Origin of the sequence: Nocardiopsis quinghaiensis, from assembly GCF_008638365.1 — a bacterium.
Classification (GTDB): Bacteria; Actinomycetota; Actinomycetes; order Streptosporangiales; family Streptosporangiaceae; genus Nocardiopsis; species Nocardiopsis quinghaiensis.
This window is the reverse complement of the sequence record NZ_VWVU01000002.1, coordinates 230,394-288,064: the sequence shown is the minus strand read 5'-3', so window position 1 is coordinate 288,064 and position 57,671 is coordinate 230,394. Positions and strand designations below refer to the sequence as shown.

The 57,671-nt window shown below is 71.6% G+C and carries 45 protein-coding genes (2 of these 45 cut by a window edge); 28 read left to right on the top strand and 17 right to left on the bottom strand.

Features of this window, described 5'->3' with window-relative positions:
- The 3 genes from FYX01_RS08110 to cofD form a co-directional block, all read right to left on the bottom strand.
- Positions 1–75: the beginning of a glycosyl hydrolase family 18 protein gene (locus tag FYX01_RS08110; protein ID WP_150239163.1), read on the bottom strand. 1,197 nt of this gene lie to the left of the window's left edge; only the first 75 of its 1,272 coding nucleotides appear in the window; it begins with the start codon at positions 73–75; its stop codon lies off the left edge, out of view.
- A 340-nt stretch (positions 76–415) separates the two neighbouring features.
- Entirely contained in the window at positions 416–1,711 is a 1,296-nt protein-coding gene (locus FYX01_RS08105) for a coenzyme F420-0:L-glutamate ligase (RefSeq protein WP_150239161.1), read from the bottom strand.
- Positions 1,708–2,694 carry a 2-phospho-L-lactate transferase gene (gene cofD / locus FYX01_RS08100; protein WP_150239159.1) on the bottom strand — a complete coding sequence of 329 codons (987 nt, stop codon included), beginning with the start codon at positions 2,692–2,694 and terminating at the stop codon, positions 1,708–1,710. Before cofD ends, FYX01_RS08105 begins: the two co-directional genes overlap by 4 nt.
- A gap of 239 nt (positions 2,695–2,933) precedes the next feature.
- Here cofD and FYX01_RS08095 point away from each other — a divergent pair, with 239 nt between their 5' ends.
- From FYX01_RS08095 to FYX01_RS08080, 4 genes are all read left to right on the top strand, one after another.
- A complete protein-coding gene (locus tag FYX01_RS08095; RefSeq protein ID WP_150239157.1) occupies positions 2,934–4,385 on the top strand; it encodes a hypothetical protein in 1,452 nt (483 codons plus the stop codon).
- A 229-nt stretch (positions 4,386–4,614) separates the two neighbouring features.
- On the top strand, positions 4,615–4,902 hold the full coding sequence (locus tag FYX01_RS08090; protein ID WP_077693628.1) for a WhiB family transcriptional regulator: 288 nt from the start codon (positions 4,615–4,617) through the stop codon (positions 4,900–4,902).
- 308 nt (positions 4,903–5,210) lie between these two features.
- Positions 5,211–8,612: a glycosyltransferase family 2 protein gene (locus FYX01_RS08085; RefSeq protein WP_150239155.1), complete on the top strand. Its 3,402-nt coding sequence runs from the start codon at positions 5,211–5,213 to the stop codon at positions 8,610–8,612.
- 3 nt (positions 8,613–8,615) lie between these two features.
- On the top strand, positions 8,616–10,160 hold the full coding sequence (locus FYX01_RS08080; protein ID WP_150239153.1) for a DUF5719 family protein: 1,545 nt from the start codon (positions 8,616–8,618) through the stop codon (positions 10,158–10,160).
- 66 nt (positions 10,161–10,226) lie between these two features.
- Here FYX01_RS08080 and FYX01_RS08075 read toward each other — a convergent pair whose 3' ends face one another.
- Positions 10,227–10,622, bottom strand: a complete 396-nt coding sequence (locus tag FYX01_RS08075) for a metallopeptidase family protein (protein WP_097633740.1) — start codon at positions 10,620–10,622, stop codon at positions 10,227–10,229.
- A gap of 257 nt (positions 10,623–10,879) precedes the next feature.
- Between FYX01_RS08075 and FYX01_RS08070 the strand changes: the two genes are divergently transcribed.
- The 4 genes from FYX01_RS08070 (at position 10,880) to FYX01_RS08055 (ending at position 14,520) form a co-directional block, all read left to right on the top strand.
- Complete coding sequence (locus FYX01_RS08070; RefSeq protein WP_150239151.1) at positions 10,880–11,281, top strand: DUF3499 domain-containing protein; 402 nt, start codon at positions 10,880–10,882, stop codon at positions 11,279–11,281.
- 142 nt (positions 11,282–11,423) lie between these two features.
- Positions 11,424–12,794 carry a phosphomannomutase/phosphoglucomutase gene (locus FYX01_RS08065; RefSeq protein WP_150239149.1) on the top strand — a complete coding sequence of 457 codons (1,371 nt, stop codon included), beginning with the start codon at positions 11,424–11,426 and terminating at the stop codon, positions 12,792–12,794.
- Positions 12,795–12,865: 71 nt separating this feature from the next.
- A complete protein-coding gene (locus FYX01_RS08060; protein WP_150239146.1) occupies positions 12,866–13,042 on the top strand; it encodes a Trm112 family protein in 177 nt (58 codons plus the stop codon).
- A 158-nt stretch (positions 13,043–13,200) separates the two neighbouring features.
- Positions 13,201–14,520 carry a serine/threonine-protein kinase gene (locus FYX01_RS08055; protein WP_150239144.1) on the top strand — a complete coding sequence of 440 codons (1,320 nt, stop codon included), beginning with the start codon at positions 13,201–13,203 and terminating at the stop codon, positions 14,518–14,520.
- Positions 14,521–14,532: 12 nt separating this feature from the next.
- Here FYX01_RS08055 and FYX01_RS08050 read toward each other — a convergent pair whose 3' ends face one another.
- Together FYX01_RS08050 and FYX01_RS08045 are read right to left on the bottom strand one after the other, a co-directional pair.
- On the bottom strand, positions 14,533–15,681 hold the full coding sequence (locus FYX01_RS08050) for a hypothetical protein (protein ID WP_150239142.1): 1,149 nt from the start codon (positions 15,679–15,681) through the stop codon (positions 14,533–14,535).
- A gap of 158 nt (positions 15,682–15,839) precedes the next feature.
- Positions 15,840–16,256, bottom strand: coding sequence for a MerR family transcriptional regulator (locus FYX01_RS08045; protein ID WP_150239140.1), 417 nt, complete (start codon positions 16,254–16,256; stop codon positions 15,840–15,842).
- A 128-nt stretch (positions 16,257–16,384) separates the two neighbouring features.
- Here FYX01_RS08045 and ahcY (FYX01_RS08040) point away from each other — a divergent pair, with 128 nt between their 5' ends.
- Positions 16,385–17,821, top strand: coding sequence for an adenosylhomocysteinase (gene ahcY, locus FYX01_RS08040; protein WP_150239139.1), 1,437 nt, complete (start codon positions 16,385–16,387; stop codon positions 17,819–17,821).
- Positions 17,822–17,966: 145 nt separating this feature from the next.
- Entirely contained in the window at positions 17,967–19,229 is a 1,263-nt protein-coding gene (gene ahcY / locus FYX01_RS08035; protein WP_150239137.1) for an adenosylhomocysteinase, read from the top strand.
- A gap of 19 nt (positions 19,230–19,248) precedes the next feature.
- Here the strand turns inward: ahcY (FYX01_RS08035) and FYX01_RS08030 are convergent, their stop codons facing one another.
- Positions 19,249–20,133, bottom strand: coding sequence for an RDD family protein (locus FYX01_RS08030; protein ID WP_150239135.1), 885 nt, complete (start codon positions 20,131–20,133; stop codon positions 19,249–19,251).
- 136 nt (positions 20,134–20,269) lie between these two features.
- On the opposite strand from FYX01_RS08030, the gene FYX01_RS08025 reads away from it, so the two are divergent.
- Together FYX01_RS08025 and FYX01_RS08020 are read left to right on the top strand one after the other, a co-directional pair.
- Positions 20,270–21,274, top strand: coding sequence for a stage II sporulation protein M (locus tag FYX01_RS08025; protein WP_150239132.1), 1,005 nt, complete (start codon positions 20,270–20,272; stop codon positions 21,272–21,274).
- A gap of 40 nt (positions 21,275–21,314) precedes the next feature.
- Positions 21,315–21,497 (top strand): DUF397 domain-containing protein, encoded by a 183-nt coding sequence (locus FYX01_RS08020; protein WP_150239130.1) that lies wholly within the window; start codon positions 21,315–21,317, stop codon positions 21,495–21,497.
- Between the two features lie 21 nt (positions 21,498–21,518).
- Here FYX01_RS08020 and FYX01_RS08015 read toward each other — a convergent pair whose 3' ends face one another.
- From FYX01_RS08015 to FYX01_RS07990, 6 genes are all read right to left on the bottom strand, one after another.
- A complete protein-coding gene (locus FYX01_RS08015) occupies positions 21,519–23,531 on the bottom strand; it encodes a tetratricopeptide repeat protein (RefSeq protein WP_150239128.1) in 2,013 nt (670 codons plus the stop codon).
- A 317-nt stretch (positions 23,532–23,848) separates the two neighbouring features.
- Positions 23,849–25,150, bottom strand: a complete 1,302-nt coding sequence (locus FYX01_RS08010; protein ID WP_150239126.1) for a DUF58 domain-containing protein — start codon at positions 25,148–25,150, stop codon at positions 23,849–23,851.
- A complete protein-coding gene (locus tag FYX01_RS08005) occupies positions 25,150–26,133 on the bottom strand; it encodes an AAA family ATPase (protein ID WP_150239124.1) in 984 nt (327 codons plus the stop codon). Before FYX01_RS08005 ends, FYX01_RS08010 begins: the two co-directional genes overlap by 1 nt.
- A gap of 58 nt (positions 26,134–26,191) precedes the next feature.
- On the bottom strand, positions 26,192–27,397 hold the full coding sequence (locus FYX01_RS08000; RefSeq protein ID WP_150239122.1) for a DUF4350 domain-containing protein: 1,206 nt from the start codon (positions 27,395–27,397) through the stop codon (positions 26,192–26,194).
- The gene (locus tag FYX01_RS07995) at positions 27,394–28,023 is read right to left on the bottom strand and encodes a DUF4129 domain-containing protein (RefSeq protein ID WP_150239120.1); all 630 of its coding nucleotides are present in this window, start codon (positions 28,021–28,023) and stop codon (positions 27,394–27,396) included. Before FYX01_RS07995 ends, FYX01_RS08000 begins: the two co-directional genes overlap by 4 nt.
- A complete protein-coding gene (locus tag FYX01_RS07990; RefSeq protein WP_150239118.1) occupies positions 28,020–29,558 on the bottom strand; it encodes a DUF7847 domain-containing protein in 1,539 nt (512 codons plus the stop codon). The genes FYX01_RS07995 and FYX01_RS07990 overlap by 4 nt, the downstream gene beginning before the upstream one ends.
- Before the next feature lie 420 nt (positions 29,559–29,978).
- Here FYX01_RS07990 and mtrA point away from each other — a divergent pair, with 420 nt between their 5' ends.
- The 5 genes from mtrA (at position 29,979) to hpf (ending at position 36,838) form a co-directional block, all read left to right on the top strand.
- Positions 29,979–30,656, top strand: a complete 678-nt coding sequence (gene mtrA / locus FYX01_RS07985) for an MtrAB system response regulator MtrA (protein WP_150239116.1) — start codon at positions 29,979–29,981, stop codon at positions 30,654–30,656.
- Positions 30,657–30,672: 16 nt separating this feature from the next.
- Positions 30,673–32,493: an MtrAB system histidine kinase MtrB gene (gene mtrB, locus FYX01_RS07980; protein WP_150239114.1), complete on the top strand. Its 1,821-nt coding sequence runs from the start codon at positions 30,673–30,675 to the stop codon at positions 32,491–32,493.
- On the top strand, positions 32,490–34,352 hold the full coding sequence (locus FYX01_RS07975; protein WP_150239112.1) for an LpqB family beta-propeller domain-containing protein: 1,863 nt from the start codon (positions 32,490–32,492) through the stop codon (positions 34,350–34,352). Before mtrB ends, FYX01_RS07975 begins: the two co-directional genes overlap by 4 nt.
- A gap of 382 nt (positions 34,353–34,734) precedes the next feature.
- Entirely contained in the window at positions 34,735–35,475 is a 741-nt protein-coding gene (locus FYX01_RS07970) for a ComF family protein (protein WP_150239110.1), read from the top strand.
- A gap of 697 nt (positions 35,476–36,172) precedes the next feature.
- A complete protein-coding gene (hpf, locus tag FYX01_RS07965; RefSeq protein WP_150239106.1) occupies positions 36,173–36,838 on the top strand; it encodes a ribosome hibernation-promoting factor, HPF/YfiA family in 666 nt (221 codons plus the stop codon).
- A 257-nt stretch (positions 36,839–37,095) separates the two neighbouring features.
- Here the strand turns inward: hpf and FYX01_RS07960 are convergent, their stop codons facing one another.
- Positions 37,096–37,620 (bottom strand): hypothetical protein, encoded by a 525-nt coding sequence (locus FYX01_RS07960; RefSeq protein WP_150239104.1) that lies wholly within the window; start codon positions 37,618–37,620, stop codon positions 37,096–37,098.
- A gap of 461 nt (positions 37,621–38,081) precedes the next feature.
- Here FYX01_RS07960 and secA point away from each other — a divergent pair, with 461 nt between their 5' ends.
- On the top strand, positions 38,082–40,925 hold the full coding sequence (gene secA / locus FYX01_RS07955; protein WP_150239102.1) for a preprotein translocase subunit SecA: 2,844 nt from the start codon (positions 38,082–38,084) through the stop codon (positions 40,923–40,925).
- Positions 40,926–41,043: 118 nt separating this feature from the next.
- Here the strand turns inward: secA and FYX01_RS07950 are convergent, their stop codons facing one another.
- The 3 genes from FYX01_RS07950 to FYX01_RS07940 form a co-directional block, all read right to left on the bottom strand.
- Positions 41,044–41,610 carry a DM13 domain-containing protein gene (locus FYX01_RS07950; protein ID WP_150239100.1) on the bottom strand — a complete coding sequence of 189 codons (567 nt, stop codon included), beginning with the start codon at positions 41,608–41,610 and terminating at the stop codon, positions 41,044–41,046.
- 198 nt (positions 41,611–41,808) lie between these two features.
- Positions 41,809–43,287 carry a PTS transporter subunit EIIC gene (locus FYX01_RS07945; protein ID WP_150239098.1) on the bottom strand — a complete coding sequence of 493 codons (1,479 nt, stop codon included), beginning with the start codon at positions 43,285–43,287 and terminating at the stop codon, positions 41,809–41,811.
- A gap of 46 nt (positions 43,288–43,333) precedes the next feature.
- Positions 43,334–44,071, bottom strand: coding sequence for a GntR family transcriptional regulator (locus FYX01_RS07940; protein WP_150239095.1), 738 nt, complete (start codon positions 44,069–44,071; stop codon positions 43,334–43,336).
- Between the two features lie 332 nt (positions 44,072–44,403).
- Here FYX01_RS07940 and FYX01_RS07935 point away from each other — a divergent pair, with 332 nt between their 5' ends.
- The 10 genes from FYX01_RS07935 to ftsE all read left to right on the top strand — a co-directional run.
- Positions 44,404–45,447: an SIS domain-containing protein gene (locus tag FYX01_RS07935; RefSeq protein ID WP_150239093.1), complete on the top strand. Its 1,044-nt coding sequence runs from the start codon at positions 44,404–44,406 to the stop codon at positions 45,445–45,447.
- Positions 45,448–45,565: 118 nt separating this feature from the next.
- Positions 45,566–45,802 (top strand): PTS sugar transporter subunit IIB, encoded by a 237-nt coding sequence (locus FYX01_RS07930; protein WP_150239091.1) that lies wholly within the window; start codon positions 45,566–45,568, stop codon positions 45,800–45,802.
- Between the two features lie 94 nt (positions 45,803–45,896).
- Complete coding sequence (locus tag FYX01_RS07925) at positions 45,897–46,385, top strand: PTS sugar transporter subunit IIA (protein WP_150239089.1); 489 nt, start codon at positions 45,897–45,899, stop codon at positions 46,383–46,385.
- 161 nt (positions 46,386–46,546) lie between these two features.
- Positions 46,547–48,232 (top strand): glycoside hydrolase family 3 protein, encoded by a 1,686-nt coding sequence (locus tag FYX01_RS07920; RefSeq protein ID WP_150239088.1) that lies wholly within the window; start codon positions 46,547–46,549, stop codon positions 48,230–48,232.
- A 137-nt stretch (positions 48,233–48,369) separates the two neighbouring features.
- Entirely contained in the window at positions 48,370–49,044 is a 675-nt protein-coding gene (locus tag FYX01_RS07915; protein ID WP_150239086.1) for an HAD family hydrolase, read from the top strand.
- A gap of 89 nt (positions 49,045–49,133) precedes the next feature.
- A complete protein-coding gene (locus tag FYX01_RS07910) occupies positions 49,134–49,598 on the top strand; it encodes a DUF6912 family protein (RefSeq protein WP_150239084.1) in 465 nt (154 codons plus the stop codon).
- Between the two features lie 115 nt (positions 49,599–49,713).
- Positions 49,714–50,409 (top strand): HAD family hydrolase, encoded by a 696-nt coding sequence (locus FYX01_RS07905; protein ID WP_150239082.1) that lies wholly within the window; start codon positions 49,714–49,716, stop codon positions 50,407–50,409.
- Between the two features lie 350 nt (positions 50,410–50,759).
- On the top strand, positions 50,760–55,628 hold the full coding sequence (locus FYX01_RS07900) for an NAD-glutamate dehydrogenase (RefSeq protein WP_150239080.1): 4,869 nt from the start codon (positions 50,760–50,762) through the stop codon (positions 55,626–55,628).
- Positions 55,629–55,726: 98 nt separating this feature from the next.
- Positions 55,727–56,845 carry a peptide chain release factor 2 gene (gene prfB / locus FYX01_RS07895; protein WP_150239078.1) on the top strand — a complete coding sequence of 373 codons (1,119 nt, stop codon included), beginning with the start codon at positions 55,727–55,729 and terminating at the stop codon, positions 56,843–56,845.
- Positions 56,846–57,197: 352 nt separating this feature from the next.
- A protein-coding gene (ftsE, locus tag FYX01_RS07890) for a cell division ATP-binding protein FtsE (RefSeq protein ID WP_073704190.1) crosses the window boundary here: on the top strand, positions 57,198–57,671 show its 5' portion. It continues 216 nt past the right edge of the window; only the first 474 of its 690 coding nucleotides appear in the window; the start codon lies at positions 57,198–57,200; its stop codon lies beyond the right edge, outside the window.

The window sequence follows — 57,671 nt, the reverse complement described above, 5'->3', positions numbered from 1 at the left end:
GGTCAGGAGGGCGAACGCGCCGGTCAGCGCGGCTTTCGCACCTCGGGGAGTGGTCCTGCGACGGTGCTTGAGCATCAGGGGGTGCTCCTTTCGTCGAGCGGGGGAGACGAAGGGGGCTCTGGGAGCCATGTAATTGTTAAGAAACCTTAGAATTACCCTGCGGCCGCGTCAACGCAAATCGTAAATAAAGTTTGTAGTTTTTCTTTGGGACTCAGTACCGTTCACGAGCCCCAGAAGTCCCACCAGCACCCGACTTCGGGCCGCCACCGCGCCCCGTGACCTGTGCCGCGCGAAGACCCCGGTGCTTCCGCGCACGAGTCCTCCCGTGAAAGAACCCTCCTGCGGAGGACGCGGCGGCCTCCCCGGGACATCCGCTCCGGAAAGGCCGCCGCGCGGGGAGGGGCGGGAGGGGTTCCTAGCGCACGGTGACGAAGTCCTCCGGATCGCGCGGAGGCCGCTCTCCGGGCGCCTCGGCCGCGTGTCCCACGGCCACCGCGCCCATCGGCTGCCACTCCGCGGGCACGTCCAGCACCTCGCGCACCACGTCCGCGCAGAACATGGTCGAGGAGATCCAGGCCGACCCCAGGCCCTCCATGGCCAGACCCACCAGCAGGCTCTGCACCCCCGCGCCCATCGCCACCAGGAACATCGACCGCTCCGCGTCGGCCCGGCGCTCGTCCGGATACGGGTGCGCGCCGTCGGCCACCAGGAACGGCACCACCAGGTACGGCGCCCCGCGCAGCACGTCACCGCGCCTGGTGCGCCGGGTGATCTGCTCCTCGGTGAACCCGTCGCCGCGCAGGTCCGCCACCCACGCCCGGAGCATCGCGTCCAGCAACCGCCTCCTCGTCCGTGCCGACTCCACCAGCACGAACCGCCACGGGGTGGTGTGGTGCGGCGCGGGAGCCGTCACCGCCGAGGCCACCGCACGGCGCACGAGCGCCCCGTCCACCGGATCGTCGGTGAACGACCGCACCGTCCGCCGGGCCGGGACCACGTCCCGGGACCCGTACCGGAACAGGTCGGCGTCGGCCGAGCGGACCAGCGCCGCGGCACCCGGCCCGTCCTCCTCGGTGACCAGCGCGTCCAGACCGCTGACCACCGCGACCGGGACACCGCTCGTCTTGCCCTTGACCAGCTCGCCGGCACCGGCGATCTCGTCGGCCACCGCGTTGACGGTGGCCTCCATCAGGTTCCCGTGGGCGTCGGTCGTGCCCCGCAGGTCCTGCACGGCGGGCAGCCCGGCCGCACCGATGGCCACGTCCGTCTGCCCCACCCGCCACGGGCGCCCGAAGGTGTCGGAGACGACCACCCCCACGTTCACGCCCAGACGGGCGCGCAGCCCGGCGCGCAGTGCGCGGGCGGAGGCGTCGGCGTCCTCCGGCAGCAGCAGTACCGTGCCGGGCTCGACGTTGGAGGCGTCCACGCCGGCGGCGGCCATGACCAGTCCCCGACGGGTCTGGACGATCTTCGTCCTCCCCGCGCGGGCGACCACCCGCACGGTCTCGGCGTCGACCGCCTCCTCCCGGTCCATGCGGCGGGAGCGGCCCTCGGCCTTGCTGACGATCTTGGAGGTGACGACGAGCACGTCTCCGTCGGCCAGCGGAGTCCCGGAGGCCTCCGCGGCGTCGGCGACCAGGACGGTCAGGTCGTCGCCCCGACGCACCTCGGGGATGCCGCCGAGCCCGCGTACACGCAGTTCGGCGCTCACCCGCGGTCCCCCCTCTTCCCGGCCAGTTCCGCGGCCAGTTCCACGGCGGCCCGTGCGATCGCCTCGGTGGCGGCGGGGCCGCTCATGTACAGCGGGCGCGAGCGCACCTCGATCCCCTCCACGTCGGTGCCCGCGTCGGCATCGTCCACCAGCCAGCCGTCCAGCAGGTCCGGTCCCAGGTGCGCGGCGACCGCGCCCGCGCCGGTCTCCACACCGATCGCGCTCAGGCAGGCGTCGGCCATGCCGCGCACGGGTGCCCCGCCGATGATGGGGGAGACGCCCACGACGGTCTTGGCGGACATGGCCTCCCGGATGCCGGGGACGTTGAGGATGGACCCCACGCTGACCACCGGGTTGGACGGGGGCAGGACCACGGCGTCGGCCTCGGCGATCGCGGCCAGCACGCCGGGGGCCGGCTTCGCCTCCTCGGCGCCGACGCTGACGATCTGTTCGGCGGGCAGCGCGGCGCGGTGCCTGATCCACCACTCCTGGAAGTGGATGGCCCGGCGTCCCTGGTCGTCGTTGACGACCACGTGCGTCTCGACCTGGTCGTCGGTCATCGGCAGCAGCCGGACTCCCGGACGCCAGCGGTCGCACAGCGCCTCGGTGATCGTGGACAGCGGGTACCCGGCCGCGAGCATCTGCGCCCGTACGATGTGGGTGGCGGTGTCGCGGTCCCCCAGGCCGAACCAGGTGGGTTTCATCCCGTAGGCGGCGAGCTCCTCCTTGACGGTGAAGGTCTCGTCGGTCCTGCCCCAGCCCTGTTCCTCGTTGATCCCCCCGCCCAGGGTGTACATCACCGTGTCCAGATCCGGACAGATGCGCAGCCCGAACAGGGTGATGTCGTCACCGGTGTTGCCGATGACGGTGATGCTGCTGTCTGTGGTCTGTTCTTCGGCCGTCGCGTCGGTTCCGAGCACGGTCCTGAGACCTCGGAGGAACCGCGCACCGCCGATACCGCCAGCCGGTACGACTATCCGCATGCGTCCAAGTCTGGCAGGCTGGGGGCGTGTGTGGACCGCCTGCCCCGCCGGGGGACGGCCCGCACGCGACCGTTCCGGCGCCGGGAGTCCGTGAACCCCGTGGCGGCGGTCGCCATCCCACCCTTCGGCCCGGCCGGTGTCCCCACGCTCCCGTCCCGGACGTGGCCGATCCACCTGACAGCCCGACGCCGCTTCCACCGAAGTGACGGTGAAGTAGCAGCAGCAGAGGGGAACCTCTTTTGAAGAACGAAACACTGGAACGCCTGCGCCTGCCCGGGGCATGGGCCCTGCTCGCGGCCGCGGGCGTGCTCATGCTCTCCGGGCTCATCCAGGTCATCGTCCTGTCCAGCGCCGGCGAGTGGAACGCGCGCACGCCCTTCGCCAGCGCCATGTACGGAGCGGGAGCCGGCCACTTCTTCGGGGTGGGTCTGACCGCTCTCGTCGCCGTCGCCCTGGTCCTGGTCCTGACCAGCGACAGGGTCCGTCCCAGCGCGCCGCCGGTCGTGCTGACCGCGATGATCGTCACGGGTGTGGGTCTGCTCTTCTGCCTGATCACGGTGATCTGCGGGTTCATCGGCGCGATCAACATCGGCCACGGTTTCGCCCGGATGCTGGAGACGGCCGCCCAGGGCGCCGTGCTCGGCCTGGTGGGCTTCGCGGCGATGAAGGCCTACAACGATCCCACCCTGGTTCCCAGGGCGATGCCGCAGCAGGGCGCCTACCCGCAGCAGTTCCCGCCCGCGACCGGCGCGCAGCAGTCCTTCGCCCAGCCCGGCTACCCGGCGCAGGACGCCGCGCAGCAGCAGGCCGCGGCCGCCGCCGCGCAGCAGGGGTACGACGCCTCCGGCCAGCAGGCCGCCTACGGTCAGCAGTACGGCGCGGACGCCGCCCAGCAGTACGGGACCGGGGCCCAGCCGGCCTACGGCCAGTACGGCGCCGACGCCTCCGGCCAGCAGGCCGCCTACGGTCAGCAGTACGGCACCGACCCCGCCCAGCAGCAGGCCTACGGCTACGGGGCGGACGCGGCCGCCCAGCAGCCGGCCTATGGCCAGCAGTACGGCACCGACCCCGCCCAGCAGCAGGCCTACGGCCAGCAGTACGGCACGGGCGCCCAGCCGGCCTATGGCCAGCAGTACGGCACCGACCCCGCCCAGCAGCAGGCCTACGGCCAGCAGTACGGGACGGACGCCTACGGTCAGCAGGCCGCCTACGGTCAGCAGTACGGTGCGGGCGCCGCCCAGCAGTACGGGACCGGGGCCCAGCCGGCCTACGGCCAGTACGGCGCCGACGCCTCCGGTCAGCAGGCCGCCTACGGTCAGCAGTACGGCACCGACCCCGCCCAGCAGCAGGCCTACGGCCAGCAGGGCGAGTACGCCTACGACCCCTCCCAGTACGCCCCGCAGGGCACGGAGCAGCAGGCTCCCTCCGTCGAGCAGGCCGCCCAGGACGCGATCCAGTACGGCTGGTACCAGGGCGCCGACCAGGGCCAGCAGGCACAGGACGCACCCTCCGAGGGCGGACTTGATCCTTTCTTTAACTCCGGTGAGAACAACGGTTCCGAGACGCCCGGACAGGGCGGGGGATCGTACGGAGGCCAGTACGGCTCCGGGGCCGGATACGTTGCTGACCAGCAGGGACAGGACGGAACCGGTGGCCAGCAGGGCTGGTACGGCGGTGACGACAAGCGCTGACCCGGGCCCCGCCTCCCCTCGCCTTGGAAGGGCGTGAATTGTGTGGTAACCCGCATAACGGACACTGCGGGACTGTTGTCGCTGGTTTGTTACATGATATTCAGGGGACTACCACGCAAGGCGCTTGACTCACAGCAAGCGACCCACGTGTAATTTCACAGTGAGATTGCACCCGGCCCGGGGGACGAAAAGGGCCGGGGACATCTATGGGGGGCAACAGGAGGTGCGCATGAGCGAGGTCATCCCGCTGGCGCACGGCTCAGACGAAGAGCTGGGCTGGCAGGAACGCGCCCTGTGCGCGCAGACCGACCCGGAGGCGTTCTTCCCCGAGAAGGGCGGCTCCACACGGGAAGCCAAGAAGGTCTGCCAGTCGTGCGAGGTACGTGCGGAGTGCCTGGAATACGCACTGGAGCATGATGAGCGCTTCGGTATCTGGGGGGGACTCTCCGAACGTGAGCGCCGAAGGCTGAAGAAAGCCGCCGGGGGAGATTTCGATTTCCTGGCGGACATGCTCTAGGGCCGCGTGCAAGGCGCGCGTCCGGGCCACGGGCCCGGACGCGCGCCTTTCGTATGGGCGGTCCCGCGCGGTCTCTCCGTCGCGCGGCGATTGCACCGGCCGCAGTCACGCCCGGTAATGGGCGGATAGGGACCAACCGGGTCGGCACGTGACGAATAGACCTGCAATGGTGGCACGTGGCGTATCGTGATGTCCCGCGCGCGCGAGCCGCGCCCTACGCGTACACGCGCCCGCCGACCCCCTCCCGGTCGGACCCACGGACCCGAACGGGGTCCCGCCCCTTCTCCCGGAGAGAACCCACCACAGCCGTGCTTGACCAGGATTTCGCCCGACACGTCGTCACCGCGGTCATCGTGTCCCACGAGGGCGCCCGCTGGCTGCCCGAGGCGCTGGAGGCGGTCCGCGCCCAGTCCCGGCCCGTGCAGCGCGTCGTCGCCGCCGACACCGGCAGTACCGACGGCAGCGCCGACATCCTGGCCGGGTTCCTGCCCTCCGACGCCGTCATCGACCTGCCCGCGCGCACCGGATACGGCGACGCCGTCCGCGCCGCCCTGGACCTGCCCCGCTCCACCAGAGCCGTGCGAGGCTCCGACGAGGACGCCACCGAGTGGATCTGGCTCGTCCACGACGACCTCACCCCGGAGAGGGACACCCTCGCCCACCTGCTCGCCGCCGCCGACCAGGACCCGCGCGCCGCCGTCCTGGGGCCCAAGCTGCGCGACTGGTTCGACCGCCGCCTCCTGGTCGAGGCCGGCGTGACCATCGACGGCGCGGGCCGTCGCGATACGGGCCTCGAACAGCGTGAGTTCGACCACGGCCAGCACGACGGCACCCGCCAGGTCCTCGCGGTGTCCAGCGCGGGCATGCTCGTCCGCCGCGACGTGTGGGACCGGCTCGGCGGCTTCGACCGAGCCCTGCCCCTGTTCCGCGACGACATCGACTTCTGCTGGCGGGTGGGGGGAGCGGGACTGCGCGCCCTGCTCGTCACCGACGCGGTGGCCTACCACGCCGAGGCCTCCGCCCGGCGCCGCCGTCCCGTCACCGCCACCCGCAACCACCCGCGCCGGGTGGACCGCCGCCACGCCGTCTTCGTGCTGCTGGCCAACCTGCCCCTGGGCGGGATGGTGGCCGCCCTGGTCCGCAACTCCGTCGTCTCGCTGCTGCGCGTGGTGATGTACCTGCTCATCAAGCAGCCCGCCAACGCCCTGGACGAGGCCGCGGCGATCACGCTGGTGTACCTGCGCCCCTTCCGGCTGGCGCGGGCCCGCTTCCGGCGCCGCCGCGACCGTCGCCGCACCTACAGCGCCATCCGGCCCTTCCTCGCGCGCGGCGTGGCCCTGCGCCAGTTCCACGACGCGGTCACCGGTGTCCTGTCCGGTGAATCCGTCCTCGACACCCCCGGCCGCCACCAGGCCGTCACCGTCCCGCCCCCCGGGGAGGACGACGACGAGGCGCTCACCGACAGCACGGGCTTCGTGCGCCGCGTGGTGTTCAGGCCCGGGGTGCTGCTGGTCATCGGCCTGACCGCGGTCACGGTCGTCGCCGAGCGCTCCCTGCTGTTCGGGGACCTCCTCGCGGGCGGTGCACTGCCCCCGGTCGCGGGCACCGCACGCGACATGTGGGACCTGTACCTGTCCGGCAGCCCCGACAGCGGCCTCGGCTCCGGAGGAACGGTCCCGCCCTACGTCGGACTGCTCGCCCTGCTGTCCACGCTCACCCTGGGCAAGCCCTGGCTGGCCGTCACCCTCGTCCTGCTGGGCTGCGTGCCCCTGGCCGGGCTGACCTCCTACCTGCTCGCCCGCGAGGTGCTGGGCTTTCGTCCCGCGCGCCTGTGGATGGCCGCGACCTACGCGCTGCTGCCGGTGGCCACCGGAGCCATCGCCCAGGGCCGTCTGGGCACCGCGCTGGTCCACGTCCTGCTGCCGGTGCTGGGACTGCTCCTGGTACGGCTGGTGTCGATGCCGCCCAAGCCCTCCCGCCGGGCGGCCTGGGGACTGGGCCTGGTCCTGGCGGCGGCCACCGCGTTCGTGCCGATGGTGTGGCTGCTGTCCCTGGTCACCGGCCTGCTGGTGGCGGTGGCCTTCGGTCACCTGGGCCGCCGGATCTACGTCAGCGTCGCGCTGGGCCTGGCCGTCCCCGTCGTGGTGCTGCTGCCGTGGTCGCTCGAACTGCTCCTGCACCCCGGCCTGTGGCTTCTGGAAGCCGGGCTGCACCGCCCCGAGCTGTCGGAGCCGGGCGCCACCCCCCAGGAGCTGCTCATGCTCTCCCCGGGCGGACCCGGCACCCCTCCGTTCTGGGTCACCGCCGGATTCGCCGTCGCGGCCCTGTGCTCCCTGCTGCTGCTCCGCAACCGCATGCTGGTCGCCACGGGGTGGTCCCTGGCCCTGTTCGGGATCCTGATCGCCATCCTGACCAGCCGACTCGTCATCGAGCCCCACTTCGGCGGCCCGCCGGCGCCGGTCTGGCCGAGTGCGGCCCTGTCCTTCGCCGCCACGGCGGTGCTGCTGTCGGCGGCGACCGCCGCGCGCTCCTTCGGCGACATGTTCCGCCTCGGAGGGCTGCGGAGGGCCTTCGCGTTGACCGTGGCCGTACTCGCCCTGGCCACCCCGGTCTGCGCCTCCGCCCTGTGGATGCGTGAGGGCGTCCAGGGGCCGCTCACCAGCCACGCCGACCCCGCCATCCCCGGCGCGCTGGCCAGCGTCAGCGAGGACGGGACCGGACCGCGCACCCTCGTCCTCACCTCGGACGGGCGGGGCGGCGTGGACTACCTGGTGGCGCGCGGACGCGAACCACGCCTGGGGGAGGAACGCCTCGTACCCGAGGCGGGGGTCCGCGGGACCGTGGACCAGGTCGTGGCCGAGCTCACCGCGGGCCAGGGCGGTGACCAGACGCACACCCTGGCCGACTTCGGCATCCAGTACGTGCTTCACCCGAATCCGCGGATCAGCGGGGCCGACGGCGTCACCATGGTCGACACCCTGGACGGCACGCCCGGATTCGAACGGCAGTCGCTGTCCCGGCACTACGCGCTCTGGCGGCTGAGCGTGTCCACCGGCGCGCTGCGCGTGGTCACCGAGGACGGCGCCGGCTCCGAGGCCCTCACGGTGGAGGGCCCGGGGGAGGAGATGACCGCGCGGATCGCCGACGGCAACACCGGTCGGCGGCTCGCCCTGGCCGAGACCGCCGACAGCGGTTGGCGGGCCACCCTCGACGGCGCCGAACTGGCCCCGGTGGCCACCGAGAACGGCACCCAGGCGTGGACGCTGCCGGTGCGGGGCGGAGAGGTGCGCGTCTGGCACACCGACTACGTGCACGCGGCCTGGCTGCTCACACAGGGGGTCCTGTTCCTGGTGGTGGTGGTCCTCGCCGCACCCGGCGTGCGCACCGAGGAGGAGGCGCGGCTGATCGGCTCCACGCCCGCACCCCGGCCGCGGCGCCCGACGGGACTGCGTTCGGCCTCCCGCCGGGGAGCGCGGGCCGCTCGCGCGGGCGCCGACCGTGACGGGGACGCGACGCCGGAACGCGCCGACGGCACCGGGGCGTCCGAGCGGTCGGCCGGGACCACCGGTGCCGTCCGGGGCGGGGGCCGCCGCCGGGGCGCACGCAGTACCAGGCGTGCGGCGGGGCGACGTCGCGCGGGCGGCAGACCCGAGAGGGACGGCCGAGGCGGCGGGGACGCCGGGGCGTCCAGGACCGAGCGGGGGGAGTAGGGCGTGCGCCTGATCGTGGAGAACCGGTTCGCGCTGTTCGGACTGGTCGCGCTGGCCCTGGCCGCGCTGTTCGGTATCGCGTTCGCGACCGAACCGGTGACCGCCGAACTGGGCGTCACCGAGCCGGGCACCGTGCGCCCCGACCACGCGGTGCGGGTGTGCCCCGTGCCGCACGAACCGGGGGAGAGCTCCGTGGCCGCGTTCGCCCCGAGGGTGAGCCGCGACGACGAGGGCGGGCTGCGGGCGGAACCGGTCCCCGCCGCCCCGGGGGAGGACGAGGAGACCGACGGGCCCGAGGAGGACGGACCCCTCGGCGAGGAGCTGAACGAGCCCGGCCGCATGTGGAGCGCCGACACCGGCGGGGCCGTCGGCCCCACGGCCATCCGCGCCGAGGGAGCCCTGGCCTCCGGACTCGACGCCGCCCAGACCACCCTGTCCGACGGCTCGGTCACCGAGGTGCGCTGCGCCGAACCCTCCGTCGGAACCTGGTTCGCCCTGCCCGGCGGCGACGACACCGAGGGCATGCGGATCGAGTCGCTCACCGCGCACCTGGCCAACCCCGAGGACTCCCGGGCCACGGTCAGCGTGGACATCTACACCGAGGGCGGTCCCTCCTACTCGTCCGAGAGCCGGGGCGTCTCCCTGCTCGCCGGCGAGTCGACCGAGCTGGACCTGACCGAGCTGGTCCAGAGCACCAGTGCCCTCGGCGTCCATGTGCGCACCAGCACCGGAAGGGTCTCCGCCTCCCTGCTCGCCGAGCACGCCTCCGGCCCCGCCGACTGGGTGCCGCCCACGGCCGCGCCCGCCCGCGAGCACGTGGTTCCGGGCGTTCCCGGCGGTGACGGACGGCGCCGTCTGCTCGTGGCCGTGCCCGGCGACGAGCCCGTCGAGGTGCGCGTCCGCACCGTCGCCTCCGCCCCGGAAGACGGGGAGGAGGACGGGGGCCCGGGGACCGCCGAGGACCCGGTGGTGCTCAACGTGCCCCCGGCCGCCTCCGCCTGGCTCAGCCTGGAGAGCGTTCTGGGCGGCGAGCCGGGCACGGTCGTGCTGGAGTCGGACGCACCCGTGGTCGCCGGTGTCGCCGTGGAGGCGGTCGACGGCGAGGGCGAGGACGTCGAGGTGGTCGAGACCGCCTACACGTCCGCCGTACCGCCGCTCGGCTTCCCTCTGAACACCACCGCGGTCCTGCCCGACATCCCCCCGGGGGCCGAAACCGAGCTCGTTCTGGGCGCGGTCGGGGGCGACGCCATGCTGATGGCCACCCCGATCGGCGCGGACGGCACGCAGGGGGACGCCGTGCGCGTGGAGGTCGCGGCGGGGACCACCGCGGTGGCAGGTCCCGGGGACGGCGGCTGGCAGGCGCCCTCGGGCACCGGCCCGGAGGACGGCTACACGGTCCGCCTGGAGCTTCTGGAGGGCTCCGCCCCCGTCCACGCCGCCCGCGTACTGCGCGACGGCGTCGGGCTGGGTGTGCTGCCCGTGGGGCCCGCACCGGTGCGGATCCCGCTCCCGGTGGTGCGTGACAGCATGGTGGGAACCGTCCCGTAGGGGGGCCACCGGACGCACGGGGTCCCCGGGCCCCGCCCGGGGGCCGGGCGGAGCACGAGGGGGCGGTCAGCTCTCGGGGTCGACCGACTCGGGTTCCACACCGAGCAGGTTGGCGACCTCCTCGACGACCGTCTCGTGGACGAGGAGGGCCATCTCCTCGGGATCCTTCGTCCGGATCTCCACCGGGCGCCGGTACACCACGATGCGGGCCCGGCCCGAGGGATCGGTCTCCAGGCGGGAGAAGGGGATCGCCTCGGTCAGCGGTCCGTGGGGCGGGACCGGCGGGACGTCCTCCACGAGGAAGTCGACATTGGCCAGTTCACGCGCCCACAAGCGCTCCAGGCGTTCGACGGCGTCCAGGACAAGGTCGTCGAACGCCTGCGCTCGGCTACGGAAAACCGGCAGGTCGGACGGCACGAGAGGACCGCGGATGCCTCGGCCGCGGCGGTCCCGGCGCCGCACTCGGTCTGGTTGGCCACTGGAAAGGCGCACTCGTCGCACCCTTCGAGACTAAGCCATCACACGCCCCGCGCGTAGCCCTCCCGACCCCGAAAGCGGTTTCGGGGCCCACAGGGCGCCTTCCGGGGCCGGGCGGGCCAAGGCGGCACAGGTGTCGCGGAGGTGGCGAAGCGGTACATCGAGGCGTTGGAGGGGCGGAAACGACCAGTTCGCGGAACGATGCTGGCGTGTCCCTCGGTAAAGGCATACAGTCGAACGCTGTGAGCCCTGTCCGACGCTGCTCCCGTACTGCCTGCAGGCAGCCTGCCGTCTTCACGCTCACGTACGTCTACGCGGACTCGACGGCCGTCCTCGGTCCTCTCGCCGCCTACGTGGAACCGCACTGCTACGACCTCTGCGCCGTGCACGCCGACCGGTTGACGGCCCCGCGCGGCTGGGAGGTCGTCCGGCTCCCGGTCGAGACGTCGGGCGGTGGACCCGGCAGCGACGACCTGGAGGCCCTCGCGGACGCCGTACGTGAGGCGGCCCGTCCGCCTGCCCGCAAGAACCCCTCCGGCGACGAGGTCGGCGAGGGTACCGAGACGCTGCGCCGCGGACACCTGCGCGTGGTCAAGTCCGACCCCGGCCGCGGCGAACGGCAGCCGCCCCGCCGCCCCGACTGAGACGGGGGAGTGTTCCCGGCGTCGGTGGAACCGGCGGCGATGCCGGTGGGGGACCGCGAGGGCGGCTTGCTAGTTTTGTACCGTGCGCGGCCGGACCGCGCGGGACCGAACGTGGAGCAGGACCGATCTGGCCGGAGAAGACGTGGCTGACCTCGCAAGCATCTTCAAGGCATACGACGTGCGCGGTGTGATTCCCGACACCCTCAACGCGGACATCGCACGGGCGATCGGGGCGGCCTTCGCCCGGGTGGTCGGCGGCGGCGCCGTCGTGGTCGCCCACGACATGCGTCCCTCGTCGCCGGAACTGGCAACCGCCTTCAGCGAGGGCGTCACCAGCCAGGGCCTCGACGTGGTGTTCACCGGACTCGGCTCCACCGACCTGCTCTACTACGGGTCGGGCCACCTGGACCTGCCCGGCGCCATGTTCACCGCCAGCCACAACCCGGCCGAGTACAACGGCATCAAGATGTGCCGGGCCGGGGCGTCGCCCATCAGCGGCGACACCGGCCTGGACGAGATCCGTCACCTGGCCGAGGAGAGCCTGGGGCGAGGGGCGGGAGTGCCCGCCTACGACGGCCCCGCGGGGAGCGTCACCGAGCAGGACCTCCTGCCCGGCTACGCCGCCTACCTGCGTGGGCTGGTCGACCTGTCCGGTATCCGGCCGCTCAAGGTGGCCGTGGACGCGGGCAACGGCATGGGCGGCCACACCGTCCCCGCCGTCCTGGAGAAGGGCCTGCCGCTGGAGATCGTCCCCCTCTACTTCGAGCTGGACGGCACCTTCCCCAACCACCCGGCCAACCCGCTGGACCCCGACAACCTGGTCGACCTCCAGGCCCGGGTCCGCGAGACCGGCGCCGACATCGGCCTGGCCTTCGACGGAGACGCCGACCGCTGCTTCGTCGTGGACGAGAACGGTGACGCCGTGCCCCCCTCCGCCATCACGGCCATGGTCGCCGCCCAGGAGCTGAAGCGCGAGCCGGGTTCCACGGTCATCCACAACCTCATCACCTCCCGGGCCGTGCCCGAGATCGTGCGCGAGAGGGGCGGCGTGCCCGTGCGCACCCGCGTCGGCCACTCCTTCATCAAGGCCACCATGGCCGAGACCGGCGCGATCTTCGGCGGGGAGCACTCCGCCCACTACTACTTCCGCGAGTTCTGGCGGGCCGACACCGGTATGCTCGCGGCGATGCACGTCCTGCGGGTCCTGGGCAACGACGACCGCCCGCTCTCGCGGATCGCCGAGGAGTACTCGCGCTACGCCGGGTCCGGCGAGGTCAACTCCAGGGTCGACGACGCCCCCGGGCGGATGGCCGCGGTGCGCGCGGCCTTCGTCGACCGGAACGGCGTCACCGTCGACGAGCTCGACGGGCTGACCGTCTCCCTGCCCGACGGATCGTGGTTCAACGTGCGCGCCTCCAACACCGAACCGCTGCTGCGGCTCAACGTGGAGGCCCCCGACGAGGCGTCCACGGCCGCCCTGCGTGACGAGGTGCTGGCCATCGTCCGCGCCTGACCGGGCATCATGGTGGGGGAGGGAGCCGTACGGCGGACCCTTCCCCGCCCACCACCACGAGGAACGAGAACATGAGCACGAAGATCGACGGCTGGCTGCTGGAGATCCTGGCCTGCCCGCAGAGCCAGGCCCCGCTGCGCCATGACCCCGCGACCGACGAGCTGGTCTGCGACGAGAGCGGCCTGGCCTACCCCATCCGGGACGGCATCCCGGTCATGCTGATCGACGAGGCGCGGAAAATCGGTTGAGACGGGAGGGAACGCAGCGGGCGCTCCCACAGTCATAACGGATGCGGCAGGGTGGGAGGTCCCCTTCCGGCCATGGTGGGACGCGTCCCCGCGTTCCCCGCAACCCGTACCCTGTTCCTGCGCGTCCCCGCCCACGACGACCTCCCTGGAGAGCACCGATGCCCGGTTCCGAATCGCTACGGCCGAGCGATCCCTCCGCGTTCGGCGACTACAGCGTGACCGGACGCCTGGGCAAGGGCGGTCAGGGCATCGTCTACCTCGCCGAGGCCGCGGACGGGGAACAGTACGCGGTCAAGGTCCTCAACGACCAGTGGTCGCAGGACGGCGACCTGCGCAAGCGGTTCGAGAAGGAGGTCCGGGCCGCGCAGAAGGTCGCCTCCTTCTGCACCGCCGCGATCATCGACGCCCAGCTCGACGGCGACCCGCCCTACGTGGTCAGCGAGTTCGTCCCGGGCAAGGACCTGCAGGAGACCATCGCCAAGGGCAGCACGCAGAAGGGGTCCACCCTGCAGCGGCTCGCGGTCTCCACCGCCACCGCCCTGGTCGCCATCCACAGGGCGGGCATCGTCCACCGCGACTTCAAGCCCGGTAACGTACTGATCGGCCCGGACGGGCCACGCGTCATCGACTTCGGCATCGCCCGGGTCGACGACGGCACCGCCACCATGACCAACTCGATCGTCGGCACGCCCTCCTACATGGCGCCCGAGCAGATCGAGGGCCGCGGGATCACCGACAAGTGCGACATCTTCGCCTGGGGCTGCGTCATCGCCTTCGCCTCCACCGGCCGCGCCCCGTTCGGCTCCGACACCGTCCCCGCGGTCGTGCACCGCGTGGTCAGCGCGCCGCCGGACCTGAGCGACATGGACGAGGCGCTGCGGCCGATCGTGGAGTCCTGCCTGGACAAGAACCCCGACAACCGGCCCAACGCCCAGACACTGCTCATGCGCCTGCTGGGCCACGAGGGGCCGAACGACTCCGCGCCCTCCGCCGACGACGCCGTCAAGCAGGGCGAGCAGATCGCCCAGACCGGCCTGGTCACCGGCGGCCAGCTGCCCTACCGGCCCCAGCAGCCGACCACCGGACCGCAGGCGGGCGCCGGCGCCTATCCGCCGGGAACCTCCAACCCGCGTCCCGGCGTGCCGGGCCACCCCGTCAGCTCCGACCCCCGCCACGGGTTCGCGCACCCGGGCACCTCCAACCCGAGGCCGGGTGTGTCCGGCCACCCCGGCACGTCCAATCCGCGTCCGGGCGCACCCGCCTATCCGCCCCCGCCGCACGGCATGCCCCCCGCGGCGCACCCGATGGCCACGGGCATGAACCCGAACCAGACCTACGCCCACCCCGGAGCGCGGCAGCCCGTGCCGCGTCCGGCCCGGCAGGACCCGGTGCTCCAGCAGAGCTGGGTGATCCCCGCGGTGCTCATCACCATCGTGATCTTGCTGCTGGTGCTGCTCCTGATCACCATCAGCCGCTGACCGGACCCGTCCTCACACCCGGGTGAGCTCGTTCATGGCGCGCGAGACGGCCTCGTCCACGAGGTCGCGCACCTGCGGCCAGCGGTCGTCCACGCAGTCCGTGGGCATCACGGTCACACTGTCGGTGCCGGACATGCCCAGCGCGTCGCGTACCCCCTCCCGGGTGGTCATGCGCGCGTCGGCGGTGACCGCCAGGACCCCGGTCCGGGGCCGGCCCACCTCCTGCACCACCACGAACAGGCACAGCGACACCTCGCCCACCGCCAGTTCCAGCGCCGCCCACCAGTGTGCGGCGCCCGGCGTGAGCAGCGTCCGGGCCACGGTCTCCGCCGCGCCCCCGGGTTCGGCGTCGTCCGAACCGCCCGAGTACACCGAGGTGCGCGCCCCGTCGTCCAGCGCACGCAGGATCAGGGCGAGCGACTCCCGACGCGAGCGCACGTAGTCCAACACGCGGCGGCGGGTCACCGTGGCGAGCGGGGACACCGGCGAGCGCGGCTCGGGAACGGTTTCCGGGGTCCAGCTCAGCTCGTCCAGCAGTGTTCCGGTCACCAGCCGCGCGAAGTGGCGCACCACCCCGGCGAGGCGCTCGTCGGGCCCCCGGCCGGCCCGCGGCGGCGGGGAGGCCGGGTCGGGCAGCAGCGGCGGGAAGTCCGCCCGCCGCAGCACCAGCGAGGCCAGCGCCCACGGCAGCACCCACAGGTGCGAGTCCGCTCCCTCGGCCGGGTCCAGCTCGGTCAGCACGGCCACGCACTCGGTGTAGGTGTACGCGGCGCGCACCACCGGGTGGGCCGGCACCGAGGCGGCCTCGGCCACCCGCGACGCCCGTGCGAAGTCCAGGGGGCGTCCCGGGGGGCGTGAGGGGTCGTCCTCGGACAGGTCGCGGGCCCGCTCGGCCAGTTCCGCGACGAACGCGGCGGTGACCGGCTGTCCGGAGGTCCCGTCCACCGAGACGGACACCACCAGCTCCTCCAGGGCGGAACCGCCGCCCAGTTTCCGGACGCGGCGGCGCACCAGTTCCCGCCGCGCGGCCTCGCGCGCCTCCCGGGGCTGGCTCTGGCGGTGCTGGGCCCAGATGGCCCGCAACCGGTCGACATCCATGAGGTCTTCGCGTACCAGGCTCGGGAGCCGGTCCAGATCCGCACCGCAGCGTAGGGTATCCACGCTGTCTCCGTAGCCAGTGGGCAGTTGGCCAAAACCTGCCGGGCGGCCCAGGCCCGTGGCCGCTACCGGCCGCGTCCGCGTGTAAACCAGGTGTGCGCCGAGGCCGAGGCGGCCGGTGCCCGCAAGCCACCGGAAGCGAGCGGTGCCCGGGGCGGGGATCAGGGGCGACGGCCGTGCAGCAGCCGCATCGCCTTCTCCTGCTCGAAGTCCAGCGCGCGCGTGGGCGCCGCCGCGAGCCTGCCCAGCCGCTCCCCGTGCGCGCGCACCCGGGCCAGCACCTCGGGCTCGGCCAGGACGCGCAGCGCGAAGGCCAGCGCCGCGGGCGGGATGTCGAACTCGCGCTCCAACTCCAGGCCCACCGCGATCGTGCGCAGGTCCTCCTCGGTGAACCGGCGGTGCCGGTGGCCGCGTCCCGTGGGCTGCTCCTGGGTACGGGGCAGAAGGCCCAGGCCCTCCCGGTAGCGCAGCATCCGCGCGGTGGTGCCCACCCGGTCGGCGGCCGCGGAGATCGGCACGGGCCCGGTCGGCCGGGAGGACCGGTCGGGCGGGGGCGGAGCATCGTCGAGGGCGGCCATGGACGCGACCCTAACCGAACTCCACCACCGGTGAAAGCAAATCTGACATCACAATGTCAGTTTCTCTCCGATGTCGGGGCGGCGGCCCTAGAATCGGGAAGGCTACGACCATCACGAGTGAGGAACGCATGGCTTTCGACTTCAAGGTCGCCGATCTTTCCCTGGCCTCCTTCGGCCGCGACGAGATCCGTCTCGCCGAGCACGAGATGCCCGGCCTCATGGCCACCCGCGCCGAGTTCGGGGACAGCAAGCCGCTCCGGGGCGCCCGCATCATGGGCTCGCTGCACATGACCATCCAGACCGCGGTCCTCATCGAGACCCTGATCGCCCTGGGCGCCGAGGTGCGCTGGGTCAGCTGCAACATCTTCTCCACCCAGGACCACGCCGCCGCCGCGGTCGTCGTCGGCCCCGACGGCACCCCCGAGGACCCCAGGGGCGTGCCGGTCTTCGCCTGGAAGGGCGAGACCCTCGAAGAGTACTGGTGGTGCACCGAGCAGGCGCTGACCTGGCCGGGCGCCGAGGGCCCCAACATGATCCTGGACGACGGCGGCGACGCCACCATGCTCGTCCACAAGGGCGCCGAGTACGAGAGGGCGGGCGCGGTCCCCGACCCCGACAGCGTCGACAGCGAGGAGGTGGCGGTCGTCCTGCGCCTGCTGCGCGCCAGCCTGGAGCGCGACGCCACCAAGTGGACCGAGACCGCCAAGGGCATCCGGGGCGTCACCGAGGAGACCACCACCGGCGTGCTCCGCCTGTACGAGATGCGCCGTGAGGGCACCCTGGCCTTCCCGGCGATCAACGTCAACGACTCGGTCACCAAGAGCAAGTTCGACAACAAGTACGGCATCCGCCACTCGCTGCCCGACGGCATCATGCGCGCCACCGACGTGCTCATCGGCGGCAAGGTCTCCGTGGTCTGCGGCTACGGCGACGTGGGCAAGGGCGCGGCCGAGGCGCTGCGCGGCCAGGGCGCCCGCGTCATCATCACCGAGATCGACCCGATCAACGCCCTCCAGGCGGCCATGGACGGCTTCCAGGTCAGCACCCTGGAGGACGTGCTGGAGACCGGTGACATCTTCATCACCACCACCGGCAACTTCAACGTGATCATGGCCGACCAGATCACCCGCATGAAGCACCAGGCGATCATCGGCAACGTCGGCCACTTCGACAACGAGATCGACATGGCGGGCCTGGCGAGGGTCCCCGGCATCACCAAGAAGGAGATCAAGCCGCAGGTCCACGAGTGGACCCTCCCCGACGGGAAGTCCGTCCTGGTGCTCTCCGAGGGCCGCCTGCTCAACCTGGGCAACGCCACCGGCCACCCCAGCTTCGTGATGTCCAACAGCTTCACCAACCAGGTCATCGCGCAGATCGAGCTGTTCACCAAGCCCGACGAGTACCCGACCGACGTGTACACGCTGCCCAAGGTCCTGGACGAGAAGGTCGCCCGGCTGCACCTGGACGCGCTCGGCGTCAAGCTGACCACGCTCACCAAGGAACAGGCCGCCTACATCGGTGTGGACGTGGCGGGCCCGTACAAGCCCGACCACTACCGCTACTGAGTTCGGCGGCTTCCGGAGGAAGCACCGGCGTGGGACGGCTCCCGGGCCGTCCCACGCCCGCCTCCCCGGGGCGCGCAGGGCGCCGCCGGGCGGCGCCACCATCCCCCGCGGGCCCGAGGGCCCGCAAGACGAATCCGGTTGGTAGATGACACTCCCCTCACACGAGGTGGCCGACCTCGGCCTGGCCCGGGCCGGGGTCCGCCGCGTGGACTGGGCCGAACGCTCCATGCCGGTGCTGCGCAGCGTGCGCGAGCGCTTCGCCGCGGAGCGCCCCCTGGACGGGCTGCGCGTGGCCGCGTGCCAGCACGTGACCGCCGAGACCGCCAACCTGATGCGCGCCCTGCGCGCGGGCGGCGCCGAGGTGTGGCTGGCGGCGTCCAATCCGCTGTCCACCCAGGACGACACCGCCGCCGCGCTGGTCGCCGAGTACGGGGTTTCGGTTCACGCCTGGGCCGGGATGGACCCGGCCTCCTATGACCGGAACCTGGTCACGGTCCTGGAGTCGCGGCCGCACCTGCTGATCGACGACGGGTGCGATCTGGTCAACACGGCGCACCTGGTCCGCCCCGACCTGCTCGACGGGGTGCTGGGCGGCTGCGAACAGACCACCACAGGGGTGATCCGGCTGCGCCGGATGAGCGCTGAGGGCGAACTGCGGCTGCCGATGGTCGCGGTCAACGACACCGCCACCAAGCGCATGTTCGACAACCGGTACGGCACCGGTCAGTCCACCATCGACGGCATCCTGCGGGCCACCAACACCATGCTCGCCGGCCGCACCGTCGTGGTCGCGGGGTTCGGCTACTGCGGTCGCGGCCTGGCCGAGCGCGCCCGCGGTATGGGCGCCCGCGTGGTCGTCACCGAGGTCGACCCGGTCAAGGCCCTGGACGCGGTCATGCAGGGCTACACCGTCACCACGATGGAGGAGGCGGCCTCCGCCGGGGACGTGTTCGTCACCGTCACCGGCAACCGCGGCGTCATCCGCGCCGAGCACCTGGGGCGGATGAAGGACGGCGCGATCCTGGCCAACTCCGGCCACTTCGACCTGGAGATCGACCTGGACGCCCTGGAACGCGAGGCCGTGGAGGTCAACCGGGGCGTGCGCGAGCACGCCGACGAGTACGTGTTCGCGGACGGGCGCCGCATGCTGCTGCTCTCCGAGGGGCGCCTGGTCAACCTCGGCGCGGCGGAGGGGCACCCGGCCGCCGTCATGGACATGTCGTTCGCCGTCCAGGCCCTGACCACCGTGTGGCTGGCCGGCAACGCCGCCGACCTGGCGCCGGGCGTGGTGGAGGTGCCCGCCGAGACCGACACCGAGGTGGCGCGTCTCGAACTGGCGGCCCTGGACGTGCGCATCGACGCGCTCACCCCCGACCAGGAGGTCTACCTGCGCTCCTGGCGCCTCTGACGGAGGGCCTCAGGCGCGCTCAGGGGTGCTGGCCCCCCGGACCCCACCGGTGGCTCTGGGGGCCGTATCCGGATCCGGGCTGCTGGTGGCCGCCCTGGGGACGACCGGCCCGCTGCGCGGCGGCGACCTCGTGGCGGCGGCGCCGCTCGGCGAGCACCGCGGCCAGGAAGTAGGGCGGGGTGGTGCCGGGCGGCGGGGGCGGGCTGATCTGGGAGGCCACCGAGTCGGCCAGCCGGACGCCCATCTCGTACCGGGTGTGCTCGGCCAGCTCCCCGTACCGGAGCACGTACTGCCGGGCCGCCGCGACGGTCTCCGGGGACAGGCGGGACAGTTCGACGCCCATCGCCCAGCCCGCCAGCTGCGGCGGCATCGGGACGCCCTCCTCACGGCGTCCGCCGGCGCGCTCCTCCACGACCATCGTCCCGGCCACGAAGTCGCCCACGCGGCGTCCGTCCCGGTTGATCATCGAGGAGATCAGGGCGATCATGCCGGTCGTCATCCAGATCTCCACGAACGACGCCAGCGCGCGGCCCAGCGCCTGCCGGAACCGCTCGGGGGAACCGTCGGTGCCCACCACGCGCAGGCCCAGCGCCATCTTGCCCAGGGAGCGGCCGCGCGAGACGGTCTCGAAGACCGTCGGGTAGCCGACCAGGACCAGGACGGTGCCCGCCAGGGAGACGGCGGCGGTGATCGCGGGATCCAGGTTGCGGCCGATCCACGAGACGAGGACACCCAGCGCGATCAGGGCGATGACCTGGAGGAGGACGTCGATGGCCAGGGCCGCGGCCCTGGTGGCGAAGCCGGCCGGACGCAGGTCGAGGACCACCGCGTCACCGGTGACCAGCGGGGTGACGCCGTACACGTCGTCGCGGGCGTCGCCGTTGCCGGGATAGGACACCAGCATTCGCTCCCTCAGGGCTGTCTGAAACCGTCCACCCGACATTACCCGCCGCGCGGAACGTGTGTTCGCGAAGGTCGGCCGTGACCCGGGGCGCCGACCGGCCGGACCGGGGACCGCCCGAACCGGTAGGGTCCGATGCGTGGATATCGACGTGTTCGCCGCGGCGCACGCCCCGGAGTGGAAACGGCTGGACGACCTGGTGCGCAGGCGCCGCTCACTGGACGGTGAGGAGATCGACGAGCTCGTCGACCTCTACCAGCGCGTGTCCACCCACCTGTCGGTGGTGCGCTCCTCCGGGCAGGACCCCGCGCTGGTGGGCAGGCTGTCCGCGCTGGTCGCACGGGCCAGGTCGGCGGTGACCGGAGCGCACGCGTCCGCGTGGCGCGACGTCGGAGGGTTCTTCACCCGGGTGTTCCCGGCGGTGCTGTACCGGCTGCGGTGGTGGTGGATCGGCACCACGGCGGGCACGCTGGTGGTCGCGGGGGCCACCGCCGCCTGGGTCGCGGCCAACCCCGACGTGCTGCACGCCCTGGGTACGCCGGAGTTCATCGCGCGGTACGTCGACTACGAGTTCGCGAACTACTACATGGAGAACCCCCGGGGCTCGTTCGCCGCCCAGGTGTGGACCAACAACGCGTGGGTGGCGGCGCAGGCGATCATCTTCGGGGTGGCCTTCGGCCTGCCGACCCTGGCGGTGCTGCTGATGAACGCCGTCAACGTGGGTGTCGGCGCCGGGATCATGATCGCCCACGGCCAGGGCGACGTGTTCTTCGGGCTGATCCTGCCGCACGGCATGCTGGAGCTGACCGCCGTCTTCGTCGCGGGCGGGGTGGGCCTCAAACTCGGCTGGACGATCATCGCGCCGGGAGACCGCACCCGCGTGCGCGCCCTGGGCGAGGAGGCGCGTGCCGCCATCGCCGTGGCCCTCGGACTGGTCGTGGTGCTGTTCGTCTCCGGCCTCATCGAGGGCCTGGTGACCGGCAACGCGGCGGCGGGCCACATCCCGGTCCCGGTCGCCCTGGGCATCGGCGGCCTGGCGGAGCTGCTGTTCCTGGTCTACGTGTTCACGGTGGGGAAGAAGGCCTACCAGGAGGGCGAGACGGGCGACATCGAGAACGCCCCGCAGGCCGTGCCGGTGGCCTGAGGGCCTGTCCCGGGGGAGTCCGCCGTGCCATCGTCGGAGTATGGACACCGACGCCCCCCGCTGGTTCAAGAGTTCCCACAGCAGCTTCGAGGGCGGCTGCCTGGAGACCGCCTTCACCGACCGTCCCGTGCTACTGGTGCGGGACACCCAGAACCGGGAGGACGCGGTACTCGGTGTTGGCGCGGGCGAGTGGGCGGGGCTGCTGCGCCTGCTCAAGGCCTGACGGGGACGACCCCTGGCGGTGTCATTCCTCGTCGAGCTGACGGAGGGACCCCTCCTCCTGCTCCAGCGCCAGCAGGGTGTGGGGATGGTCCTCTCCCAGCAGTGACGTACGTATCCCGGCCACGCGGCCGAACATCGTGGCCGCCGCAGCGTGGTTCCCGCGAGCGGAGGCGACCCGGGCCAGGTAGTAGTCGGACATGACCGTGTCCGGATGCCGCTCGCCCAGAGTGCGTGCCCGGGCCCGGCGCACCCGCCGAAAACCGTCCTCGGCGGTGTCCAGGTCGCCTTTGAGCATGCGGACGTAGGCCAGGTTCTCCAACGCCTGCAACGCGGTCGGGTGCCCGTTCTCCTCCCCGTGGGCCTCCCAGAGGGCGTGGAACTCCGCTGCGGCTGTGTCCAGGTCGCCGCGGATCCCGGTCATCAGGGCGAGTTGGTGCCGGGTGCTCAGGGTGTCGGAGTGCGCGTGACCGAGCACGGCCGCCCGGTCGCGGTACACCGAACGGTAGACCTCCTCGGCTTCCCCGGTCCGCTCCTGCGCACGAAGGGCGTCGCCCAGCTCGTGTCTGGCCCGGAGCGTGGCCGGGTGCTTCTCTCCCAGGAGCTTCACCGCTTTCGCCAACGCCGGCCGGATGATGCCGAGCGCGAGCTCGGGAAAGCCGAGCACGGTCAGGGACCGGACACCGGACACCATGCTGTCGACCAGGATGGGGTCGTCCTCGGAGCGCAGCCGGGCGTCCAGCTCGGCGATCGCGGAACGGGCACGCACCTCGAAGCCCGGATCCCGGTCGCGCTGCCGGTCGAGCAGTTTCCGGGCCTCCTCCACCAGGGGGAGGTCCCCCTCCTCTAATCCGGCACGGACGGTCTCCGACACCAGCGGATGCAGGCGCAGCGCGGTCTCCCCCCGGGACGAGGTAACGGAGACCAGTCCGTGGACCGTCAGCGCGTTGACGGCTCTCGCCAGACCGGCTCCGTCCAGGGGCCCGAGGACGCCGCCGTCCAGCTCCGACAGCGGCAGCCGACGCAGCGGAACCCCGCTGGCGCCCGGCCCCAGCACCGACAGCAGCCCCAGTAGCGGAGCGGCCGTGGGCTCCTTCTCCGCCACCAGCCGCAGGGAGAGGTCCCACACCCCCGCCAACAGCCCGCGCTCGGCTTCGGTGCCGCTGACGAAGGGCGCGGCCAGCTCGTCCAGCGTGCCGATGTCCCCGCCGAGCCTGTCCAGCAGCGCGTGCGCGTCGGGGAACAGTATCCGGTGCGTGGCCAGGATGCGCCCGGCCAGGTGCAGGGCGAGCGGCACCCCGCCCAGGCGTCCGGCCAGCTCCTCCGCGCCCGCGAGCTCCGAGGGCCCGCCCAGCCCCGCGTGGTCGGCCAGGGCCGCGGTCGCGGCCGACACCTCCAGCTCCCCGAGCCGGTGCACCCGTGCGGGCGCCCACTGGGCGGGGTCGTCCACCCGGCTGGTCACCAGTACGAACCCGCCCGGGCTCGCCCGCATCCACCCCAACTGGTCACCGGGGCGGTTCGCCGGATCCAGCTCCTCGGGCCGGTCGGCGTTGTCGATCACCAGCAGCCACGGCCGGGGAGCGACGTCCAGGTGCCGCCACACCCACCGCGCCGCCTGGTGCCGGGTCCCCCTGACCTGCTCGGCCTCCTGTCGGGAGCCGCCCACCTCCACGGCGGCCTCCACCATGCTCGCCGCGACGTTTCCCGGCCGCACCCAGAACACCGTCCACCCGTCGTGCCGTGCCCGTTCGGCCAGCGCCGCCGCCACCGTGGTCTTGCCGAACCCGCCCGGCCCGGTCAACACGTGCGGAACCGGGGCTCCGGCCCCCATGGCCTCGGCGAAAGCCTCCAGGAGCTCCTCACGGCCGCGCACGGCGGTCGCCGGCCGGGGCGGGTCCAGGGACACATCCGCGGGCGGCGGAGGCGCCGCCGGGGGTGCCTGGAGGGTCACACCTCCGTGGATGTCGCGTGCCTGGAGCAGCTGGCCGTGGACGGCGCCGGAGGAGGCGTTGCCATGGGAACCGGGGGGAGAAGCCATGCCCCCATACTGCCCGCACGGGACGTCCCCGGGTGAGATGCTCTCGCACGGGTCCCGCAAGAGGCGGTACGGCGTGTCACACCCCGGCCGTATGACGGTGATCAGTCTTCGCCCGGGCGAGCGGACGGAACAGGGACCACAGGGGTTGGCGCACGGCCGTGACCGCTCCGCGCGTGGTGGCCTGTACCGCCTTCGAACGGACCGTCGGGTCCGGGGACACGAACGGCGCGGCCCGCGTCACCGCGTCGGACCGCGGGGCCCGTTCAGCCCGTCGACCGTGGTGGTCGCACCGCCGTCGACCGGCGGCTCCGGCCTCCCTACAGCCTTCCCCGCGCCTTGAGGTTGATGTAGGCGTCGGCCAGCGCGGGCGCGATGTGCTCCGGGTCGGCGTCGACCACCTCCACGCCCATCCGGCGCAGTTCGGCGGTCACCCGTCGCCGCTCGCCCAGCGTCCGCTCGGCCGCCGCCGCCCGGTACAGCGCGTCCGCACCGCCCCGCTCGGCGGCCATCCGGTCCACCTCGGGGTCCCTGACCGCCGCCACCAGGAGCAGGTGCCGGGAGGTCAGCGCGGGCAGCCTCGGCAGCAGCCCCTCCTCCAGGGCCACCGCGTTCAGGTCGGTCAGCAGCACCACCAGCCGCCGGGTCCGCCCCTGCGTACCCAGGACGGTCCCCACCAGCCCCGCCGGGTCGGACTCCACCAGTTCCGCCTCCAGCGGTGCCATGGCCTCCACGATCCGGCCCACCTGGCTGCCCTTGCCCGACGAGCGCACCTGCGCGCGCGTGCGCCGGTCGTAGGCCATGAAGTCCACCCGGTCGCCCGCCTTGCCCGCCAGCGCCGCCAGCAGCAGCGCCGCGTCCATGGCGTGGTCCAGACGCGGGGTGTCGCCCACCCGGCCGGCCGACGTGCGCCCGGTGTCCAGCACGATGAGGATGCGCCGGTCCCGCTCGGGCCGCCACGTGCGCACCACCACGCCGCTGCCCCGGGCCGTGGCCCGCCAGTCGATCGACCGCACGTCGTCTCCGGGCACGTAGTCGCGCAGCGAGTCGAACTCGCTGCCCTGACCGCGCACCATCGCCGTGTGCTGACCCTCCAGCTCGCGCAGTCGCGACAGCTTGCCCGGCAGGTGGCGCCTGCTGTGGAACGGCGGCAGTGTGCGTACCGTCCACGGCGCCGACAGCGTCCGCTGCCTGCCCGCCAGTCCCAGCGGTCCCACACTGCGCAGGGTCACTCCGGCGGCCCGGGCGTCGCCGCGCCGTGTCGGGGTCAGGGTGGTCCTCACCCGCCGCCGTTCCCCGGCCGCCACCCGCAGCGGCTGCCCGCGCGGCGCGGCGTGCGAGCTCGGCGGCCAGGCGTCGCGCACCGATCCGCGCAGGCCTCGCCGCGTGGGGTTGGCGACGACCACGGACACCGTCGCCGAGTCGCCCAGGCGCAGCGACGTGTCGCCGTCCCGGGACAGGCGCATCGCCCCGGGGCTGGCCGCCAGCAGAACGTCCACCGCCAGCAGCGCCACCAGCACCACCATGGCGACCGCGGTCGCCACGGCACCGATCAGACCGGACAGCGCCACCGCGACCGTCGCCGCCAGCGCCAGCAGTACCGCCCGGCCGGTGACCACCATCAGCGCGGTACCGGGACGGAGGCGAGCACACCGTCCAGGATGCCGTCGGTGGTGGCCCCCTCCAGCTCGGCCTCCGGGCGTAGCGCGATCCGGTGCCGCAGGGTCCCCTTGGCCAGGGCCTTCACGTCGTCGGGGGTGACGTAGTCGCGCCCCGACAGCCACGCCCACGCCCGGCTGGTGCGCAGCAGCGCCGTCGCACCGCGTGGGGACGCGCCCAGCTGCAGCGACGGCGACTGCCGGGTGGCCCGGCACAGGTCCACGATGTAACCCAGGACCTCGGGCGCCACCCGCACCCCCTCCACGGCCAGCCGACCGGCCCGCAGTTCGGCGGCACCCGCCACGGCGGTCACCCCGGCCGCCTCCAGGTCGCCCGGGTCGAAGCCGGCCGCGTGGCGGCCCAGCATCTCCACCTCGGCCGCCCGCGGGGGCAGGGGGATGGTCACCTTCAGCAGGAACCGGTCCAGCTGCGCCTCGGGCAGCGGGTAGGTGCCCTCGTACTCCACCGGGTTCTGGGTGGCGGCGACCATGAACGGCTCCGGCAGCGCGGCGGGCCTCCCCTCCACGGTCACCTGCCGCTCCTCCATGGCCTCCAGCAGCGACGCCTGGGTCTTGGGCGGGGTCCGGTTGATCTCGTCCGCCAGGAGCAGGTTGGTGAAGACCGGTCCCCTGAGGAACTCGAACTTCGCGGTGTGCTGGTCGTAGACGAGCGAACCCGTCACGTCGCCCGGCATCAGGTCCGGGGTGAACTGCACCCGCTTGTGGTCCAGGGACAGGGCCGCCGACACGGTGCGCACCAGCAGCGTCTTGGCGACACCGGGCACGCCCTCCATCAGCACGTGGCCGCGGCACAGCAGCGCCACGACCATCGCGGTCACCGTCTCGTCCTGACCCACGACCGCCTTGGCCACCTCGCGGCGCAGGGCGACCAACGCCGCACGCGCCTCGTCGGCTGATGGCAGTGCCTCGGGTGTGAAGGCGCTCACGTGCCGTCTACCTCTCTCGATACCTCAGTGGTCGTTCTCTGGTCCGTGCGTGTGGGCGTCATCGCAGCCTCCGAGCCCGTTCGTCGAGTTCGTCGGCGAGCCGGACCAGCGAGTCGTCGTCTCCCGCGTACGGGTCGGGCCGTCCGGGGTGGAGCAGTTCCCGCAGGTGCTGGGGATCGTCGCCGGTCCGCTCCGCGACGGCCGTCACGACCGCCTCGGGCCCGGCGTCCGCGCTCAGCCCGAGCTTGGGCACCGTCCGCTCCAGGAACCCGGCGCGCAGCGCCGCCGCGGCCCGGTCCCGGGCCTTGCGCGACTGGTACAGCCCCGCGCGGCCCTCGGTGGTCTCCGAGGCGCGCACCACCACGGGCAGCGACTCGGGCACCAGCGCGCCCATCCGGCGTCCCCGCCACAGAGCCAGCAGTGCCAGCGTCGCCACCAGCGGGACCAGGGACCAGAGCAGTCCCAGCGGCAGCAGCTCCCACAGGCTCGCACCGCCCTCCTGCTGGGGCGGGTCCGGGCGCAGCCACACCACGTCCTCTGCGTCCAGGAGGTTCAACGCCAGCGCGGCGTTGCCCCCGGCGCCGAGCGCGGTGTTGGTCAGCGGCCTCCCGGTGCCCAGCACCGTGGTGGTCGTCCCGTCCCCGCGCACCCGGACCAGTGCGTGGCCGTCCTCCCCCGGGTAACAGCTCACCGAGCCTGAGGGAGCCGTGTACAGCTCACCGCCGACCTGGGCGTCGCCCGCCGCCTCGGCGGCCGACAGGTCGCACCCGGGGGAGTAGGCGGTCTCCAGGAACCGGCCGGGCTCCTCCCGCCCGGTCATCTCCACCCCGGGCGCGAACGCCTCCAGGGATCGCGTGGACGGCCGCACCAGGACGGTGTCCACGTCGAGGGCGGCCAGGGAGTCCAGCTCCTCGGGAAGCAGCCGGTGGTCCAGGAAGACCGCCAGCACGGTGTCGTCCCCGGCCGCCGCCACGGCCTCCTCGGCGGCGGCCGAGGAGCGCGTCACGTGCACGTCGCGGTCCTGCTCCAGTACGTTCACCAGCGCCCGGGTGCCTTCGGGGGAGACGGACTCCGGTTCCAGGTGTCCTGTGGGGAACTGCTCGGTGCCCAGGGACAGCAGCACCGACACCGTGACGAGCGCGGTGACCACGGCGGCCGGGACGCGCACCGAGCGCCACACACGCAGGGCACGCGAGCCCTCGGGCGGCGGCGTGCGACCGGGCGCGGGTGCCCTGGGCGGCGCGGCGGGGGCGTCGGCCGTCATCTCCCCACCCCCTCGGCGGGACGTGCGGCCCGGAGCCGCGCGTCCAGCTCGCGCAGCACGCGCGCGGAGCCGGCGGTCGCCGGGCGGTCGCCGTAGACCACGTCGTTGAAGATCCGGGCGCCCTCGCGCAGGCCCCCGGCCTCGCCGGGCAGTACGGCCGAGGCCTCGGCGGCCAGTTCGGTGGCGGTGCGTCCCGCGCGCGGGGTGATGACCGCCCTGTCCTCCAGGTCCACGCTGACGGCCCTCAGCCTCTCGGTGACGGCGGCGGCGAACTCGCCCGCGGCCTCGTGCCGGTCGGCGGCGGCGCGGTGGTCGGTGGCCGTCATCGGCGCGTTCTCGTGCACGGGCACCCCGGCCGCGCGGTCGCGGGACGGGCGCAGCCAGACGATCAGCCAGACGACCAGGACCGCGACCAGCACCAGCAGCGGGCCCAGGACCGTCCAGCCGCCCAGGAACTCCGGCGCACCCTCCGTGAAGCTCGCGAGCAGCTCGCGGAGCCACAGGAGGAAACGGTCGATCAGCGACGGCTCCTGCTCCCCGTAGAGGGGATCGCTCAGCTCCTCGACGGCGCGGCGCCGCCCCTCCTCCCGGGTCACCTCATCGACGGCCGCGAGGTGCGTCCTCACGTCCGCGGCTCCGGCAGGTAGATCTCCGGACCCGCCTCGTAGCCCGCCTGGGCCGCGTCGTGCAGTCTCAGGTCGAGGCCCTCACGGCGCATCCTCAGGTCCACGTAGAGCAGGGTGTTGACCCCCGCGGAGAACGGCTGGGTGATGGCGTACACCAGCACCGTGCCCACGTAGGTCAGGGCGCCGGAGGCGACCACGGACCAGGTCGCGGTCGGATCGACGAAGCCGAACACGCCGGTGGCGATGCCGAACGGCATGTTGAGGATCATGCCGACCACGAGGACGAGGAGCCCGGTCAGCAGCCAGTAGCCGAGGGTGCGCCACCACTGGTCCTGGGACAGCCGCCAGGAGCGGGCCATGGCCCGGCCGGGGCCGAGGCGTTCGAGGACGACCAGAGGCATGGCGTAGTAGAGCCGGATCCAGATCCAGGTGCTCGGCGCGACGACGGCGGCCAGGGCCAGGACGAAGACGACGGCGCCCACGGCGAATCCGGCGCCCGGACCCGACTCCGTGCCCACGAAGAAGCCGAGTACGACCGCTCCGACCAGTCCGGCCGTGGCGACGATCCACATGAGGAACTGGATGCCCAGCTTGATCAGGGCGAGGCCGATGACCGCGCCCAGCCGTCCGCGCGCGGCCTCCCACGCCTGCCGCGGCGTGAGCCGGTGGCCGAGGACGGCCATGCCGATCGTCGCGGCGAGCAGTCCCAGCACGATGAATCCGCCGAGGTAGACGAAGAGCTCGCCCAGGTAGACCAGGCCGATGGTCAGCGGAGAGCTGGGGAAGAGCGGTGCGCTCGGGTCCATGGCCGTGGGGTCGGCCATGACCTCGTCCAGCCAGGTCGTGTAGTCGTTCAGGAACCAGGTCGAGGCCAGCGTGCTCAGGACGGCGGCGAAGGCCATGACGATCAGCGACAGGCCGACGGTGGTCCTGGGGTTGGTCCGGATGAGGCCGAACGCGCCGTTGAAGATGTCACCGAGGGACAGGGGCCGCAGCGGGACGACGCCGGGCTTGGGCGCGCGCGGCGCGCCGGGGGGCATCGGGGCGCCGTAACCGTACTGCTGTCCGTACTGTGGCTGCTGTCCGTAACCGGGGGGAGGACCGTATCCCGGCGGACCCCCGCCGTACGGCGGCTGCTGCCCGGAGGCGTACTGTCCGTACTGCTGTCCGTACTGTGGCTGCTGTCCGTAACCCGGGGGCGGACCGTGTCCCGGCGGCTGTCCGTGGGGTGCCTGCCCGCCGTGGCCCTGTTCCCCGTACCCGTACCGGCCGTAGCCGGGAGCCTGCCCGTATCCCTGCTGACCGGGGTGCCGTTGTTCCGGCCCCGGCTGCCGGCCGTGGGGCGTCTGCTCCCGCTCGGGAGGCGCGAACCCCGGTCGGCCCCCCGGGGGTGCGGCGGGCGCGGACGGGTTCTCCTGGCCGGGCGCCGCCCAGCCGCCGGGCTCCGGCCGGGGAGCGGACTCGGGAGTTCCACCGCCGCCCGGCCCGTCCGGGGCGTCCCCCGACGTGTCCCGGTGGTCGTCCTCCTGGGTCATCTGCCACGCCCTCCATGGGGTTCGTCCGAGCCGAGCGAGCGGATCGGCGCGATTCCTGCCGTCTGGGAAACCAACCTACCCGCCGGTTCCACCGCTGCCCGGCGGTACTGGTGCGTATGCAGGTTCAACCCACCCACTTCATTCCTTTTGTATGCTTTCTGTTATCAACAGGCCAAGTCGCGAAGGTTCACGGGCCAGCTCAGCAGGGCCGACGCGCCTGTGACCGAGACCGGTCCGTACGGACCGAAAAACATCGACCACTCTCCCAACACCGCCCGAAGGTGGCAAGGTGGGGAGAAGAAGCAGTTCTTTGCGTCGAGGGCGCACCGAACGTTTGTGCCGCTGAGTGTTTCCAGAGAGAGGAGTAGGCGCCGCCCACCCGCCCACGGGCGGGTCTGACTCCCGGCGCCGGACACACCGATGAAGGGACGTGTACTGGTTGTCGACGACGACCTCGCCCTCGCCGAGATGCTCGGTATCGTTCTGCGCGGTGAGGGGTTCGAGCCCTCGTTCGTGCATGACGGCGACAAGGCCATGGAGGCCTTCCGCGAGACCAAGCCCGACCTGGTCCTCCTCGACCTGATGCTGCCCGGGGCCGACGGGATCGACGTGTGCCGTCAGATCCGCACCGAGTCCGGTGTGCCCATCGTGATGCTCACGGCCAAGAGCGACACCATCGACGTCGTCCTGGGCCTGGAGTCCGGTGCTGACGACTACATCGTCAAGCCCTTCAAGCCCAAGGAGCTCGTGGCCCGCGTCCGCGTGCGGCTGCGCCGCACCGAGGAGCCCGCACCCGAGGTCCTGCAGATCGGGGACATCACCATCGACGTCGCCGGGCACGCCGTGCGCCGCGACGGCGAGCAGATCAGCCTCACCCCGCTGGAGTTCGACCTCCTGGTCGCCCTGGCCCGCAAACCGCGCCAGGTCTTCACCCGCGAGGTGCTGCTGGAACAGGTCTGGGGTTACCGGCACGCCGCCGACACCCGCCTGGTCAACGTCCACGTGCAGCGTCTGCGGGCCAAGATCGAGAAGGACCCGGAGCACCCCGAGGTCGTCGTGACCGTTCGCGGTGTCGGCTACAAGGCCGGTACCGCCTGATCCCACCGAGCCCCACATGACCGCAGGTACACCCGAGGAGGAGCGGGCGACCGCCTCCGAGGGGCGACGGTCCGGCCCGTCAGCCGGACCGCCCGAGACCGGCGGGCGCTGGCGCGACAGCGGCACGGGACTCACCCGCGCCTACCTGTTCGCCCAGCGTGCCGCCCGTGCCCTGGTGCGCGGCGTCCACACCAACTGGCGCCGTTCGCTGCACCTCAGGGTCATCTCCACCACCCTGGTGCTGTCCCTGGTGGTGATGGTGGGCCTGGGGTACGTCCTCATCTCACAGGTACGCACCGGCCTGCTCGACGCCAAGATCGCCACGGCCGTCACCGACCACCGCGCCGGACTCAGCTACGCGCTCGTCGAACTCCAGGAGAACGAGACGGCGGACAGCAAGCGGCTCCTGTACGACCTCGCCAACGAGCTCACCAGCCGCAGCGGCGACACCGGCCTGTACAGCGTGGTCATCCGGCCCTCGGTGGGTGACGAGATCGGGTGGGCCACCGGCGAGGGCAGCGTCCCGCAGCGCCTCATCGACCAGGTCCGCCGGTCCGAGGTCGACGAGCAGCAGTACCACACGTACACGCGCATCACCACCGAGGAGGGCGGCTCCGAGGAGCCCGCGCTGGTGGTCGGTTCGCAGCTCACGCACGCCTACGAGCTGTACTACCTCTTCCCGCTCCAGCACGAGCAGGAGATCCTCGACCTGGTCCAGAACACGGTCGTCCTGGTGGGGGCCCTGCTGGTCATCCTCCTCGGGCTGATCGCGTTCGTCATCACACGGCAGGTGGTCACCCCGGTGCGCTCGGCGGCCCAGTCCGCCGAGCGGCTCTCCTCGGGCGACCTGACCGAGCGCATGGCCGTGCACGGGGAGGACGACCTCGCCAGGCTGGCACTGTCGTTCAACGACATGGCGGGCAACCTCCAGGAGAAGATCCAGGAGCTGGAGGAGCTGTCCAAACTCCAGCGCCAGTTCGTCTCCGACGTCTCACACGAGCTGCGCACCCCGCTGACCACGATCAAGATGGCCGGGGACGTGCTCTTCGACGAGCGCGAGGAGCTCGACCCCACCATGCGCCGTTCGGTGGAGCTGCTGCAGGGCCAGGTGGAGCGCTTCGAGGAACTGCTCGCGGACCTGCTGGAGATCAGCCGCCACGACGCCGGGGCCGTCACCCTGGGCATCGAGTCCCTGGACATCCGGGACGCGGTCATGAAGGCCGTCGGCGACGCCGAGCAGATCGCTGAGAGGCGCGGGATCAAGGTCGTCCTGCGCCTGCCCGCCGAGTCCTGCACGGCCGAGTACGACGCCCGCCGGATCAACCGCATCCTGCGCAACCTGGTGGTCAACGCCATCGAACACAGCGAGGGCCGCGACGTGGTGGTCACCGCCGCGGGCGACCGCGACGCGGTGGCCGTGGCCGTGCGCGACTACGGGGTGGGGCTCAAGGAGGGGGAGGAGCACCTGTGCTTCGACCGCTTCTGGCGCGCCGACCCGGCCCGCGTGCGCACCACCGGCGGCACCGGCCTGGGACTGTCCATCGCCAAGGAGGACGCCATGCTGCACGGCGGCTGGCTCCAGGCGTGGGGCATGCCCGGACAGGGCTCCCAGTTCAGGCTGTCGCTACCGCGCCGCTCCGGCGCCGAGCTGCGCGGATCCCCACTGCCCCTGGTGCCGCCGGAGATCACGCTGGGCCGCAGCTTCACCCCGTTCGCGGGGGAGGGCGGCAACGGAGCGCCCCGGTCCGAGAGGGGGCCCTCCAGGGGCGACCAGGACGACACGGACAACGGTGACAGAGGAGCCGACCAGCGCGAGGACGAGGAGAACCTGTCATGAGCGCACTGAACCGCTTCGGCCGCGCCGCGCGCGCCTGCCTGGCCGCGGCCGTGGCGGGTGTGTCCATGGCGGCGTGCGCGTCCGTCCCGATCACCGGTCCCGTCGTGACCGGCGACGGCAACGGCTCCCAGAACGACCCCTACGGGGGCTACGTGCGTCTGCTGCCCGCGGGGCCCCAGGAGGGCGTGGACCCGGCGGGGCTGGTCAGCGGCCTCCTTCAGGACATGGGCAGCTTCGAGCAGGACTACGAGGCCGCCCGCAGCTACATGCTGCCCGAGACCGGCGAGGAGTGGTCTCCGGACGGCACGGTCAAGGTCTTCCCCGACCTCGACACGGTCGACCTGGACACCCAGGTCAGCGGCGACGGGCTCACCGCCACCGTGCGGGTGCGCAGCTCGCTGGTGGCCACCATCGACGAGGGCGGCAAGTACCTCCCCGGCGATCCCGAGCGGCTGCTCGACGAGCAGTTCGTCCTGGCCCGTGAGGACGGCGACCCCGACGGGGAGTGGCGTATCCAGAGCCTTCCCGACGAGCTCGTCCTCAGCAAGCTCGACGTGGAGCGCACCCACCGGCCCTTCAACCTGTACTTCTTCAACCCCGAAGAGAACGTCCTGGTCCCGGACCCGGTCTACCTGCCGGTGAGCAACGACGAACTGGCCGGACGCCTGCTGCACAGGCTCGTCGAGGGCCCCAGCGACTGGCTGGACCCGGCGGTGCACTCCTCCTTCTCCGAGGACGCCGACGCCGAGCTGCAGGTGGAGGACAACCGGGTGACCGTCAGCGTGGCCAGCACGGGCGAGGCCGACGAGTTCGGCATGGGCGCGCAGATCGCCTGGACCCTGCGCCAGCTGCCGGAGATCCAGGAGTTCACCCTCACCGTGAACGACTCCGAGGTCGGCTTCCCGGGATCCGAGGGCGGAAGCGCCGACCGGCCGAGCCCGGGCAGCGCCTACTGGGCCGACGTGAGCCCGGGGGTGACCACGTCCGACACCCGCGTCTACTACTCGCACGAGGGCCAGCTGTGGTCGGCCTCGGACTGGGACTCCGGCACCTTCGGCGAGGCGGGGCCGGTCCTCGGCCCCCTGGGAACGGGGGAGATCCCGCTGGAGCAGTTCGCGGTGTCGCTGGACGAGCAGACCATCGCCGGGGTCACCACGGGCGGCAGCGCGGTCGTCACGAGCCAGGCGACCTCGGGCGCCGCGGCCCGGGAGGTCCTGTCCGACGGGATCTTCACCGAGTTGTCCTGGGACGTCGACGGAAACCTGTGGGTGGTCGAGGAGATCCCCGACGAGGACGAGGAGGACGAGGAGGAGCCCATCGCCGATCCCCCCAACCTCAACGGCGCCCAGCCCGCGCCGGACTCCACCGCCCTGTGGCTGCTGCGCGGCGGCGAGGAGGTGGTGCGGGTGGACGTGTCCGACCTGGGCGGCGGCTCGATAGCGGACTTCCAGGTCGCGCGGGACGGCGCCCGTGCCGCCGTGGTGACGGAGGTGGACGGACAGCGCTCGCTCCAGGTGGGCCGCGTGGTGGAGGGCTCCGACGGGCAGGTCCTCCTGGAGGCTTTCATGCCGCTGGCCGACGAGCTGGAGCAGGTCACCGAGGTCTCCTGGCGTTCGGCCGACCAACTGGTCGTGCTGGGCAGCCGCGAGGGCGGCACGAGCCAGGCGCTCCTGGTCTCACTGGACGGCGGCACGTCGTCCGCCAGCGCCGGATCCCCCGTCGCGAGCATGGTGACGATCTCGGGCGCACCCGGGCATCCGCTGGTCGCCGGTTCGGACGACGGCAACATCTGGATCTCCAACGATCCGCTCAACTGGCAGAACGTGGTGGAGGGCGGCTCGCCCACCTTCCCCGGCTAGTGGTACTTCGCCAGGTTGCCGCGTTCGCGCCGGGGTGCGAACCAGGGGGTGCCCTCCGCGCTGGTCTTGCTCCTGGCTTCTCCGTGGAGCGCCGGCAGTGCCACTGGGAGCAAGATCACCGTGGTCGGGCGCATCCCGGCGAACCCCCGCGGTCACCGCGCTACTGGGTTTCTCGTTGGTTCCACGGGCACGAGGGGCTTGGCCGTGCGGGCGTCACGAACACGCCCCCCACTACCGGGTCCCCTGCCTCCGAGGAAGCCGTTCCACCGCTGACCCGCCCCCGGACCGGCCGTCTACGGACGCCGGGTCGTCCACGGGCCTCGTCGTCCACAGGCCTCGGAAAGGGCTGGTGAAGGCCGGGACGGGAACCGATCCTGGACTGATGAACGACGCGATCCGCCGTACCGGCGTGCTGCGGCGGACGCTCGCCGCGCTGCTCGACCTGCTCCTCCCGCATCCCTGCGCCGGGTGCGCGGGCCCCTCGGGGCCGCTGTGCGGGGGCTGCCTCGCCGTGCTGGAGCGCCGTCCCCACCGGTGTGCGCCCCGACCGGGCTGCCCTCCCGTCTGGGCGGCCGGTCCCTACGCCGGACACCACCGCCGCGTGCTGCTCGCCTACAAGGAGGGCGGCGCGGACGCCCTGGCCACGCCGCTGGGCGCACGGTTGGCCGCCGCCCACACCGCGTCGGGGCTGGCCGCTCCGGACACCCTGCTCATCCCCGTTCCCGGCCGTGGACCGCCGCACGACCCCCGTGCCCCGGTCACCCGGCTGACGCTCACCTGCCTGGCGGGCGCGGGCGGTGCGGACGCCGGAAGGATGGTGCCGCTGCTGCGCTACCGGGGACGGCCCCGCCGCCAGGCCGGCCTGGGCCGGGCCGAGCGCCTGGCCAACCGGGTGGGCGCCTTCGTCGCCGACCGCCCGGAGGCGTCCGGTACGGCGCTCGGAGGCGCGGCGGTCGTGGTGGACGACGTCCTCACCACGGGCGCGACGGTGGCCGAGGCGACCCGTGCCCTGCGGGTACGCGGGATCAGGGTGACGGGAGCGATCGTTCTCGCCGAGCGCCTTCCAGGACGTGCGCCCGGTGGGGCGGAGGGCGGGACAAGAAGGTTTTACGAACCCACCTGAGCAGGCGAAAAGTCCATGTGTACAGGGATTTGCGATGGTTACCGGCGAGTTGAGCGAGTGATCACTACCTGACATCCTCGTCAGGACAGGTTACGGTCACGGTATGGCACCCGTCCGGGTCCGTGGTTGCGTCGGAGCGTCTGAGCCCCCGGGAACACCGGGGCGCTACTCCGGCAAGCCGATGCCAGGCGCAGGCGAAACGGCCCACGTAAGGCGACTTTTCGTCGACCGATCACGGTGCGCCTTAGAGGTAAGCCCTGCCCCGCGGAGGGTCCAGATGTCCCTCATGACAGGGAGAAGAGCAGTAGTCGCGTATAAGAGCGGCGACACTCTCAGCAGGCGGATGTGGGGACGAAGACCAGGTCGGCCGGACGGGTGGCATCCCATCGCCCGGGAGTCCGCCAACGGCGGGCTCCCGGGGACACTCCTCCCCGTCCCCGGGGAGCGTCCTGTTCCCATTGCGGCAGAAATCCTTTCTCCCAGCTCGGCGGCTGTTACCAATCGTGTCCATGGGGCACGTGATGACGGCGCCCATGGTGGGTATACGCACTTCCAACCAAGCCGTGCCCCCCACAGGACAGGGGCACCAGCGGAAGGGGGCTAGCGCGGGACACCCCTTTCGCCCCCCTGGCGGCGGAAGGGATGCAGAGCAGCCTGGCCGTCGCCACGGCGGCGGCCACGCGATGAAGGGGGTCCTATGGACATCATCGTCAAGGGTCGACGCACCGATGTGAGTGAGAAGTTCCGCCAGCACGTCGACAACAAGCTCGACAGGCTCTCCAAGTGGGAGAAGAAGGGCATGATCGTCGACGTGGAGGTGTCCGAAGAGCGCAACCCCAGGCTCGCCGACGTCCGCGAGCGGGTCGAGCTGACCATCCGGACCAACGGGCCGGTCATCCGGAGTGAGGCCGCCGCCTCGGACCGGTACGGTGCCCTCGACCTGGCGATCGACAAGATCGAGGCCCGTCTTCGCAAGGCGGCGGACCGGCGCAAGGTCCACCGCGGCAACCACAGTCCCGTCTCCGTCGCGGCAGCCACCGCCGACCTCCCCGGGGACATGCCCTCGACCACCGCCACCGCCACGCAGGCGCCCCCCGCCCAGCGCGGCGATGAGGAGACCGACGCCGAGGCGGGCGGAAGGTTCTCCGACGAGTTCGTCGAACTGGAGACCCAGGGGGACGTTCCCCTCATCGTGCGGGAGAAGTTCCACCGGGCCAAGCCCATGAGCATCGACCAGGCGCTGATGGAGATGGAACTCGTCGGCCACGACTTCTACCTCTTCCACGACGAGGTCAAGGACACCCCGAGCGTCGTCTACCGGCGCAAGGGCTTCAACTACGGCGTGCTCAGGCTGGTCGACTAGGTGATGTCCTCGGGGCCCCGCCTCACCCCGTGGGCCCCGTAACGGGACCGGGGCCGTGCCCGGACGGAGGGCCCGTGTTCACACGGTCGCCCGCCGTCCGACGCCTTCGGCCCGGTCCCCTCCGGCTCCGCACCGGCACCCGCACGGAAGGAAGCGGGAAACCCCTCCGTCCGACGACACCCCCCGTCTACGACACCGCCGCGGGGGGGGGGCCCCCCGCCCCCCCCGCGGCGGTGTGTGCTCCGACCCGGATTCGGCTATTCGGGGCGCTGCCCGGGACTTTCACGCTTGATCCGGTGCAGCGGAGTGTCGTGCGGCTCCTCCGACTCCTGACGGGGCGTGTCGAGGACGACGTCGCTCATCATGTCGAAGAACAGGGCCACGACGCCCGCCGCGAGCATCAGGACTCCGGCGATCACCAGAAGGACCACGGACATCCCCATGACGACGCCGAGGGCGCCCACGGTGAATCCAGCGCAGGCCAGCACCACCGCCATCCAGGAACTGAGGCGCCCCCGGTGGGCGTTGCTCGGGGCCATGCTGCCGCCCTGGCGCTGGAAACCCCGGATGCGGCCGAACCGGCTGTTGCCGTCGGGGTGCTCGTCCTCCCAGGCCAGAGCCGGGTCGTCCTCCAGCGCGTCGCGCCGCATGACGGGTGTCTCGCCGACCACTTCCTTGGCGACGTCGTCGGGAGAACGGGGGGAGGGTGTGAGCAGGTCCTTGGTGTCGGGGGCCTTCCCGCCCTCGGTTCCGCTGCCCTTCCTGCTTCGATTCGTTCGCATGGTGATCCCCCTGGGAACACGTTCGCGTTCGACGGGCCGTGGCCGTCCGGCCACGGCCGACCTCCTGTGAGATGACTACCCACGAAAGCCGGGAGGCACCAGGGACGGTGCGAAAACGGTGGGAGAGTTCCGGGTTCCCGCGTGGGGGACGCCGCCCCCTCCGGTGCCGGATGCCATGAACAGGCGAACCCCTCCCGGCGCCCCGCGGCCATGGGGCGCCCGGATCACCGCGTGTGACGTGCGGGAACATAACAACCGGTTTGCTTCGTTCCCCAAGGGGAAACGTGCGGGCGGACCCCTCACCCGAGAGGGTGGGGTGTATGGTTCGCGTCCTCTAGGATGTAGGCCCGAGGGCCCAGGAACCCCCCGCCGTCCTCCGCGGCCACGGGAAAGCGGTCAGCGGGCCCAGAGGGTCTCCACACGCGTGGAGCCAACCGCGATCTGCGAGGAGCGCATAGGAAGTGCCAGGGATACTCAACAAGCTCCTGCGCGCGGGTGAGGGAAAGATCCTGCGCCGGCTCAACAAGCTGAAGGACCAGGTCAACTCACTCGAGGACGACTACGTCGACCTCACCGACGAGGAGCTGCGGGACCTCACCCAGGAGTACAAGGAACGCTACGAGGACGGCGAGTCTCTGGACGACCTGCTCCCAGAGGCTTTCGCGACCGTCCGCGAGGCGGCCAAGCGGACCCTGGGCCAGCGCCACTTCGACGTCCAGATCATGGGTGGCGCCGCGCTCCATCTCGGCAACATCGCCGAGATGAAGACCGGTGAGGGCAAGACCCTGACCGGTACCCTCGCGGTCTACCTCAACGCCCTCGCGGGCAAGGGCGCCCACGTCATCACGACCAACGACTACCTGGCCCGGCGTGACGCCCAGAACATGGGCCGCATCTACCAGTTCCTCGGTCTCGACGTCGGCGTCATCAGCCCGCAGATCACCTCGGCCGAGCGCCGCAAGGCCTACGAGGCCGACATCACCTACGGTACGAACAACGAGTTCGGCTTCGACTACCTGCGCGACAACATGGCGCTCTCGCTCAAGGACACCGTCCAGCGCGAGCACTTCTTCGCCCTGGTCGACGAGGTCGACTCCATCCTCATCGACGAGGCCCGTACCCCGCTGATCATCAGCGGCCCCTCGGAGCAGAACTCCCGCTGGTACGCCGAGTTCGCCAAGATCGCCCCGCGCCTGAAGCGCGAGACCGACTACGAGGTGGACGAGAAGAAGCGCACCGTCGGCATCACCGAGTCCGGTGTGGCCAAGGTCGAGGACTGGCTGGGCATCGACAACCTCTACGAGGCCGTCAACACCCCGCTCATCAGCTTCCTCAACAACTCGCTCAAGGCCAAGGAGCTCTACAAGCGCGACAAGGAGTACATCGTCAAGGACGGTGAGGTCCTCATCGTCGACGAGTTCACCGGTCGCGTCCTGGCCGGGCGCCGCTACAACGAGGGCATGCACCAGGCCATCGAGGCCAAGGAACGCGTCAAGATCAAGGACGAGAACCAGACGCTCGCCAAGGTCACCCTCCAGAACTACTTCCGCCTCTACGAGAAGCTCGCCGGTATGACCGGTACCGCCCAGACCGAGGCCGCGGAGTTCTCCCAGACCTACGAGGTCGGCGTGGTGCCCATCCCCACCAACAAGCCGATGATCCGCGAGGACGTCAAGGACGTCGTCTACAAGCACGAGGACGCCAAGTTCCAGGCGCTCGCCGAGGACATCGCCGAGCGGCACGAGGCCGGCCAGCCCGTCCTGGTCGGTACCACCAGCGTCGAGAAGTCCGAGCTGCTGTCCCGGATGCTCAAGCGCGAGGGTGTTCCGCACGAGGTCCTCAACGCCAAGAACCACGCCCGTGAGGCCGCGATCATCGCTCGCGCGGGCAAGCTCGGCGCGGTCACCGTCGCCACCAACATGGCCGGTCGCGGTACCGACATCATGCTGGGCGGCAACCCCGACTTCCTCGCCGACGAGGATCTCCAGAGCCGCGGCCTGAGCCCGCTGGAGACCCCCGAGGAGTACGAGGCCGCCTGGCCCGAGGCGCTGGAGAAGGCCAAGGCCGACTACGAGGAGGAGCACGAGAAGGTCGTCGAGGCGGGCGGCCTGTACGTGCTCGGCACCGAGCGGCACGAGTCGCGGCGCATCGACAACCAGCTGCGCGGCCGCTCCGGCCGTCAGGGCGACCCGGGTATCTCCCGCTTCTACCTGTCCCTTCAGGACGACCTGCTGCGTCTGTTCAACAGCACTCGTCTTGAGGCGTTCATGAACCAGCTGAACATCCCGGACGACCAACCCATCGAGTCCGGCATGGTCAGCAAGGCGATCGCCTCGGCGCAGGGACAGGTCGAGACGCAGAACTTCGAGATCCGCAAGAACGTCCTCAAGTACGACGAGGTCCTCAACCGGCAGCGCAAGGTCATCTACGCCGAGCGCCGCAAGGTCCTGGAGGGCCAGGACCTGCGCGACCAGGTCGTCAGCATGCTGGAGGAGGTCCTGCGCGGCTACGTCCTGGAGGAGACCGCCGCCGGCGACCCCAGCGACTGGGACCTCGACAGGCTCTGGAGGGCGTTCAAGCAGGTCTACCCGATCAGCCTCACGGTCGACGAGTTCATCGAGGAGAACGGCGACCTGCACACGCTGACCACCCAGGTGGTCGCCGACCGCGTGGTGGAGGACGCGAACGCCGCCTACGAGGCCCGTGAGAAGGAACTGGGCGACGAGGCCATGCGTGAGGTCGAGCGCCGGGTCATCCTGCAGGTCATGGACCGCAAGTGGCGTGAGCACCTCTACGAGATGGACTACCTCCAGGAGGGCATCGGGCTGCGCGCCATGGCACAGCGCAACCCGCTGATCGAGTTCCAGCGCGAGGGCTTCGACATGTTCCAGCAGATGCTGGAGGCCATCAAGGAGGAGTCGGTCGGCTACCTCTTCAACGTCGAGGTCCAGGTCCGCAAGAAGGACGAGTCCGCGCTCACCGCCACCGCCGCGGCGCAGACCGCGGCCACCGTCGGCGGTTCCGCCAGCGCGACGGCCGTCGCCACCGCGGTGGAGGAGGACGAGGAGGCCAAGGACGCCGCCCCGCCCGCGGAGGAGGCCGAGCCCGACGAGGACGTGGTCGTCCCCGGTTTCGGCGAGGGCCGGCCCGACAGGCTCCAGTACTCCGCGCCGAGCGAGGACGGCACCGTCGAGCGGCACAGCGAGACGGCCGACGAGTACGCCGGTACGGCGCGCAACGCGCCCTGCCCGTGCGGCTCCGGCAGGAAGTACAAGAAGTGCCACGGTGACCCGGCCGTCAAGTAGGCGCCGGTAGCCCCGGCGGAAGCCGGACACGCGCGTGGGCGCGGCCCCCTCGGGCCGCGCCCACGCGCGTGTCCGGGGCGGGCGCCCGGGCACCCGCACGGACTTCGCGCGGAGGGCGTCAGAGCCGGACGGGCGCCGATCCGAAGGCCACCGAGAAGCGGTCGCACCAGATCACCACACTGGTCATCCCGCCGAGGTCGGCCTCCGCCGGGACCTCGTAGTTGGCGTCCCCCTCGTTGCCCTTGAGCGGGCCGAGCGCCACGTAACGCCCGTCGCGGTACTTGGACCAGTCACCGCCCGCCTCCTGGTCGGTGATCCACACGTGCAGGTCGGGGCCGTCACTGGTGGCCAGGTCCGTCAGGCGTACGTGCCGCGAGCCGTCGGCCAACTCCAGCACGGTGGCCGTGCCCGAGGTCTCGTGCTCCTGGGTGAGGAACCCGCCCTCGCCCAGCACCACGGGCCCGGACTCCTCCGCCGGTGCGGACGACTCCGCCGATCCCGCGGGCGCCGACGGTTCCGACGGTGCCGCGACAGGGGGCGCCTCCCGCACCGTCTGGGAGGTGAACAGCCGCCAGGGCTGGAAGGCCCACAAGCCGACCGCCGCCAGGAGCAGGGCCAGTCCCGCCGCGGCCCAGGGCAGTGGGGAACGCCGACCGTTCCCCGATGTGCCGTTGCCGTTCCTCATCGTGCCGCCTCTCTCACGTGTGGGTTCGCCTCACCGTGTTCGGAGCCGAGGGGCCCGGGGCGACCCCCGGGGCGGCGCGTTCTTCCGTGCGGGCGGGGGAGGGGCGGGAGGCCCCCCTTGCCGGCTCTTCGTTCCGGCACCCCAGGGGGGACCCCCGCACCGCCGGGCCGGATCACGGCCTGTGGCCAACCCCGGTGGTCAGCCCGAGGACCCCGACCGGTCGTCCGGCGACTTCCCGGAGTCCGGGGGGTCCTCGCCGGTGTTGGTCTCGGTGTGCGCCCGCACGGTCTCACCCGGGTCGTCCGGATCCTGTTCGCGGCCCGGAGTGGGCAGGTCGAAGCGGGTGATGAGCACGTAGAAGATCCCGAAGTAGAGCACGAAGTAGATCAACCCGAGCAACAGGATCAACCCCAGCCCGGTCGTGTTCTCCTTCGTCGCGTTCAGCAACAGGTCGATCAGTCCCGCCGAGAACCCGAAGCCCAGATGGGCGTCCAGCGCGTTCAGGATCGCCATCGAGACACCGGTCAGCACCACGTGCACCACGAACAGCGCCGGGGCCACGAAGATGAACGCGAACTCCACCGGCTCGGTGATGCCCGTCGCGAACGCGGTCAGCGCCGCCGGGATCATGATCGAGCCGATCTGTGTCCGCCGCTCCTTGTGGGCCGTCAGCCACATCGCCAGAGCCGCACCGGGCAGGCCGAACATCAGCACCGGGAAGAACCCGGACAGCAGACCGCCCGCGTCCGGGTCGCCGGCGAAGTACCGGGTGATCTCGCCGTGCGTCACGACGCCGTCGGGGGCGGTGTAGGTGCCCGACACGAACCAGATGAACGAGTTCACCACGTGGTGCAGGCCCATCGGCAGCAGAAGGCGGTTGATCACGCCGTAGGCGCCCGCGCCCAGCGCACCGGCGCCGATGATGCCCTCGCCCAGGTTCTGGATCCATCCGCCGACGACCGGCCAGATCAGGCCCAGTGCCACACCCATCAGCAGACCGGCCAGCGCCGTCACGATCGGCACGAACCGGCGTCCGCCGAAGAAGCCCAGCCAGGTCGGCAGTTTGATCCGGTGGTAGCGCTGCCACAGCAGGGCCGCGACCAGGCCCACCGCGATACCGCCGAGCACGTCGGTCGGGTTCTTCACCGCGTGGTTGATGACCGGCATGACCGCGTTCACGGCCTCCGGGTCGGTCACCGGCTCCCGTGTCACCGGATCGACCGGCAGGGGATGGACGGTCAGCCGCGACCCCAGGTCGCCGGTGGGACCGTCGAAGGTCACCATCGTCCATGTGGCGACCCGGTCGAACACCAGGTAGCCGACCACCGCGGCCAGCGCGGTCGATCCGTCGGAGCGCTTGGCGAAGCCGATCGCCACACCGATCGCGAACAGCAGGGGAAGGGCCTGGAAGACCGCGTCGCCCGCGGTGCCGACGGCACCCGCGACCGGTTCCATCCACCCCATCCCGGAGAACCCGGCCAGGCCGTCCGCGCCGAGCAGGTCGGGCTGGCCGAGGCGGAGGAGGATCGCCGCGGCGGGCAGCACCGCGATCGGCATCATCAGGCTGCGGCCGAGCCGCTGGAGGACGGCGAGGGTGGAGGAGGGGCGTTTCGTCCTCCTCGCGGTGCCGCCCGGTGGTTCCGACGCGGCTGGTGCGGGGGTCTGGTCCGAACTCATGGTGGGGGGTCCTCCCTCGGACACGCGCCTCGTGGGCGCGGGGGCGTCAGTCGCCGTGCCGCCGCGGGTCCAGCCGGGAATGCAGCTGGTAGCGGTCGGCGCGGTAGGTGGACAGTGCCAGTTCCACGCACTGTCCCTTGGTGAAGCTTCGGCGCTGCATCACCAGCACCGGGCTTCCAGCGGGCAGACCGAGGAGCCGGGAGTCCGCCGAGTCGCAGATCCCGGCCTCGATGGTCTGTTCCCCGGAATCCAACAGGATGTCGAACTCGTTTTCCAGCACTTCGTAGAGGGACCGTTCGGCGAGGTCGAAGCCCTCCAGGCCCGGGACCATGGCGGCGGGGATGTTGGAGCGCTCCACGGCCATGGGCTCGTCGTCGGCGGTACGCATGCGCTCGATGTGGTGTACCAGGGTGCCCGGCGCGATGTCGAGCATGCGGGCCGTGTGACCGCTCGCCGGGATGACCTGGCGGATCAGCTCGCGCGCACCGGGCTCGAAACCGCGGGAGCGCATGTCCTCGCTGAAGGAGGCCAGCACCAGGGACATCTCGATCTTGGGACGGGCGATGAAGGTCCCCTTGCCGGGAACCCGGTACAGCCGCCCCTCGGCCACCATCAGGTCGATGGTCTGGCGGACGGTCATCCGCGAGAGCCCGTAGGTGGCGCTGAGCTCGCGCTCGGAGGGGATCATGTCGTCCACGCCCAGCCCGGCCTCGGTGATCCAGTCCAGAAGGAGGTCGCGTAGTTGGCTGTACTTGGGCAGCGGGTTGTTGGGATCGATCGACATGGAGCGGGCGGCCTTCTCGGTCGGCGGTGGAGTTGGCGTCAGACCCTAGCGCGGGACGGGGCCGCCCGCGCTCCGGGTGCTCGGTTCCGACTCTGCCGAGGGCTTTCCGGGGCAAGCCGGACATAACTGGTATAGTCCGGACTAGACCACAGCTGCGTTCACGTGTCAATCCGCCTGACAGCAGGCGGTTCGCGCCGTCACCAGGGAAGACCGGGAGGACGCGTTCCTCCTGGTCCGAGGGGTGCCCGGCGCGGCCTCCGGCGAACGGAACGCGGTCCGGGCAGCCTGGTATCCAACCGCCCGTCAACGCCTCACACAGGGGAAGGCCCTCCATGACCACCACGACGAGCGTGATGCGCTCCGAGATCGCCGAGCAGCCGGAGGCGCTGCGCCGCACCTTCGCCGAACTGCTGCCGCTGCGCTCCGAGATCGAGGCCCTGGGCCGTTCCACCAGGCAGGTGCTGTTCATCGCGCGCGGCTCCTCCGACAACGCGGCGGTCTACGGCAGCTACCTCCTCCAGGCGTACACCGGCCGCCTGGCCACCCTGGGCTCGCCGTCCATCGCCACCACCTACGGCGCCAGGGTCGACCTGTCCGGGGTCCTGGCCGTGGCCATCTCCCAGTCCGGCAGGACCGAGGAGATCGTCGAGACCATGCGCTGGGCCGCCGACTGCGGCGCCCGCACCGTCGGCGTCACCAACGGCGCCGAGTCCCCGCTGGCCATGGAGGCCGACGTCGCCCTGGTCACCCGCGCCGGGCACGAGGTCGCGGTGCCCGCCACCAAGACCTACAACACCCAACTGGCCGCCCTCGCGGTCCTGGCCCTGGGCCTGGGGGCCGACCTGGACCCCGGCGACCTGTCCCGGGTCTGCGAGGGCATCGAGGAGACCCTCGCGGCCCCCGCCGACGCCCTGGAGGAGATCGTCGAGCGGATGGTCGCCGTACAGGGAGCGGTCATCTCCGGGCGCGGCATGGCCTTCTCCACCGCGCTGGAGGCCGCGCTGAAGCTCAAGGAGGCCTGCTACCTCCACGCCATGGGCCTGTCCTACGCGGACCTGCTGCACGGCCCCATCGCCGTCGTGGACCCGCGCACCCCCGCCCTGCTCGTGGCCGCCCCCACCGGCCCGACCCTGCAGGGCACGGTCACCCTCGCCGAACGCGTCCGCTCCGTCGGCGCACCGGTGTTCGGCTTCGGCGGCGGCGATGCCCTGGCCGCCGTCAGCGACCTGTCCGTCCCCGTCCCGGACGTGCCCGAGTGGGTGTCCCCGATGAACCTGATCGTTCCCGCCCAGCTGCTCACCGAGCGCCTGGCCCGCCGCCTGGGTTACGACCCCGACGTCCCGCGCGGTCTGAACAAGGTCACCCAGACCTCCTGAGGCCGCCCCACCCAACACCCCGTTCGGCCGTGGGCCCTGGTGTGTGCGCCGCGTCGCCCATAAGCTCGCCCCCAGGCCTCGGGGACACCCCCGTTCCATGGCAGAACACGGAGGACACATGGCTGACAAGGCAACGGCGATCGTCGCCGGGCTGGGCGGTGCGGACAACATCGAGGACATCGAGGCCTGCATCACCCGCCTGCGCACCGAGGTGGCCGACCCCGGTCTGGTGGACGAGAACGCCCTCAAGGCGTCGGGCGCGCACGGGGTCCTCGTCTCGGGGAACGTCGTCCAGGTGGTGGTCGGCCCTGAGGCCGACTCCCTCACCGACGACATCCGGGACCTGCTCGAATAGGCGGTGTTCCCCGACGGTTCCTCTCCGCCCGGCCGTCGTGCGAACGACACCCCCACGTGCGGATCAAACCGTTCTGGAAGGGAAGGCATCCCCCATGTCAGACGTGACCGGTGCGCTGCGCGTACTCTCCCCCGTGCCCGGAACGGCGCTGTCCCTCGAAACGGTGCCCGACCCCGTGTTCTCCCAGTCCATGGTCGGACCCGGGGTCGCCGTCCACCCCGAGCCCGGCCAGGAGGGCGGGCAGGAGGGGTTCCAGGAAGCCGTGTCCCCCATCGGGGGGACCCTGGTGAAACTGCACCCCCACGCGTTCGTGGTGATGGCCCCCGACCAGCGCCGGGGCGTGCTCGTCCACCTGGGTATCGACACCGTCCAGCTGGCGGGGGAGGGGTTCACCCTCCTCGCCGCCGAGGGCGACGACGTCGAGGCGGGCACCCCGGTGGTCCGCTGGTCCCCGGGCATGGTCGCGGCCCAGGGGCGGCCGTCGGTGGTCCCGGTGGTCGCGCTGGACGCGCCGCCCGACGTGCTCGGCGACGTCGCCAGCGGCGCGGTCGAGCACGGGGACCTCCTCTTCACCTGGAGCTGAGCGGCCGGTGCGCGGGCGGGATCGTGCCCGCGCGCCGTGCCCCGGCCTCCCGGTCCGCTCGGGTTCTTCCAGGCCCTCCCCGTGGCGTCAGGGGACCCGGCCTTCGAAAACGGGTATTCTCCAGCGGCGAACCCACGACCCGCCGGAAGATGAGACCCGCCATGAGACTGCCCGTTCCGCACGCCCTGGCTCCGGCCTGCGTGGGGCTCGCCCTGATCGCCACCGCGTGCACCACAGAGGAGGTGGGTTCCTCGCCGGAGGACAACGAACCCCAGCCGTCGGCCGACGCGGAGCCCTTCGAGCCCGTGCTCGCGCCCCAGCTGCTCTCCGGGATGGACCTGGACGACAAGATCGGCCAGCTCCTCGTCCTGACCGCACAGGGCACCTCGGCCGCCGACAACGCCGCCCAGATCGAGTCCTACCGGCCCGGCGGCCTCATCTACTTCGACGCCAACCTCGAAGACGCCGGGCAGATCGCCACCATGTCGGCGGGCGTGCAGGACCTCGCCGCCGAACAGGGGCAGGGCGTCCCCCTCTTCCTGGGCATCGACCAGGAGCAGGGCCTCGTGGCCCGGCTTCCCGTGGGCACCCGCTTCCCCGACGCCATGGCCGTCGGCGCCACCCGCGACACCGGGCTGGCCGAGCTGCGCGCCTCCACCACGGCGGAGGAACTCACCGCGCTCGGCGTCAACCTCAACTACGCGCCCGACGCCGACGTCAACACCGATCCGAACAACCCGGTCATCGGCATCCGCTCCTTCGGCTCCGATCCCGACCTGGTCGCGCAGATGGCCGTCGCGGAGGCGGGCGCCTACTCCGCGAACGGCGTGGCGTCGGTGGTCAAGCACTTCCCCGGCCACGGCGACACCGACGTGGACAGCCACAGCGGCCTGCCCGTCATCGACCTGCCGCGCGACCGCTGGGAGGCCGAGCACCTGCCGCCGTTCGAGGCGGCCGTCGACGCGGGCGTGGACGCCATCATGACCGCGCACGTGCTCATGCCGCGGCTGGACGAGAGCGAGGACCCCGAACCCGCCACCATCTCCCCGGAGCTCATCGACGGCATCCTCCGCGAGGAGCTGGGCTATGACGGCCTGGTCACCACCGACGCCCTCAACATGGAGGGTGTGCGCCAGCGCCACTCCGACGGCGAGATCGCCGTGCGCGTCCTGGAGGCGGGCGTGGACCAGCTGCTCATGCCGCCGGACCCGGCCGCCGCGGTGTCCGCGATCCGCGAGGCCGTCGAACAGGGCCGCCTCACCGAGGAGCGCGTCGACGAGTCCGTACTGCGCGTCCTGACCCTCAAGGAGAAGCGCGGGGTCCTGGAGGCCGAACCGGTGGACGCGGAAGGTGCCGCGGCCGTCCTGGAGGACCCTGAGCACGCCGAGGCCGCCCAGCGCGTGGCGGACGCCTCGGCGACCCTGGTGCGCAACGAGGGCGGTCTGCTGCCGCTCGCGGAGGGCAGCGGTGTCCGGGTCCAGGGTGTGGGCGCGGAGGAGATCGCCGCCACGCTCACCGAGTCGGGGGTGAACGTGGTGAACGGGTCGGGCGGTGAGGCCGACGCCGTCGTCGTGGGCACCGGTGGAGGCAGCGGCGCCTCGGAGCAGAGCGGTCTGGTCGGGGCCGCGCGCGCCGAAGGGCTCCCGGTCGTCGTGGTGTCCCAGGGCACGCCCTACGACCTGGCGGCGTTCCCCGAGGCGGAGGCGTTCCTTGCCCTCTACTCGTCCGTGGACGTGTCCAGGGCGGCTGCCGCCCGGGTCATCGCGGGTCTGGTGGAGCCCTCCGGGAAGCTGCCGGTGGACATCCCCGCGGCCGATGTGGAGGCCGGGACCGGGCTCACCACCTGACCCGGGTCGGATCCGCGGTGGTTGAGACGGGCGGGGAACGGGAAGAACCGTTGCCCGCCCGACCCCTCGGGTGACCGAGGAGCGGGCGGCCGTCCGAACGGACGCGAGCGACCACCGACGACCAAGGAGGGGATCGGATGGACGGCAACCGACGCGGGGTCATCTGCGACTGGGGCGGCGTGCTCACACCGCCGCTGCGCGAGGGCATCCGGACCTGGCTGCACGCGGACCGCATCGACATCGAGCACTACCACGAGGTCATGCGCCCCTATTTCGACGACAGCTGTGACGGGGACAACCTCGTGCACGCGCTGGAGCGGGGCGAGATCGACACCTGTGAGTTCGAGCGCGAGCTGGCGGCCCTGCTGCGCTGCACGCACGGCGGCCCGGTGGTGGCCGAAGGGCTGATCGACCGCATGTTCCGCGACTTCGACCCGGTGCACGACATGTACGAGGTACTGCGCGAGGCCAGGGACAGCGGAGCCAGCACAGCCCTGCTGTCGAACTCCTGGGGCAACTGCTACCCCCGCGAGCACTTCGACAACGCCTTCGACGCGGTGGTGATCTCCGGTGAGGTGGGGATGCGCAAACCCGAGGAGCGCATCTACCTGCACACCTGTGAGCGACTCGGCCTGCGTCCCGAGGACTGCGTGTTCATCGACGACCTGGAGCACAACGTCCACATCGCCGAGGAGCTCGGCATGGCCGGCGTCCTGCACACCGACGTGGACGCCACGCGGCTGGAGCTGGAGCGGTTCCTGGCGCCGGACGGGGACGGCGCGCCCCCGGTTCCCGACGAGCGGGCGGCCTGATCCCTTCCGGCCCGGGCCGCCGGGGCGCCGGGGCGACCCGGATTTGGCACACTTGACGTGACCAGACCACACCCCGGAGAGCCGCTCACATGTACGTCTTCCTGCCCAGCACCATCCCCGCTCTGGCCCGCCTGTTGGAGGAGGGGCGGCTGGAGGACGTCCCGCCGACCGCGTTCACGGCCGTCCCCGGCCCCGACGAGGACGCCGAGGAGGCCGAGTACGAGGCCATGTACACCGCGGCCGAGGAGTCCCTGGCGCTGCTGGCCGCCGACCCCGGCGCGCCCCGCCGCCGGGTGGTGCTGGTCGCGGACATGCCCGACCGCGTGGTCGAGCACGAGGGCCGCGCGGGGGAGGGCGTGGCCCGGGTGAGGGTCACCGGAGCGGTCCCCTACAAGAAGCTGGCCTCGGCCCACGTGGACGACGCCGACGCCGCCCGCGACATCGCCATCGCGGTTCAGGACCCCGCCTCGGACGCCGCCGGGGGCCACGAGCTGATGTGGTTCGCCGTCCAGGAGCTGCGCTACCTCGTCCAGGAGGGCCGGGGCGGAGCGTGACAGTACGCTGCCGCGGCCGGACCCGGACGGAGGTTTCTGCCTTTCTCGGGCCATACGGCAAGATGGAGGGGTCCCTACAGGCCCGTCTCGCGAGGAGTCAGCCATCAGCCGCCTGGTGCTATGGAACATCGACCTCACCCTCCTCGACGTGGGGCAGGTGATGAGGGCCGCTTACGCCGAGGCCTTCGAGAAGGTCACCGGTGAGCCGCTGGTCTACCTGACCTCGTCGGCGGGACGAACCGACTCGGAGATGTTCTTCGAGTTCTGCGCCCGCAACTACGTCGACGTCGAACCGGACACCAGCATCCTGGGCGAGTTCCTGGACGCCCTGGAGGAGTCCTTCGGCAGGCGTTCCGAGGAGTTGCTGTCCAAGGGGCGGGCGATGCCCGGCGCGGCCGCCTCCCTGGCGGCCGTGGCCTCCATGCCCGACACCGTCCAGACCGTGGTCAGCGGCAGCACCCGTGCCAACGCCACGGCCAAGCTGGTCGCGTTCGGGCTGGACCCCTACCTCGACCTGTCCATCGGCGGATACGGTTCGGTCAACTACCCCAAGTCCAGCCTGATCCAGTCCATCCGCCTGCACGCGGCGGGCGAGGGCGGACGGGCCTACACCGAGGAGGAGACGGTGTTCGTCACCGACTCCGCACCGGACGTGCGCGCCGCCCTGATCGGTGGCGCGGTCCCGGTCGCGGTGCTCAGCGGTTCGGTGACGGAGGGCCAGCTGCGTGGGGCCGGGGCGGTCGCGGTCCTGCCCGACCTGACCGATCCGCGCGCCGTGATGACCGCGGTCCACCAGGTGACGTCCCGGTAGCGACATGTTCGCCGCCCCCCTGGGGTAGGTCGTGGCCCATGTACGAAGTCACCGATCACCGCAATCCGTTCCTAACGGTGGGTAATCATCATGTAACGGTGTCGGTCCTGTTTCCGGGGTCGAAAACCAGTAGCCTGGGCAGCGGGAGGGGCTGGGACAACGTGGTCCGGAGCCCCGCATCCCGACCGCCTGTGCGCACAGGCCAACCCTCAACCGTCACGCCGGCGGGTTCCTTGCGGCCCAGGGCGTTCACACGAAGTAACACACCAGCACACAGTTTCACAGACCATGTGACCGTTTGTTCTGCCAGCGCGCGTGCGACGTTGCTCACAAAGGAGTGAGAGATCCCTATGTCCGGGCAATCCGACGTCCATCTCCAGAAGCTGCTCAGCGACGCGGCCGCCAGGTGGTCCCCGGGGGCGCGCATCAGCCCCGAGGAGGCCGACGCGGTCCGGCGCTTCCTCCCCGCCTACTACCGCCACACGGACCCCGAGGAGATCAGCGGCCGTTCTCCGGAGCAGATCTGCGGCCCCGCCGAGGCCCACCTCGCCTTCGGCACCCACCGCGCCTCCGGAAGGGCCAAGGTCCGCGTCTACACCCCTGACGCCGAACGGGACGGCTGGGACCAGCAGACCAGCGTCCTGGAGGTCGTCACCGACAACGCCCCCTTCCTCGTCTCCTCCGTCACCATGGCCCTCAGCGACCTCGACGCCGGAGTCCGACTGATCATCCACCCGCAGATGACCGTCGGACGGGACCTGGACGGGCGCCTGCGCCAGGTCGACCCCGAGGCCGGCGGCGAGGGCCTGCTGCCCATCGACGAGTCCTGGATGCACATCGAGATCGACCCGCAGTCCAATCCCGAGCGCTTCGAGGAGATCGCCACCCGCGTGGAGAGCGTCCTGGCCGACGTGCGCTACGTGGACGAGGACGCCGCCAAGATGAGCGCCCGGGCCATCCGGATCGCCGACGAGCTGGCCGCCTACCCCGACCGCCTCGTGGCCGGGGGAGTGGACCCGCGCGAGATCGGTGAGAGCGTGGACTTCCTACGCTGGGTCTCCGGACGCAACTTCACCTTCATGGGCTACCGCGAGTACAGCCTGGTCACCGACGACAACGGCGACGACTCCCTGTGCCCCGAGCCCGGCTCCGGCCTGGGCATCCTGCGGATGGACTCGCCCGCCTCCACCAGCTTCTCCGCCCTGGCCCCCGAGATCCGCGCCAAGGCACGCGAGCCCTACACCCTCGTCCTGACCAAGGCCAACTCGCGCGCCACCGTCTACCGCCCCAAGTACCTGGACTACGTGGGCGTCAAGAAGTTCGACGCCCAGGGCAACATCGTCGGAGAGCGCCGCTTCCTCGGCCTGTTCACCTCCCAGGCCAACACCACCAGCATCTCCCAGATCCCCATCATGCGCCGCAAGCAGGCCGAGGTGCTGGCCCTGGCCGGGTTCGAGGCCGACAGCTACGACGGCAGGGACCTCATCGAGCTCCTGGAGACCTTCCCCCGGGAGGAGCTCCTGCAGATCCCCGTGGGCGAGCTGTACAACATCGTGCGGGGGGTCCTGCGCCTGCGCGACCGGCGCGGCACCAAGCTGTTCATGCGCCGCGACCCCTACGGCGGCCGGTACATGTCGTGCTTCGTGTACATGCCGCGCGACCAGTACAGCACCCGGGTGCGCCTGGACATCCAGAACGTCCTCGCCGACGCCTTCGAGGGCGCGACCATGGACCACAACGTGCTGATCGGCTCCGCCCCGCTCGCCCGCCTGTACCTGGTGGCGCGGGCCCGGCACGGGCAGACCCTCGCCGACATCGACCAGGTCGCCCTGGAGGAGAAGGTCCGCCAGGCCGCCCGCTCATGGGACGCGGACCTCGACGACGCCCTCACCGGGGCCTTCGGCCCCATGCGTACCACCGAGCTCAAGGACCGCTACTCCAGCGGCCTGACCGAGGCCTACAAGGTCGACAACAGTCCCGACACCGCGGCCACCGACATCGGCCAGCTGGAGAGGCTCCTCAACCGGACCGACCCCGAGCGGCGGCACGGCGAGTTCTCGGCCGTCCTGTACCAGCGCGAGGGCGCCGAGCCCGGCTACCACCGGTTCCGCCTCTACCGGATCGGGGAGCCCATCTCGCTCTCGCGCGTCATGCCAGTCCTGGAGAACCTGGGCGTGGAGGTCATCGACGAGTGGCCCTACGACATCACCGTCCGGGACGTGGGCCGGGTGTGGATCTACGACTTCGGCCTCGGTCCCGTCCCCGAGTCCGACCTGGCGCCCGAACGCCTCAAGGCCCTGTTCGAGGAGGCCTTCGACGCCTCCTGGCGTGACCTCGGCGAGAGCGACCGGTTCAACGCCCTGGTGGTGCGCGCCGGGCTCGACTGGCGCCAGCTCACCGTGCTGCGCGCCTACGCCAAGTACCTGCGCCAGACCGGTGCCACGTTCACGCCCGAGTACCTGGCCGACATCCTGGTCGCCAACGTGGGCATCGCCAACCTGCTGGTCGAGCTGTTCGAGACCCGGTTCGACCCCGACCAGCCCGACGAGGGCCGCGACGACCGCACCGGCGTCCTCGTCCGCAAGATCGAGGGAGAGCTGGACGCCGTGGCCAGCCTGGACCACGACCGCGTCCTGCGCTCGTTCCTGGCGGTCATCCGGGCCACCCTGCGCACCAACCACTACCAGGGCCATCCCTATCTGGTGCTCAAGCTCAACCCGCAGCAGATCCCGGACCTGCCGCACCCGCGGCCCCGGTACGAGATGTACGTGTACTCCCCGCGTGTGGAGGGCGTGCACCTGCGCTTCGGCGCGGTCGCACGCGGCGGGCTGCGCTGGTCGGACCGTCCGGAGGACTTCCGCACCGAGGTCCTGGGCCTGGTCAAGGCCCAGATGGTGAAGAACTCCGTCATCGTCCCCAGCGGCGCCAAGGGCGGCTTCGTGTGCAAGCGGCTGCCCCAGAACGGCTCCCGCGAGGAGACGATGGCCGAGGTCGTGTCCTGCTACAAGCAGTTCGTCAGCGGCCTCCTGGACGTCACCGACAACCTCGTGGACGGCGTGACCGTCCATCCCGAGCGCACCGTCCTGCACGACGGCGACGACTCCTACCTGGTGGTCGCCGCCGACAAGGGCACCGCCACCCTCTCCGACACCGCCAACGCCATCTCCACCGAGCGCGGCTTCTGGCTCGGCGACGCCTTCGCCTCCGGCGGCTCGGTCGGCTACGACCACAAGGCCATGGGCATCACCGCCCGCGGCGCCTGGGAGTCGGTGCGGTACCACTTCCGCGAGATGGGCGTGAACGTGCAGGAGGAGCCGTTCACGGTCGTGGGCGTCGGCGACATGTCCGGTGACGTGTTCGGCAACGGGATGCTGCTGTCCCGGCAGATCCGGTTGATCGCCGCCTTCGACCACCGCCACGTCTTCCTCGACCCGGATCCGGACCCGCACACCTCCTGGGTGGAGCGCAAGCGGGTGTTCGACCTGCCCCGCAGCACGTGGGAGGACTACGACCCGAAGCTGATCTCCGAGGGCGGCGGCGTGCACCCGCGCACCGCCAAGTCCGTGCCGATCACCCCGCAGGTGCGCGAGGCGCTCGGCATCGGGGACGGGGTGGAGGCCCTCACCCCGGACGAGCTGATCCGGTACGTGTTCACCGCGCCCGTCGACCTGCTGTGGAACGGCGGCATCGGCACCTACGTCAAGGCCAGTACCGAGACGCACGCCGACGTGGGCGACAAGGCCAACGACCAGCTGCGCGTGGACGCCGCCGACCTGCGCGTCAAGGTGATCGGCGAGGGCGGCAACCTGGGACTGACACAGGACGCGCGGATCGAGTTCGCCCGTGAGGGCGGACGGGTCAACACCGACTTCATCGACAACTCCGCCGGCGTGGACACCTCCGACCACGAGGTCAACATCAAGATCATGCTGGACCGCGAGGTGCGGGCGGGGAAGCTGGGCAAGGAGGACCGCGACCAGCTGTTCATCGACATGACCGACGAGGTCGCCGAGCTGGTACTGGACAACAACTACGCGCAGAACACCGCGCTGGCCGCCTCGCGCAAGCAGGACACCCAGATGCTGCACGTCCACGGCCGGTACATGCGGTACCTGGAGCGCACCAAGGTCCTCAAGCGCAAGCAGGAGGACCTGCCCTCCGACAAGGCGATCGCGGAGCGGCGCGCGGCGGGCGGCGGGCTGACCAGCCCGGAGTTCGCCACCCTGCTGTCGTACACCAAGATCAGCCTCAAGGACCAGATCACTCTGTCCGACCTGGCCGACGACCCCTACCTGGCCGACACGCTGACCGGGTACTTCCCGACACCGCTGCGGTCGGAGCGCTTCGCCGGGGGCATCGCCTCGCACCCGCTGCGCAGGGAGATCATCGTCAACCAGGTCGTCAACCACATGGTCAACCACTCCGGGGTGACCTTCGCGTTCCGGCTCCACGAGGAGCTGGGCGCCAACTCCGCCGACATCGCCCGCGCCTACCTGGTGGTGCAGGAGGTGCTGGGGCTGCGCCGGTTCTGGGACCGGGTGGAGGAGCTGGACCACAAGATCTCGGTGGACAACCAGCTCGCCCTCCTGCTGGAGACGCGCAAGCTCGCCGAGCGCTCCGCCCGGTGGCTGCTGCGCAACCGCACCTTCCCCTTCGACATCAGCAGCGAGATCGGCTACTTCGCCGAGGGCGTGGGCGAGGTGCTGCCGCAACTGGTCCAGCTGCTGCGGGGCCGCGACCGGGAGGCGTTCGTCGAGCGCCGCGACCGCTACACGTCGATGGGCGTGCCGACCGAGCTGGCCGAGCAGGTGGCCGTGATGGTGCCCGCCTACTCCACGCTGGACCTGGTGGAGATCGCCCACCGCACCGGCCGCTCCGTGGAGAAGGTCGCCGAGCTGTACTTCGAGCTGGCCGACCGGCTCAACATCAGCTGGTGGCGCGAGCGGATCATCGACCTGCCGCGGGACGACCGCTGGGCCACCACGGCGCGGGCCTCGCTGCGCGACGACCTGTACGCGGCGCACGCCGACCTGACGGCCCGGGTACTGGAGAGCGGTCCGGCGGAGGAGCCCTCGGAGCTGATCGCCGAGTGGCTCGACCAGAACGGGGGCCGGGTGGAGCGCGCGGGGACCACCCTGTCGGAGATCCAGGAGAACGAGCGGTTCGACCTGGCCACGCTGTCCGTGGCGCTGCGGTCCTTCCGCGGCCTGGTGGACTGAGCCCGGCCGCCCCGCTGGCGGCGGACCAGGGCACACGGGTTCCCCGCGCGCACTCGCGCGGGGAACCCGTGTGCGGTTTGGCCCCTACACTGGGGTCCGTGGCAGAACTGGACCCAGCAGAGAAGATCAAGGACCTCGCGGCGACCCTGGCGAGTGTCACCGCCGTGTTGGACCTGGAGGCCATGCACACCCAGATCGCCGAGCTGCGCGAGCAGTCCGCGGACCCCGAGCTGTGGTCGGACCAGAACAACGCGCAGAAGGTGACGCGCCAGCTCTCCATCCTGGAGTCCATGGTCAACAAGGTCAACGGCATCAGCCAGCGGCTCGACGACCTCAGCGTGCTCTACGAGCTGGCCGAGGGCGAGGACGACGCGGACACGCGTGCCGAGGCCGACCGCGAGCTCGACCAGCTGCGCAAGGAGATCGGCGAGCTGGAGGTGCGTACCCTCCTCAACGGACCGTACGACGAGCGCGAGGCCATCGTCACGATCAACTCCCAGGCGGGAGGCGTGGACGCCGCCGACTGGGCGCAGATACTCCAGCGCATGTACCTGCGCTGGGCCGAGCGGCACGGTTACCCCACGGACGTCTACGAGACCTCCTACGCGGAGGAGGCGGGCATCAAGTCCACGTCCTTCGCGGTCAAGGCCCCGTTCGCCTACGGCACCCTGCGCGGTGAGCACGGCACGCACCGGCTGGTGCGCATCTCGCCGTTCGACAACCAGAACCGGCGCCAGACCTCGTTCGCGGGCGTGGACGTCGTCCCGGTGGTGGAGCAGAGCGACCACATCGAGATCGACGAGAGCGAGCTGCGGGTGGACGTGTACCGCTCCAGCGGTCCCGGCGGCCAGGGCGTCAACACCACCGACTCGGCGGTGCGCATCACCCACCAGCCGACCGGCATCGTGGTGTCCTGCCAGAACGAGCGGTCGCAGCTGCAGAACAAGGCCACCGCGATGTCGATGCTCCAGGCCAAGCTGCTGGTGCGCAAGCGCGCGGAGGAGCAGGCGGAGCTGGACGAGATCCGCGGGGACTCGGTGAGCAGCTGGGGCACCCAGATGCGCAACTACGTACTGCACCCCTACCAGAGCGTCAAGGACGTGCGCACCGGCGCCGAGACCGGCAACACCTCGGGCGTCCTGGACGGGGAGATCGACGCCTTCATCGACGCCGAGATCCGGTGGATGCGCAGCCACGAGCGTTCCGGGAACAACTAGCGGCGTGCCCCGCCGGCGGCGCGAGCCGCGGGCGGGGGACACGCCCGGTCGTTCATCGCGCACCACAAGTGATGAACGCGGGGCACAAGCGGAGTTCGTATCCCAATGGTGATGATCGCGACTCCGCAGTTTTACCGGAACTACTATATGTGAACGTTATCATCGGTTGACACCTCCGATATGCTCGTGGCTGCTGTCCGCGAGGACACTGATCCGCGGGGCGTGACGCGACTTGGACAATCCGGGCCGCTCCCCCCTCTAAACTGTCGGTTGGCCATGCGGCCGGTACGATCCCGCACGGAGAGCCCTCCACGGCGGGTGCCCATACCTTCGAGAACCTTGTGATGCGCCTGTGATCCACTTCGATAACGTCACCAAGGTCTACCCGACCCAGAAGCGCCCCGCGCTCGACGGCGTTTCCATTGACGTAGACAAGGGCGAGTTCGTCTTCCTCGTCGGCCCGTCCGGCTCCGGAAAGTCGACCTTCCTCCGCCTGGTACTCAAGGAGGAGAAGCCTGACAAGGGGCGCGTCAACGTCGCCGGCAAGGACCTGGCACGCCTGTCCAACTGGAAGGTGCCGCACCTGCGCCGCCGTATCGGCTGTGTCTTCCAGGACTTCCGCCTGCTGCCCAACAAGAACGTCTTCGAGAACGTCGCCTTCGCTCTGGAGGTCATCGGCAAGCCCCGGCGCTTCATCAAGAGGGTCGTCCCCGAGGTCGTCGAACTCGTCGGACTGGAGGGCAAGGCCGGGCGCATGCCCCACGAGCTCTCGGGTGGTGAGCAGCAGCGTGTGGCCATCGCCCGCGCGTTCGTCAACCGCCCGCAG

Bases quoted from the DNA above. Each gene is read 5' to 3' on its own strand.
- FYX01_RS07975 (WP_150239112.1), top strand. From the start codon at position 32,490: ATGAGCGCACTGAACCGCTTCGGCCGCGCCGCGCGCGCCTGCCTGGCC.
- FYX01_RS08030 (WP_150239135.1), bottom strand. From the start codon at position 20,133: ATGCTGGTGTCCTATCCCGGCAACGGCGACGCCCGCGACGACGTGTAC.
- FYX01_RS07920 (WP_150239088.1), top strand. From the start codon at position 46,547: ATGAGACTGCCCGTTCCGCACGCCCTGGCTCCGGCCTGCGTGGGGCTC.
- FYX01_RS08090 (WP_077693628.1), top strand. From the start codon at position 4,615: ATGAGCGAGGTCATCCCGCTGGCGCACGGCTCAGACGAAGAGCTGGGC.
- FYX01_RS07970 (WP_150239110.1), top strand. From the start codon at position 34,735: ATGAACGACGCGATCCGCCGTACCGGCGTGCTGCGGCGGACGCTCGCC.
- ahcY (WP_150239139.1), top strand. From the start codon at position 16,385: ATGGCTTTCGACTTCAAGGTCGCCGATCTTTCCCTGGCCTCCTTCGGC.
- hpf (WP_150239106.1), top strand. From the start codon at position 36,173: ATGGACATCATCGTCAAGGGTCGACGCACCGATGTGAGTGAGAAGTTC.
- FYX01_RS08010 (WP_150239126.1), bottom strand. From the start codon at position 25,150: ATGGTGGTCACCGGCCGGGCGGTACTGCTGGCGCTGGCGGCGACGGTC.
- FYX01_RS07950 (WP_150239100.1), bottom strand. From the start codon at position 41,610: ATGAGGAACGGCAACGGCACATCGGGGAACGGTCGGCGTTCCCCACTG.
- FYX01_RS08060 (WP_150239146.1), top strand. From the start codon at position 12,866: ATGAGCACGAAGATCGACGGCTGGCTGCTGGAGATCCTGGCCTGCCCG.
- FYX01_RS07915 (WP_150239086.1), top strand. From the start codon at position 48,370: ATGGACGGCAACCGACGCGGGGTCATCTGCGACTGGGGCGGCGTGCTC.
- FYX01_RS07960 (WP_150239104.1), bottom strand. From the start codon at position 37,620: ATGCGAACGAATCGAAGCAGGAAGGGCAGCGGAACCGAGGGCGGGAAG.
- FYX01_RS07900 (WP_150239080.1), top strand. From the start codon at position 50,760: ATGTCCGGGCAATCCGACGTCCATCTCCAGAAGCTGCTCAGCGACGCG.
- FYX01_RS08020 (WP_150239130.1), top strand. From the start codon at position 21,315: ATGGACACCGACGCCCCCCGCTGGTTCAAGAGTTCCCACAGCAGCTTC.
- FYX01_RS07940 (WP_150239095.1), bottom strand. From the start codon at position 44,071: ATGTCGATCGATCCCAACAACCCGCTGCCCAAGTACAGCCAACTACGC.
- FYX01_RS07990 (WP_150239118.1), bottom strand. From the start codon at position 29,558: ATGACCCAGGAGGACGACCACCGGGACACGTCGGGGGACGCCCCGGAC.
- cofD (WP_150239159.1), bottom strand. From the start codon at position 2,694: ATGCGGATAGTCGTACCGGCTGGCGGTATCGGCGGTGCGCGGTTCCTC.
- mtrA (WP_150239116.1), top strand. From the start codon at position 29,979: ATGAAGGGACGTGTACTGGTTGTCGACGACGACCTCGCCCTCGCCGAG.
- FYX01_RS07945 (WP_150239098.1), bottom strand. From the start codon at position 43,287: ATGAGTTCGGACCAGACCCCCGCACCAGCCGCGTCGGAACCACCGGGC.
- FYX01_RS07925 (WP_150239089.1), top strand. From the start codon at position 45,897: ATGTCAGACGTGACCGGTGCGCTGCGCGTACTCTCCCCCGTGCCCGGA.
- FYX01_RS07935 (WP_150239093.1), top strand. From the start codon at position 44,404: ATGACCACCACGACGAGCGTGATGCGCTCCGAGATCGCCGAGCAGCCG.
- FYX01_RS08015 (WP_150239128.1), bottom strand. From the start codon at position 23,531: ATGGCTTCTCCCCCCGGTTCCCATGGCAACGCCTCCTCCGGCGCCGTC.
- FYX01_RS08055 (WP_150239144.1), top strand. From the start codon at position 13,201: ATGCCCGGTTCCGAATCGCTACGGCCGAGCGATCCCTCCGCGTTCGGC.
- FYX01_RS08000 (WP_150239122.1), bottom strand. From the start codon at position 27,397: ATGACGGCCGACGCCCCCGCCGCGCCGCCCAGGGCACCCGCGCCCGGT.
- FYX01_RS08045 (WP_150239140.1), bottom strand. From the start codon at position 16,256: ATGGCCGCCCTCGACGATGCTCCGCCCCCGCCCGACCGGTCCTCCCGG.
- FYX01_RS07930 (WP_150239091.1), top strand. From the start codon at position 45,566: ATGGCTGACAAGGCAACGGCGATCGTCGCCGGGCTGGGCGGTGCGGAC.
- mtrB (WP_150239114.1), top strand. From the start codon at position 30,673: ATGACCGCAGGTACACCCGAGGAGGAGCGGGCGACCGCCTCCGAGGGG.
- ahcY (WP_150239137.1), top strand. From the start codon at position 17,967: ATGACACTCCCCTCACACGAGGTGGCCGACCTCGGCCTGGCCCGGGCC.
- FYX01_RS07910 (WP_150239084.1), top strand. From the start codon at position 49,134: ATGTACGTCTTCCTGCCCAGCACCATCCCCGCTCTGGCCCGCCTGTTG.